Origin of the sequence: Pseudoalteromonas sp. J010 (assembly GCF_003934235.1) — a bacterium.
GTDB classification, from domain to species: Bacteria; Pseudomonadota; Gammaproteobacteria; order Enterobacterales; family Alteromonadaceae; genus Pseudoalteromonas; species Pseudoalteromonas peptidolytica.
Map to the genome: position 1 here is coordinate 57,672 of NZ_RDBW01000029.1, position 57,671 is coordinate 115,342.

Consider the following 57,671-nt stretch of genomic DNA (forward strand, 5'->3'; position numbering starts at 1 on the left):
CCTCCTACACCTGATTTACCCGGCATGCCAACTCGATAGCCAAAGTCACCTGCAGCATCATAAAGGCCGCTTGTGAATAGTAGAGAATTCATTTGCTTAGTTTGTTTTTTTGAAAGTATGTGTTGTCCTGATATGCTGCATTCCCCTTGGTTGGAAAGGTATGAAAATGACCTTGCTAGCTCTGTCGTATTCATTTCAATCGCACAGAAGTTAAAATACGACCACAGCACATCTTCTACTTCATTATTAAAGTTACCAAACGATTTCATTAAATAAGCCATAGCCGCATTGCGATAGCGATGATCGTACTCGGACTGGGCAACAACCTTATTAATGCATAATTTATTGTTACCTGACATTGCTCTATAGCTCTCCAACATCGTGTGGATCGGTGCGGATAACCGAGAGTAGAGTGCGTCACAAGTAACAATAGCACCTGCATTTATAAACGGATTTCTGGGGATCCCATTTTCAAACTCAAGCTGAGTTAAAGAATTAAATGCAGTGCCTGAAGGCTCTTTTCCAACTCGCTGCCAAAGTTCATCACCATAACGTTGTAATGCCAAAGTCAGAGTCATCACTTTAGAAACTGACTGTATTGTAAATCTCGCAGTGACATCACCTGCACTATATGTTTCACCATCAATAGTGTGTAAAGCAACAGAAAACTGCTCAAGCGGCTGCTGAGCCAATGCGGGTATATAGTTTGCTACTTTACCTTGACGTAGTAACGGCTTAACACGCTGGACAGCCTGCTCTAAAATATCTTGATRATTTGACATAGATTCTAAGATTTACACATACGACGATTAGTGGGATTGTATCAAAAAAGGCCCCGAGGGGCCTTGTGGATAATCTGAATTTTACTTAAGTTCCATTTCTTGAATGATCTCATGCGCGATAGGAGGGGTGGTACTCACTGGCTTTTGGTGTTTATTTGCTTTGAGCTGACCCTTACGATGTTTTAAAGCTGAATCCAACTTTTTAGAGGCTTTAGCTATTGCTGGATACATTACTTCATCTTCGCCTTTTACCGATATTCGGCTTCCTGCGTAGTTCGTACTTATCTCCGTATAAAATTGTTTGTGTTCTTTACTGACGATGATGTCAAGGGATAACAACGATGGAAAGTGGTTAGCAATCTTGGCAAACTTTTCATGAACGTGGTTTTTAACAGCATCGGTTACATCTACGTGATGGCCAGACAAATTAATCTTCATATGCAATCCTTCTTTTGCGTTTACCCTTAACAATAGTATTGGCACGATTGTGTTATTTCTCAAGAGCCTTAACAGAAATTTATTACAAAAATTGGAAGGAAACTGATTCTTATCAAAAGAAGTTATAATAAAATATTTTATTAGCCAAGACTCTGGCACGGCTTGCCTAGTGCCCTAATAGGCTTGAGCCGTGACTAAAAAGTAGGATTACTCATTATTCTTCAGCTTGGCTTAATACCAATTATCTTAATTAAACGAACTACTTTAAAGCGAGAAAAGCTTGTCGATAACTCCGCTACCGCGTCCTGCTACCGCTAAGGTACCTACATCCATATAGGCAAGACAAAAATTTTGCTATTTAGTTATTCTAAATAAGAAATTTTTAACGCTGTTAGCGTCAGATTTAGTTCTTCAAATTGAGCAAGTATTAAGACAAATTGGTATTAGGTGAGGTACATAGCGGTGTATGAATTAGTTAGGTATAAAAAAAGCCCAATTAAGGGCTTTTTATCATATGTTTTTTGAATTAAAGGCCCGCACGCTCTTTGATAACTGCAATTAGAGGTGAACCACCATGGTTTGCCTCTGCCCACGCTAGGTCTTTGCCATCTTCTAATGCACTTTTAGGAATACTTTTAACAATGTACTCACCAGCATCACTCGCATTGCTAGCGATAGCATGTCTTAGTAGATTATTACCGTTACACTGAACACCATCATAAATATTACGCATTTTAAGACGAGCAGTTTTTAGCGCCTTACGAATACGGTTTTTGTCATCAGCAGCAATATATTCACATAGAGAGAGCGCCAACTGATCGTTTGCACTTGCTGGTTTGCTAAAAGAAAAAGCTGCAACAGCAATAGATACTGACAGTAGCACGGTAGTTAATTTCATTACACAGACCCTTTAATACTTTGTTCGTAGCATATAACTGACTATATTTTAGCAACCTAAACAATTGTTAGCAAGAAACTCATAGTTTTTTGTGTAGAGTTACGAATTTATAACTATGGTTATTACGCTCGTCAGGTTCGTTACACTCTGTTTCGACCTCGCGCCACTCTCCAAACTTTTTGTAATCAGGAAACTGCGTATCCCCCTCTACATCAAGGTCGATAAAGGTCAAATAGAGACGCTGAGCATACGGTAAAAATATGTCATAAATATGACCACCACCAATTATCATAATTTCTTCATAATTAGAGACTACTTTTAACGCAGCCTCAGGAGTAGAAACTACTTCTATACCTTCATGTGTGTAGTCACTATTTCGTGAAATAACGATATTTCTTCTACCAGGTAAAGGCCTACCAATGGACTCAAATGTTTTTCGTCCCATGATCACCGGTTTCCCTAGAGTGATTTTTTTAAAGTGCTGAAGATCAGCAGGTAGATGCCAAGGCATATCGTTATCTTTTCCGATGACACGATTGTTTGCCATTGCTGCTATCATTGAAATTACCACAATGTACCTTATTAGTATTTTAGTATTAGTTTTTGAAACGCTATTTGGTATTACGAACAGTATAACAATCATGATACAGAAAATGGAAAAAGAAATAGCAAAAAGGCCCTGAATGGGCCTTTCAAACTAATCAATGAGAGTTGGAGCTATATAACTAACGCTCGTAGATGACTTCTACATCATAGTCATCGTCGTCCCAGTCATCCCAATCATCATCGTCATTGTTGTCGTTTTTAGTTGCATGCCTGTGATAGGTATCCCACTTAAACTCAACTTCTTCTTGCTGCTCTTCCTCAAACTTGTCTTTTGGCATGCTTTCAAGCAAATTCATAATATCAAAGCATAAAGGTTGCGTATTAAGCTTATTTGCTGCGGAGATCATGTAAAAGTTTTCTGCGTCTAGCTCGTGTGCAATACGCGAGCAAACTTCTTCTCTTTCTTCCTCAAGCAATAAATCAACTTTATTCAACACTAGCCAGCGTGGCTTTTCTGCCAATTTAGGGCTGTATTGATGTAGTTCGTTAATGATTGCAAAGCCATTTTCAATCGGATCACTACCATCTACTGGCATCACATCAATAATGTGCAATAACACTCGACAGCGCTCTAAATGCTTTAAGAATCGAATACCAAGACCAGCACCATCAGCTGCACCTTCAATCAATCCCGGAATATCTGCAATTACAAACGACTTACTCGCTTCTGGGCGAACAACACCTAAATTAGGCACAAGCGTGGTAAACGGGTAATCTGCTACTTTAGGCTTTGCAGCTGAAACACTACGAATAAATGTCGATTTGCCGGCGTTAGGCAGACCTAATAGGCCAACATCAGCCAAAAGCATAAGCTCTAGACGTAGATTACGAACTTCCCCTGCGGTACCCAATGTCTTCTGTCTTGGTGCACGGTTTGTACTGGACTTAAATCGCGTATTTCCAAGGCCATGAAAACCACCTTTGGCAACAATTAACTTTTGTCCATGCTTAGTTAAATCGCCAAGACATTCTTCGGTATCAACATCAGTAACACGAGTACCGACCGGTACTTTGAGTACCAAGTCTTGACCCTTCTTACCGGTGCAATTTCTGCCTTGACCGTTAGTGCCGCGCTCAGCTCGGTGAAAGCGTTCAAACTGATAGTCGATAAGCGTATTTAAGTTTTCATCAGCCTCAAGGAATACACTCCCGCCATCACCGCCATCACCTCCGTCTGGGCCGCCATCTGGCACAAACTTTTCGCGGCGGAATGAAACGACACCACTGCCCCCATCTCCGGCTTCCGCTCTAATTTCTACTTCATCGACAAACTTCATGGTTTAAACTCTTTAACTCTGTCTGAATTCTCTTCGCTATTATAGCAGTAGCGACAAGTCGCTCCTAATATCAATTGTATTAATACAACTTGATATAGCTAAATTTGGTAATTAATGCACTAAAAACAAAAAACCCCGCCTAAGCGGGGTTTTTAGTATTTAATACCGATTACTCAGCTACGATGCTAACGTATTTACGGTTTAAAGGACCTTTCTGCTCAAAAACAACTTTACCGTCTGCTTTTGCGAAGATTGTGTGGTCTTTACCGATACCTGCGTTAGTACCAGCGTGGAAACGTGTACCACGTTGACGAACGATGATGTTACCCGCTAAAACTGACTCGCCACCAAAACGTTTAACACCTAAGCGTTTACTTTCTGAATCGCGACCGTTACGAGTACTACCAGCTGCCTTCTTATGTGCCATCTATCTGTACCTCTAAAAAATTAAGCGCTAATGCCAGTGATTTTAACTTCAGTGAACCACTGACGGTGGCCCATCTGCTTACGAGAATGCTTACGACGTCTAAACTTAACAATCTTAATCTTCTCGCCACGACCGTGAGAAACAACTTCAGCTGTTACTTTACCACCGTTAACGAACGGCGCACCGATCTCGATCTTTTCACCATCAGCAATTAGAAGTACTGAATCAAATTCAACTGCTGCACCAGTTTCAACGTTTAGCTTTTCTAAACGAATAGTTTGACCTTCAGTCACACGGTGCTGTTTACCACCACTTTGGAAAACCGCGTACATAATTAACTCCGTCTGTGCGCCCTCAAATCGACGCAACTTAATATTCTTCAATAGGGCGCGAAGTTTACGCTAATGCGTATCTTGGCGCAAGTGTAAATTTGAAGAAAGTGAATAAAATTTAGCTCGCATGAGGGCAATCAAATATTTTCCCCTATTCTAGTCAAAAAAATGTCAAAGCCAAGCTATTTTTTATCCGAACTACCTTCCTAACGTATGGTCATTTCAATTACCTAAAACTGATACTCTGGATAAATTCCACACCAAAAGAGGTATCTTCTTTGAGTGATAAAAAGAACAAAAATTAAGCATAAAAACGTTTTTTTATAAGCAACTACGACAATTTATCGAGTCGGTGGTTTTTTTGTAGTACAATCGCTACGTTTATTCATTTTCGGTTAATAGATTGGCTCGGAGCACAATGGATATAAAAACTATCCAAAATTTGGTTGAGCAAGATATGCTTGGCGTCAACCAACTTATACATGAACAAATGCAATCTGATGTTGCGCTTGTAAAGCAGTTAGGTTTATACATTGTGAACAGCGGAGGTAAGCGCATCCGTCCGATGTTAGCCCTTTTGGCCGCCAGAGCATTAGGTTATGAAGGTGATAAACACATCACATTGGCGACAATTGTCGAGTTCATACACACGGCAACCTTACTCCATGATGACGTAGTTGATGAATCGGCGTTGCGCCGTGGAGAGCCTACCGCGAATGCCGAGTTTGGTAATGCTGCCAGTGTCTTAGTCGGTGACTTTATCTACACCCGCTCATTTCAGCTTATGGTTGGCCTTGGCAATATGGAGGTGATGCAGATCCTTGCTGATGCTACTAATATAATCGCCGAAGGGGAAGTGTTACAGCTTATGAACTGTAATGACCCAGATACCAGCGAGCAGAGTTACATGCAGGTTATTTACAGCAAAACCGCAAAACTCTTTGAAGCAGCAACCCTSTTGCCAGCCGTTGTATTAGAACAATCCGATGAGATAAAAACAGCGCTCAAGCTATACGGCATGCACCTAGGCACCGCCTTTCAGCTTGTAGATGACATTCTTGATTACAGTGCTAACGCAGAGCTTTTGGGTAAAAATATCGGTGATGACCTTGCTGAAGGAAAGCCGACGCTGCCGTTAATTTATGCTATGAAGCATGCGAATGAGCAGCAAACTGCGCAAATTCGCACAGCAATCGAAAGCGGTAATGGGCTTGAGCACCTCGAAGAAATATTAGCCACTCTAGCAGAGACAAAAGCGCTCGATTTTACTATGGAAAAAGCACAAGAAGAGGCGCGTAAAGCAATAGAACAACTTGATGTGCTGCCTGATTCAGACCATAAAGAAGCGCTTGTTGCGCTAGCAAAGCTATCAGTAGACAGAGAGTACTAATTCACTGTTAAAGACAAAACCGATTAGTAAAAAGGTCGCATAAGCGACCTTTTTACTTTTTACTTCTCTGGAGGCCTATAGCCTTCAATTTCAACGTCTTTATTTTCAAACAAAAAGCCAACCATCTGCTCTTCAAGTAGCTGTCTGTGCTCAGGATCCATCATATTTAAGTGTTTTTCATTGATAAGCATGGTCTGCTTGTGCTGCCATTGTTGCCATGCTTCTTTGGAGATATTATTAAAAATACGCTCTCCAACCTCACCTGGATAAAGTTGGAAGTCCAATCCTGGCGCCTCTTTTTGTAACTTTTGACAAAATACGGTACGAGCCATAAGTTTCTACCTCTTCAATTTTATTTGTGCACTTTCAATTTGTGACACAGCTGATGTCTTCAGTTTACCCTATTGCAGCTAAGACTTTAACCAACTTTTTAGTCGGTGCCGCTAACCCGACTTCTGGAGGATTATGAAGGTCAAACCACAATAACTGATGATCATGCACACAATCTGTTGGGTGAGTCACTTCGATAACAACTGGCGTGATGGTTAATTCAAAATGCGTAAAAATATGCACAAAGGGCTCTAAGGTATTAATGCTAGCCGCAACTATGTCTTGCTGGGCGATAAAAGTATTAACCTCAGCAGACTCTGAGAATTCAAAGAACCCAAATAAGCCTCCCCAGATCCCAGTTGAAGGGCGTTTTTCCATCAGTACCTTTTCACCGCATTTAATAATGAGGTGATGAGCACGCTTTTTTGGCTTGTCTTTTTTGGGTTTAGGATTTGGAAACTCTTTCACCCGATTATTTTTGAACGCTGAGCACTCTTCAACTAACGGGCAAACATCACAGTTTGGCTTGCTTCTTGTACACACGCCGGATCCTAAATCCATCATAGCCTGATTAAACGCTCTTACATCACCACTTGGTGTGACAGCATCACTCAAAGACCACAATTGGTTTTCGACTTTTTTTACTCCGTACCAACCTTCAACCATATAAAACCTAGCTAGTACTCGCTTTACATTACCATCGAGTATTGGATGGTGCTGACCAAGCGCAAGGGAGAGTATTGCGCCAGCTGTTGTGCGACCTATTCCTGGCAAATCTATAACGGCTTCTAATGTTTCTGGAAATTTGCCATGGTATTTATCTCTGATCACTTTGGCGGCTTTGTGAAGGTTTCTCGCGCGAGCGTAATAACCTAAACCAGTCCAATGGTGTAGCACTTCATCTTCTGGCGCATCAGCCAGTTCAATTACCGTTGGGAAGCGCGCCATAAAGCGCTCAAAATAGGGAATAACCGTAGTTACTTGAGTCTGCTGTAACATCACCTCAGAAATCCATACTTTATACGGTGTTTTTCCGAGTTGCCACGGCAGTGTTTTTCTACCATGAAGGTGATACCAAGACACAACTTGCTCACCAAACCACTTAGCTTGTTGCTGGCTAACGTTCATAAACCTGACTAGTACTTGCTACAAAAGCCGCCAGTGTAATCACAATTGCTTTAATAGTCACCACGTAAAATTTCACTCTATACTTGTTTATTGCCAACTGAATGACGATAATGTGCGACCATTTTCACCAGCATAGAAATGACCATGAACGAATCAAGCAAAAGTGCGCTCGAACAAGCGCAGGAAGAAGGCAAGTACATCAGAAAAGTGCGTAGCTTTGTTAAGCGTGAAGGACGTCTAACTAAAGGCCAGGCAGCTGCATTGGAAAAATGTTGGCCGAGTATGGGGTTAGAGCATACACAAGGCTTGCTTGACTTTACTGAGGTGTTTGGAAATAACAATGAAGTCGTTCTGGAAATTGGCTTTGGTATGGGTAAATCACTAGTCGAAATGGCTAAAAATAACCCTCAGCAAAACTTTATTGGTATTGAAGTCCATCGTCCAGGTGTTGGCGCGTGCTTGATGGATGCAGATGAGCAGGACATCAAAAACTTACGTGTATTTGAACATGATGCTGTCGAAATTCTCGCTGACTGTATTGCCGATGGCAGCCTTGCTAAACTACAGCTATTCTTCCCTGATCCGTGGCATAAAAAACGCCACCACAAACGCCGTATTGTCCAACTTGAGTTTGCTGAGAAAATTCGTCAAAAATTAAAAGTTGGTGGCGTGTTCCATATGGCAACTGACTGGGAAAACTACGCAGAGCACATGCTTGAAGTGATGAGTGCGGCACCCGGTTATAAAAATCAGTCGCAAAGCAATGACTATGTTCCTCGCCCAGACTTTAGACCTCTGACCAAATTCGAGCAACGTGGTCACCGCTTAGGGCATGGTGTTTGGGACTTGATGTTTGAACGTATCGATTAATTATTGTGGAGCGTATTTCCGCTCCTTTCATTTCTCTCAATACAGCACTCACAGCTTTATCTAGGAGTTAGCGTTGCAATTTACCAACCCCAGCTTGTTATTACTTCGAAATGAAGAAGAACTTATTGCCAATAATATTCTGGTAATCAATCATCCTCGAGATGGTTTTTTACGTGAATTGAAAGCGTTAAATCCCAATTCAGCGATCCATGCTTTTAGCTTTGATTTTGCAGATCATACACATGCAAATAATATTGCCGGTGTGAGTAGTCATGTTGGTCATCAGTTACCGGCTTTACAAAACTGTGATCTCGTTATTTATTACTACCCTAAATCAAAGCCTGAAGCGCAGATGGTATTTGATAACATTCGTTATTTAAGCACTGACGAAACACGACTGCTCGTCGTTGGTGACAATAAAGGCGGAGTAAAAAGTGCTGAGAAGCAGCTAAAAGAACACTCAGAGCATTGCTACAAGTTAGAAAGTGCAAAACATTGCATTTTGTACGAATTCAACCAATTAACCAGCAATCCAAACTTTGAGTTAGATCGGTATGTTCAAGAGTTTACTGTACGTATCGCCGACACAGAGTTTACTGCCGCTAGTTTACCTGGAGTATTTAACCACGGGAAGCTTGATGCTGGGACAAAATTGTTGCTGGAGAGTATCACTCTGCCTTATAAAGGGAAGGTACTAGACTTTGGTTGTGGTGCAGGAATTATAACTTGTTACTCGTTGCTAAAAAGCCCAACTCTTAAATTCACCTGTTTAGACGTCAATGCCCTCGCGCTGTACGCGACTCAAAAAACCTTGGCTTTGAACGGACTCAACGCAACCTTACTGTTGAGTGATGGACTGAGTGAATTAAGCGGTAAGTTTAACTTAATCCTCAGTAATCCACCATTTCATACAGGCATCTCTACTGATTATGGAATTGCTGAACAGTTCTTGCAGAACATTAAGCGTTTTATGGAGCCAAAATCAACTATCCAGTTGGTCGCTAATAGCTTCTTAAAGTATCCGCCAATATTAGAAGCACAATTTAGTCAATTTGAAACAGTCAACAAAAATACAAAGTTCGCCGTATATAAAGCACAATAACACTACTAACCTATAAGGTTTACTTGAAAATTAAGTAAACCTTCGCTGAAACCTGCCTTTTATCTTTTCATTTTCAAAGATTTGCTCTACTTTATTATAATGAGCGTTTGGGATCCCAATACTCTGTTAGCCGCAGCTAAGGCTGATCATCCAGCTGGAATAAGAATGAGTAAGCAATTAACCAAAACAAGCATAAGAAAAGTATTGATCAGCGCAGTGATGCTTGTAACCGCATTGTGCTTGTCTTTATCTATATCCATCTCAACGTATTTAGATGTAAAGGAACAAAGACAACTCATTATTAATAAAATTGAGATGATAGCTGATATCATTTCTTTCAACTCTCAAATAACCATTTTATTTGATGACAGGAAAACTGAAGATGCACGCCTAAAATCTTTTCAGCACGTTGATATTATTAAAAATATTCACATATATGCAATTGATGATGTCACCAATAGGCCAGTGTTTTTCACAAGTTATAATGCAAGTAGAACACCTCCAGTTCCTCTCAAAGTAAACCAAATTGATGAACTCTTAACTCCTAGAGTCTCAGAAGATCACATCGAGCTTGTGAGGCCCGTTATTTACGAAGGTAATATTGAAGGCTACGTATATGTTCGAGGTGGCCTTGAACGCTTATCTAATTATATCAATCAGAAAATTTTGGTTGATATTGCCCTCACCTTATTTGTATTGGTTCTCGTTTTATTAGTTTCTAGAGGCATACAAAAACGCATTGCAACACCAATTGAGGGGCTTTCGACCCTACTTCAAGATGTGTCTAAAAACCACAATTACAATGCCAGAGCTCCTGGCAGTCACATCGCAGAGCTAAATGTACTTGCTAACAACCTCAACATAATGCTGGCCAGAACAGAAAACCAACTTGAACGCCACAAAGCTGACAAACAAGAAATAAAACAGCTAAACCAAAGCCTTGAAGAAAAAGTGAACCAACGCACCATCGCACTCAGAGAGGCTAACCAAGAGCTGCTCAACGCTCTTGAACGAATGCATCAATATCAGAATCAAATCATTGAAAACGAAAAAATGGCATCTTTGGGGCAAATGGTGGCTGGAGTAGCTCATGAAGTAAATACACCAATTGGTTTAGGTATAACTGGCTCGACACTGTTACGAGATAAATTGTCAGACATCAATGATGCATTTCAGAGCAAGTCCCTCACCTCTAAGCAACTAGAAAGGTTCATTGGTGACGGTATCGAAAATTTAGATCTCATCTATCGAAACCTAAATCGTGCAGCTGAGCTCGTTTCTAGCTTTAAACGCCTTGCTGTAAGCCAAGACTTAGAAGTAAACTCGAAAATAGAACTTTCTAATCTACTCACAGAAGTCGTCGCCTCTTTGCGAGCTGAAATTGCGACCAAACAACCAGAGATCAGCATTCACTGTGACAAGGGCCTTGAAATTGAAAGCAAAGCTGGACCTTTACAACAAGTATTAGAGCAGTTGATTTCGAACTCATTACTACATGGTTTTAAAGATCAGCAAAACAACATTATAAATATTACTGTTACCTCAAGCTCAGAGCATCTAAAGCTGGAGTACTTTGATAATGGAGGAGGCGTTCCAAAAGCAATTAAAAAGCGAATTTTTGACCCCTTTGTAACGACACGCCGTGGTGAGGGCGGTAGCGGTTTAGGTATGCACCTAGTTTATAACCTAGTTACACAAGCGCTTGGGGGCTCAATTGCTCTAGATGAAGAGTGTAAAAAAGGCGCCAAGTTTATTATTACACTCCCTCTTTCTGGAAACGTACAATGAAGCGCTGCTGTATTATCATAATATGCTTATTTGCATCTATGGTTCTACATGCAAAAACGCCTGATCAAGTACGTTCTGCTTTTTTATATCAAATGGCCAAGTTTATAGAGTTCCCTGACGAGGATACCAAACAAAGCTTAATATTTTGTTTTTATTCTCTTGAAAGTGGCCCTGCATCTAATTTAAAAAATGCAACAAAACTGTCAATTCGTGGCAAACCCATAACTCTTATTGAGGCAAAAAAAACATGGACTTACCGGGAACTTTCCAGCGCCTGCGACGTCACATACATTGATGAAACCAATGAAAATGATATACTATCCGCTTGGACCGATACAATAGAGTCAAACATGTTGACCGTGGGCGAAAGTATTGAGTTTTTAGAAAGAGGCGGGATAGCTGCTTTGGTCCAAGAAGGAAGCAAAATTCGACTGTACATTAATAAGCAAGCCCTGAACAAACAGTACTTCATCGTACGCTCAAGGTTGCTTGCCGTATCCAAGTTTCATCCCAACTGATTTTACTTGTTAACAATTGGATAAGCTCCTATAATCGTAAATATTCGGATTTATTATATAAGTCCGAACTCATTGTAAATTATATATTCCGAAAAGGTTAATTAATAATGCAAACGCCAGTCATTCTAATTGTAGAGGATGAAGACGTAACTCGACTGAACCTCGTTAGTTTATTTGAAGCGGAAGGTTATAAGGTAATTGAAGCCATTGATGGCGACGACATGCACGACAAGCTAACATCACATGATGATGTAAACCTTGTTATCATGGATATCAACCTTCCTGGTAAAAATGGTTTGATTTTGGCTCGTGAGTTACGCCAGAAGAAAAACATCGGCCTTATCTTCCTTACAGGTCGCGACAATGATGTAGACCGTATCCTTGGTCTTGAGATTGGTGCTGATGATTACATCACAAAACCATTTAACCCGCGTGAACTAACTATTCGTGCCCGTAACTTAATATCTCGCACAGGCAGTTCAGCAGAAGAGTCTACGATCGATAGTAACGGCGTTATTACGTTTAATGGTTGGGAATTAGATGAGAACAGTCGCTGTTTAACATCTCCAACAGGTGACTCAAAGCGTCTACCTAAAGGTGAATATAGAGCGCTTCGTCTAATGTTAGATTCGCCTGGTCGTATCTTTAGCCGTGAGCAGCTTATTAAGCACATGACTGGTCGTGAGCTGCGTGCTAATGACCGTACAGTTGACGTCACAATTCGTCGTATTCGTAAACATTTTGAAACCGATAACAACACACCTGAATTAATCAGCACAATTCACGGTGAAGGTTACCGATTCATTGGTAAAATCGACGCTCAATAATCGTTTTTGCTAGTCTTCAGCGAGTTTTGCAATTAATGGATGAAGGGCTTCTTGCCCTTCTTCTATTTTTGCTTCCAATTCAGAAACCCACAGCAATAGCGTATCATCATCTTTTCCATCTGACTCCAGTTCCATTTTCTTTGCTTGCAACTGTGCGAGTTTCAAACCTACAGAACCTGCTGCTCCTTTCACTTTGTGAGCTACAGCTCCGTACTCTTCAATATCATTTTCGACTACTGCATCTCTTAGTTCTTGGCAGTATTTAGGGCTTAATTTTGTAAACAAATCACAGCTTCTTTGGAAAGCTGGGGCTCCCATTGACTCAACAAAGTCACAAATCGTTTCTATATCTAAATCGCTATATTGCGGCTGTAACAAAGCTTCTCGAAGATCTAGGCTTTGCTTGTTCTTTTGTGCTTCTATACCGAATAACTCTGCTAACATTTTATCAAGTTTAGTGGTATTTATCGGTTTAGCTAAAGCACCTTGTACACTGATCCCTTCAAGCTCCTGTTCGGCGCTTCTAACATTTGCTGTTAATGCGACAATGGGTAGGTGATCAAAGTGACTTTCTTGGCGTATTTGGCGCGCAACTTCATCCCCATTGATGTCAGGTAACTGCATATCAAGCAAAATCAAATCTAGATCATCTTCAGTTTCAACAAAAGATAGAGCATCTTCCCCAGTTTCTGCCCAGATAACTTCATGACCACGCTGCTCAAGTAAGTTAGTCGCTATTTCTGCATTTAGAGGGACATCCTCCACAAGTAGAATGTAAAGACTTCTACCTGCGTAGCTTTGTTCTTTTGGTGCACTACATAACTGCAGTGGAACTTCAACATCAAAGCGGCTCCCTGTACCTTCAGAGCTAACAACGGAAATGGAGCCTTTCATTGCATGCACTAATGCTTTTGTCACAGCTAACCCTATACCAGAGCCTATAGCATTACTGCCAGACGCATCGGGCGCTTTATAGTACATTTCAAAAATTCGTTCTAACTGCTCTTCGGGTATTCCCATTCCAGTATCAATGACGCTAATGGACAGCCACGGGCCATCACTACGATTCTCACGTCGACACTCTAACGTGACACTACCTCTGTGCGTGAACTTCACCGCATTATTGATTAGATTCCACAATACTTGGCGAAGTCGAGTTGGATCAAGTAAAGCATATACATCCAAAATACCAGAGCGGTTAATTGTAAACTCAAGCCCTTTCTGCTCGGCTATTAAGCCAGCAAAGTTTACAACATCATTGATAAAGTCTGAGACGTTTATACTATCTGTCGCAATGTCTAGCTGCTCTCGGTCAATTTTGTCTAGGTCTATAATGTCGTTAAATATATTCCCCAGCGTTTCAGCACTTGAGAACACTGTATTACACCAACTCTTCTGCTGCGCGGTCAGCTCTGTATCTAACATCATGCGAGTCAAACCGACGATACCGTTTAGTGGTGTTCTTAGCTCATGACTGAGCGTTGCGATGAACTTACCTTTGTCTTTATATGCAGTTTCAAGTGCCTGCTCCGCTTCTTTTCGGCTAGTAATATCCCGTCCAAATGCTAATAAGCCGATATACTCACCTTTATCATTAATAAACGGTAACTTACGCATTTCAAACCAGCGCTGTTCACCCTTAACTGGGTATTCGACATCGAGAGTTAACGGTTGCTGGGTGTTTGCGACCTGTTCATCCGTTTCTAAAACTTTGGGTAAATACTGAGTGGGATAAATTTGCTCTACAGATTTGCCAATAAGCTCTTCACTGCTCTTCCCCATTACCAATTCAAACATCTTATTGCAGCCGGCAAACACGCCATTTTCATCTCGGTAGTAAAACAAATCAGGAGATGAGTCGACGATGTTTCGCAATAACATTCCTTGCTGAGCTAGCTCTAATTGCGTCTTTTTGCGCTCCGCAATTTCTTTTCTTAATTCATCAATAGCCCTATGCTTTGCGTGCAGGGCAAGTTTCCTTTCATCGATTTCACTATTCAGCCGATTAATATTGTCCTTCAATGTTTGATTCAGCATTTTTTCTTGCTGTGTGGCTGATTCAAGATACGCTTTTGAAGACTGAACTTCTCTCATTGCGGCAACTGACATCATGATCAGAGCGGGTGAAATGACGGCGGTTAGAAAAAGTAACGCTGATATATCAGCTATTTCCACCACTCCAAGTGCAACGTAATAAAACATACAAGATAGGATCACGGCAACAAATAACGTAAATACATAAGCAATTGCAAATGCACGTTTGTTACCATACTTTTCTACCAAATTTGATAAAATTCGAGCCCATGAGCCAAACGAATTTTCTGCCATATTATTACATCACCACTTATTAAATACTGATCAGAACAAGAGTATTTCACTGCTTATAGCCTGACCATCGCACAATTTAGACCGCAAAGTAAATATTATACAAAAGCCCTAGTAATAAGCGAGCACAGATATTGCTGAGCACAGTATTACCTATAATCATTGGATTCTACGAGCACAAATAAAAGCCTGTATCACTAAATGCACAAATTGTTTAATTTAATACAGATAGATTTGCACTCATCATCCCAACTTTATGTGATTTGGTGTAATATGCGCGTTTTTTAAGTCTTAGAAAAGAGAGCCTCTATGCAAAATAACATGCCAGACATTGCACATAGTGCAAGTGCGTTACAAACCGGAACTTTAGACTGGGTAGGCATGGGCAACATAGAGCTACCTTTAGTTATTGAAGTTAAGGGGCTGGGCCAAGTCACCGTAACAGCAAAAGCAGATGCTTTTGTTGATTTGCAAAAAGAGGATGCCAAAGGCATTCACATGTCACGCCTTTTCCTTGCTCTCGACTCACTCTCCTGTGAGAAAGTATTAACACCTAATACCTTAAAGCAGTTATTAGACAACTTTTTAAGTACCCATAATGAACTAAGCACAAGTGCAAAAGTACTTTTTCACTTTGAGCTGCCAATTAGGCGCCCTTCGCTTTTAAGTAAGAAAATGGGCTGGAAATCGTATCCAATAAAGCTAGATGCGACATTACGAAATGGTGTTTACACACTTGAACTCGCTTTAGACATAACCTATTCATCTACCTGTCCTTGCTCTGCGGCATTATCACGCCAGTTAATACAAGATGCCTTTCAACAAGCATTTGACGGTACCGACTTAGATTTTCATAGCGTTCATAAATGGCTTGGTAGCACGGAAGGTATTGTTGCTACTCCTCATTCTCAGCGCTCCATTGCAAATATTAAAATTCGCCTCGGCGAGCATATCGATGAGTTTGAGATCTTAGACTTAATTGAATTAGTCGAGAATGAATTAAAAACACCAGTTCAAGCCGCTGTAAAACGTGAGGATGAACAAGAATTTGCTCGTCTAAATGGACAAAACCTTATGTTTTGTGAGGATGCTGCACGAAAACTTAAAGCACTTTTCAACCAACAACAATTAGCTGACTTTTATATAAAAATTAACCATTATGAGTCACTTCATGCCCACGATGCTGTTGCTTATGCAGTTAAAGGGATAAACGGTGGTTATCAAATTTAATATACTTTTTTTAATTCAATGATCTATATGTGGCGGGAAATCATCTCGATAATCCCGTTACTGCTCAAGTACCTATTTTTATAATAGGTACTTCAAAGAAACAAAGTATCATAAATACTAAAAAGTCATCAAATGAACACTAATTCACCCCAGATACTCTAGGTTTAATCACGGCTGCTGTTTAACTTGCGAATAAACTGATCAACCAAGGCCTCCTGATTATCAAGTGCTTGCTCTGTATTTTTCATTGTTTCATGCGTTTTGCGCGCGCTTTGCATTGATTCATCAGCAAGACCTGAAATCGTCACTGCATTCACATTTAACTCATTTGATACGCTTGACATTTCTTCTGTTGAAGTAGCAATTTGATAGTTAAGGCTCGAAATCTCATTAACGATAGTATTGATCGTCTCCAAGCTCGACTTTGTCCCTTCAGCTTTAGAAACACATTCCGAAGAGCGCGCAACACCACTTTGAATCGCTGCAACGGCCCTTTCCGCACGAAGCCTAAGATCTGCGATAATCCCATTTATCTCTGTTGTAGAATCCTGTGTCCGCTGCGCAAGTGCCCGTACTTCATCAGCAACGACGGCAAACCCTCGCCCCTGCTCTCCTGCTCTAGCTGCCTCAATGGCGGCATTTAAAGCCAATAGGTTGGTCTGCTCTGAAATCCCTCTAATCACATCAACCACGCCTTCTATATTAACGCTCTGAGCATTTAGGTCCTCAATATCTTTTTGCGTCTGTGACAATTCTTCTGATAGCGAATAATTATTCTGCATATTATCGTCAACCGCCTTGTGCCCACTTACTACAGACTCAAGTGCCGCTTCAGACTGTTTTGCAGCATTATTTGTATTTGATGCAATATCACTGATAGAGACCGACATCTGATTTATAGCTGTGGCAAGAGATCCTGTCTGCGCTTGTTGCTGATTTAAAATATCTGCACTGCTTTTACACTCTTGCATGGTTTTCGTAGCATACTCTGACACCGTTGAACTCGCATCTTTGACACGCCCAAGAACAGCTCTAAGCTCAGATTCTCGAGCAATTAATGCCAGTTCAATAGCAGCAACATCGTTAACTTTATTTAGATATACCTTTTGCATTAGCGGGTTGTCATACACCTTTTTGGCTTTTTTACTTAATTCGCGTACAGGAGCAAGGCGTGAATACGTAATAAATAAAACAATACAGGTCAGAATCGTTTCAGCAATGTAATTCCACGGAGTAGCAAAGCTTGAGATAACCATAGTTAGGACATAAAAAATGATGATAATTGCCATCATTTGTGCAGATAGCGACCAAGATGCACGAGTGAACTTACTTAATGGAGCACCACCGTGCAAATCTGAGTATATTCGCTCTGCTCGGTTAACTACCTCTTTATTAGGCTTAGTCCGCACTGACTGGTACTCTACAGTATTACCTGACTTGTCTTTTATAGGCGTAACAAAAGCATTAACCCAATAATGATCACCATTTTTGCAGCGATTTTTTACCATCCCCATCCATGGTTTACCTGCTTCAATATAATCCCACAAGTTTTTAAACGCCACTTTTGGCATAGTTGGGTGTCTTACGAGGTTATGTGGCTTACCTTTTAATTCATCTAGAGAAAACCCTGCAACTTCGCAAAATTGCGCATTTGCATACTTAATTTGTCCTTTGACATTTGTTGTCGAAAGTAAGTTATAAGAACTTGGATAATCTCTTTCTTTACCAGTGTAATCAGCTCTACCTTTGCTCATTGTGCACTCTCTATAAAAAGGCAATAATAAATTATTACTTTCTAAGACGTCGTGAAGAACAGCATCAGAAACTGATCAAGATCATGGATATCACTATGTTGGCTATTAAACACACAGCAGAAAGTTAATATAGAAATTAGCAGATTAATCTTGTTAGGCAATATAACGATTGATATTGAGAATTATTAATGAGATATGATGTATGGAGAAAATAAGAAGTGGCGTCCCCTAGGGGATTCGAACCCCTGTTACCGCCGTGAAAGGGCGGTGTCCTAGGCCTCTAGACGAAGGGGACACAGATGTGTCACTAGGACTTTATTTAGCTGTTTATTCTCTTGCTAACCGAGTTACCTACCRAAGTARGTGGCGTCCCCTAGGGGATTCGAACCCCTGTTACCGCCGTGAAAGGGCGGTGTCCTAGGCCTCTAGACGAAGGGGACACRGATGTGTCACTAGGACTTTTTTAGCGGTTTATTCTCTTGCTAACCGAGTTACCTACCGAAGTAAGTGGCGTCCCCTAGGGGATTCGAACCCCTGTTACCGCCGTGAAAGGGCGGTGTCCTAGGCCTCTAGACGAAGGGGACACAAATACAAAAAGCTTGGCACTCGAGGCGTTACCTTTTGAATTATGTACTAGGACATATGCACTAACGATTTTTTGGTGGAGCTAGACGGGATCGAACCGTCGACCTCTTGCATGCCATGCAAGCGCTCTCCCAGCTGAGCTATAGCCCCATTTAGTCAGACTTAAACTGCTAGCCTGTATCGCTGAGTGCGGGGCGCATTCTATGCAGGAGCAAAAATAAAGTCAATAACTTTTATGAAAGTTTTTTCTAACTGATTCATTTTAAACCAAGAAGCGTAGAATATAACCAAACCACTCCCCTTTGCAAGCCTAACACCTTGAATTGGGTTGTTTATTACACAATTTAAAACACATAATTACCGGACCTCTACGTTTTTACTTTAAATCCAATTAGGCCAGAGTGATTCACGGCTCTTTTCTTTTCAGCATGGTACCTAATCCAGCTTGATCCCGCGCTATAACATGTAAAGCTCAGCAGCTTACTTTCCCCAAGTTAAGATGATTCTAGTACCAAAAACATAAGCACCCTCACCTCTCCTATAATGAAGAGCTTAAAACGTTGAGCATAAAAACATCACACAGCATAGTTTTTTAAAGTTAAGTGTTGACTCTTTTCAAACTAAACCTATAATACCGCCCCACAACGGCAGACGTTGTAATACAATTTGGGTTGTTAGCTCAGTTGGGAGAGCATCGCCCTTACAAGGCGAGGGTCACTGGTTCAAGTCCAGTACAACCCACCATAAACTCTATTCAAGAGTATAAATTGAAACACAATTYGGGTTGTTAGCTCAGTTGGGAGAGCATCGCCCTTACAAGGCGAGGGTCACTGGTTCAAGTCCAGTACAACCCACCATAAACTCTATTCAAGAGTATAAATTGAAACACAATTTGGGTTGTTAGCTCAGTTGGGAGAGCATCGCCCTTACAAGGCGAGGGTCACTGGTTCAAGTCCAGTACAACCCACCATATATTGCTTTACTTGAAGTAACCGATGCAAAGCATCGCGCCAAATTTAAGCAAGGCAAGGGTTATTGGTTCAAGCCCAGTACAACCCACCACAAACTCTATTCAAGAGTATAAATTGAAATACAATATGGGTTGTTAGCTCAGTTGGGAGAGCATCGCCCTTACAAGGCGAGGGTCACTGGTTCAAGTCCAGTACAACCCACCATATACCGCTTTACTTGAACTAACCGATGCAAAGCATCGCGCCAAATTTAAGCAAGGCAATGGTCACCGGTTCAAGTCCAGTACAACCCACTATATCTTAAGGCTAATATATAAAGTCTTCTCATCATACTTAATCTACGCAAAATTTTGACTCATTATCGAAAAGATTTTCTCGCCTCAAAATAGATCACTTAATTAAGATAATTGGTATAACCTCAAATCTTATCTAAAGCCTTAAATTCAAACTTGATTTTTTAACTATTTCGTCACCAACCATAATGAATAATTGGTATAAGTTGAATAGACTAACTCATTAGAAATTAGCTAATTTTTGTTTTCAAAGCTATCCTTAAGTACTAGACTAAAAGCAAATCCGATGCCTAATAAACGCCTCTATGCCAGCACCAACTATTCAAAACGCCAAAATGCTTATCGTTGAAGATCAACCATTAGCATTGAGCTATATGAAACAATCTTTGGAGCAGCTAGATTTTAGAAACTTAAAGTTTGCAGAAAGTGCAGATGCAGCTAAAGAGCTCTGTACCATTAATAAATTTGATCTTATCGTCTGCTCTTTTGGTTTAACAAAGAAACAAAATGGCTATCAGTTTTATGAAGAGCTTCGTGCTAAACAGTTAATTCGCTCAAGCACCGCTTTTATTTTTATTTCTTCAGAAACCAGCCCTGAGCTAGTTCATAGCATTATTGAGCTACAGCCAGATGACTTCTTGGTAAAACCTTTTTCAATAAAAGAATTACAATACCGTATTGAACGAGTACTCAAGCGTAAACAAGCACTCAAACAAATAAATACACTCATAGACGATAAAAACTACTCTAAAGCACTGAAAGTGCTCGATCTTGAGCTTGATAAAAAAGAACATAACTACACTTCCCTATTGCTCAAATTGAAAGGAGAATTACTCTTAAAACTTAATCATTTAGAAGAGGCAAAATCTTTCTATAAATCAGTATTAGCCTTACAAAAGTTTACTTGGGCGAAGCTTGGGCTAGTAGAGGCACTTATTAGCAATAACGAGGACGTTATTGCCCAAAAAATGCTGAAAACTTTGATTGAACGTTCAGAGACACGATTAGCAGCGCTAGATTTGCTTAGTAAACTCGAAATAAAGCTCAATCAATATGAGAACGCTCAACAACTCTTGCAGCAGGCTATTGAAATGGCGCCGAGAAATATAAACCGGCAGCAGTCCTTAGGCCGTGTAGCTCAAATTAATCATGATTATGAAGCCAGTTATAAAGCGCATAAAGATATAGCAGCGTTTGCTAGGTACTCTATTCACGACGGCCCCGAAGTATACCTAAATGCCGCAAGAGCCGGTATCGACTTTGCTCTCAGTACAGACCAATCCGATCAAGTAACTCGCCTCACCCGCCAAACTCAAAAGTATCTCAATGACTTAAAGAGTCAATTTCCGAGTGCTCAAAATCAAGCTCAAATTGATGTGCTTAATGCACGAGTCCACTACCTGAAAGACGAACATCACAAAGCAAAGCAATTGTTAGAACAATTAGAAGATGAGACTGTAATTCGTTCCGTAGACTCAACATTAGACAAAGCTAAAGCACTTCATGAGGTAGGACTAAACCATAAAGCGCAGGAGTTATTTAACCAAGTTATCGCACACTGTGAGCGCCACCGTTCAGCAGCAGATCCAATCACCATGCGTTATCTCTACCAGCAACAGCAAGAGAAAAAAGAAATTACGATGGGGCCTAGAGAGCTTAATAACCATGCGGTAACACAATTTAATAAAGGTCAGTATGAGACTGCCTTAGAGGCCTTTACACAGGCATTTCGAGTGATGCCAAAAAATGCAGGCATCGCACTGAATCTACTGCAATGTATGAGCGATCACTGCGCTAAAACAAGTGCCACATTCAACTCAAATTTAGCCAAACGCTGCACCACCTTGCTAAATCAAGCTGAATTAGACAGCGAACAGCAAATCCGCTTTGGAAAATTAAAAGCTAAATTAAGTGAAATGAAGCTCGACTTTGAGTAGCCAACCAATAAATATTCTGGCCTTATTGCTTTTTCATTGAAAGTGCATTAACACAATAACGCAACCCACTTGGCGCAGGGCCATCTGGGAAAACATGACCTAGATGACTATCGCAAATATTACAAGTGATTTCGATGCGCGTCATTCCATGGCTCTTATCGCCATGATACGCCACCGCTTCCACTGCTGCAGGCTGTGTAAACGAAGGCCAACCAGAGCCACTATCAAACTTTTCTTCGGCATCGAATAACAACTCGTCACAGCATACACAGTAGTATTTACCAGGTTCAAAAAGCTGACAACTTTGTGAGCTAAACGGGCGCTCAGTCCCCTTTTTCCTGGTGATAATGTAAGTTTCTGGAGCAAGTTCTGATTGCCATTGCTGATCCGATTTTTCAACTCTGCGAGGAGCTACAGGATTACCATTTCTGGCAAAGTTTAATATATCTAACCACTTTAACATCTTAATTCTCTCTCTTGTTTACTTCTGTCTTGTGTTCTTCAACAGGAAGTGGCCAATCGCCAAAAAAGTAACTTAGATAGCGGCTTTTAATCAAATATAAAAGTACCCAACTCACCAACACAATTTGTACGGCAATATAAGGAGAAAAACTATAATGGGTTTTCCCAGCTTGCAAAATTAACCATGCTAAATCAAACACCGCTGTTAATATTAGAGGCAAACGCATATAACGCCAGACGGCAGCGAGCTTTGGAGAACTTGTTGGCCGCCTAAGAGAAAAGACAACAGTTGGTATAAGCGCGATACAAGCGATCGCTATCGCAACAAAAAAATGTTGTTTAGATTCAAAAAATAGCGACATTAAATCTAAGTCTGGGCGCCTTGTAAGCGCAGAGAAAGCCCAAATAAGCAATGGGCGAAGTAACACGACCAGCGCTAAATTAAAAGCGATTGGCGTACGGTAAACGCCATATTTATCCCAATATTCAGGGCCGTATCGTGTTACTGACTTCATTTGACTACTCGTATTTATTTAATAGTGCGATCAGCGCCTCTTCATCGAACACGTCAATACCTAGCTCTTGTGCCTTGGCGAGCTTAGAGCCTGCTTTTTCTCCGGCATAAACTGCATCCGTATTTTTCGACACACTACCCGCGACCTTAGCGCCAAGTGCTTGCAATCTCGCTTTAGCATCGTTGCGGTTCAATTGACTTAATGTTCCTGTTAACACTAACGTCTGCCCTGTGAGCGGCTGAGCATCTTTAGGCACAGCTGCAACCTCTTGCCACATAATACCTACTTCAATCAATGCAGTTACCACTTCTTGATTATGCTGCTCAGCGAAGAAACTGTGAATGTGCTGTGCCACAACAACACCAACATCACTGACTTGTTGTAAAGTATCAATGGAGGCGGCCATCACTTTTTCAAGCGTCAGGAAGTGATTTGCCAAGTTTTGTGCTGTCGCTTCACCAACTTCTCTGATCCCAAGCGAGTACAAAAATTTGGCCAACGTTGTTTGCTTTGCTGTTTCCAGCGCCGTAACCAAGTTTTTAGCTGATTTAGGTCCCATGCGTTCAAGAGACTCAAAATGCCCTTGCTTCAAAACGAATAGGTCGGCAGGCGTTTTGATAAGCTCACGTTCTACTAGCTGTTCAACTATCTTGTCACCAAGACCATCAATATCTAGCGCTTTTCTTGAAGCAAAATGTTTTATTGCTTCTTTACGTTGTGCACGGCACACTAAACCACCGGTACAACGCGCAACCGCTTCGCCCTCAACACGTTCAACATGCGAATCACAAACTGGGCAAGTGTCAGGAAACTCAATCTCTTTAACATCGTCAGGACGTCTATCTAGAACTACTTGCGTCACTTGAGGGATAACATCACCAGCCCGACGCACAATAACCGTATCGCCAATTTTAACACCCAAACGTGCTATTTCATCACCATTATGAAGCGTTGCGTTTGATACGGTAACGCCACCGACAAATACCGGCTCTAAGCGTGCAACAGGCGTGATTGCGCCAGTACGACCAACCTGAAACTCAACATCAAGTAATTGTGTAATCTCTTCTTGCGCCGGAAACTTAAACGCAATCGCCCAGCGCGGCGCGCGAGCGACAAAGCCTAGTTGCTCTTGCTGCGCTTTGTCATTTACTTTAATTACAACACCATCAATTTCATAGGGAAGCTCTGCGCGACGAGTCATAATATCTTGATAGTAGTTCAGCGCTTGTTGCGCATTTTCTACAAGCTTAGTTTCAGGGCTCATCGGCAGCCCCCAGCTTTGCAATTGCTGTAATTGCGCATAATGTTCACCAGCTAATGCTCCGCCTTCAACTAATCCCATTGAATAAGCATAAAACATCAATGGCCGCTTAGCTGTGATCTTAGAGTCTAATTGACGCAAACTGCCTGCGGCCGCATTTCTAGGGTTTGCAAAGGTCTTTTCGCCTTTTGCTTGCGCGGTCTCATTTAACTTATTGAAACCAGCTGTATCCATAAAAACTTCACCACGTACTTCGACTTCACGAGGGATATTTTCACCACGAAGTTTCAGCGGTATATTGCGAATAGTTTTGACATTCTCAGTGATATTCTCGCCAACTTGACCATCTCCCCTTGTTGCTGCTTGAACCAGCACTCCATCGCGATACAAAATAGATACGGCCAAGCCATCTAACTTTGGTTCACAACAAAAAGAAACATCTTTACTCGCTAACAAGCGCTCTTTTATACGCCGGTTGAATGCCGTAAATTCACTCTCGTCAAAAGCGTTATCCAGCGACAACATGGGGACCTGATGTGTTACCTGCTCAAACTTGCTAAGCGCTTCTCCTCCAACCTTCTGTGATGGAGAATCAGGGCTTTGTAACTCGGGGTGCTGCTGTTCAAGTGCCATCAATTGGCGCATTAAACGATCATATTCAGCATCAGGAATGCTAGGATTATCTAAAACATAATATTGATAATTGTATTCTTCGAGTTGCAGCCTAAGTTCAGCAACTTGAGTTTCGATGTTCTTTGACATTTAGACCTCTAAACGTAAAAAGCCACCAGCAAATGCCAGTGGCTTAGTATTTTTCTAGGAGAAGTTAAGCTGCGAATTCACGCACTTTTTCAACATAACCGCGCACAGCTTCAACAGTTAAAGGCTGACGGTCTTTATCTAGCACAGTTGCACCAAACTCTTCAGCAAGCTTTTTCGATGCGCTATGCAGCATATTAAATGCAGCCAAATTATCACCTTCACAAGGTAAAGTCATAAATAGGCTGATCCCACCGGTGTTAAATTGTTCCATGTTATCGATATCAAATGTGCCGGGGTTAAACATATTCACCAAGCGAAATAACACAGGACCATTACCAGATGGCTCTAGGTGACGGTTAAAAAAGCCTTCATCTGAGTATTTAAAACCAAGACTTAAGACAGTTGGTAATAATTTTGATCCAGCCATACTTAATCCCTCAGGCATTTCTACATGCAAAATGATGAAATCCTGCGGCTCTAGCACTGTATCGCTTGCTTCATTGTCTTGCAGATCGCGCTCGTCGGCGTCAGCCTCAGCTGAATTACCTTCGCTTCCTGACTCTAAGACGCCATCAGCAACAGGCTCTTCATCCACCGCACTGAAAGTCATTTCACCAATTTCAGGCTCGTTTGGCTCTTTGTCGGAGTTTTGCGTTTTGGGTTCTTGAGATACCTCCGATGACTGCTTTTCACTGCCCTTCTTTCGAACAGACCAAAGCCCATGAATGAGTAACCCGCCTATGACCAATGCACTGATCACGATTAATGCCCATCTTAACTCTGTGGCCATTGCTCACCTTTTTGTTGTTATGCCTGTGCCATTTGCACTGCTTGTTCTATATCTACGGCAACCATACGCGATACCCCAGGTTCAGCCATGGTCACCCCCGTCAGTCTACCCGCCATTTCCATGGCGACTTTGTTATGACTGATATAAATAAATTGTACCGTTTGCGACATTTCTTCAACCAAACGACAAAATCGTCCTACGTTTGCATCGTCAAGCGGCGCATCTACCTCATCCAGCATACAAAAAGGGGCTGGATTCAGCCTAAATATTGAAAATACCAATGATAATGCGGTCAGCGCTTTTTCTCCACCACTTAACAGATGAATTGTCGAGTTTTTCTTACCTGGCGGCCTTGCCATTATAGAAACACCACTTTCAAGCAGATCATCACTAGTGAGTTCAAGGTATGCACTGCCTCCCCCAAATACCTTAGGAAACAACTCAGCTAAGTCTTCATTTACCTGGTTGAAGGTCGCACTAAAGCGAGTTTTGGTCTCTTTATCTATTTTCCTAATTACCGATTCTAACGTGGCGAGGGCATTGCTCAAATCATCTAGTTGCGTATCAAGATACAATTTACGTGCACTCGCCTCTTCAAACTCTTCGATTGCCGCTAAATTTACCGCACCTAATTTACTCAGTTTATTACTCACTTGACTCAAATTAGCTTGGTAATGCCCAAGGTTAGCATCTTGTGGTAGCTGCTCTAACTCTGTTTTTAAAGTGCGACCCAGCGCTTCCAAAGGCTCAAGTGCAGCTTGTGCTTTTAGCATAAGGCTTTGTTCATCTAGCTTTAGCTGCTGCAAGGTTCCATTAAGTTTATTAACTTCCCCTCCTGCGTCTTTTAATACCGCTTTCTTTTGACTTAAATTTTCTTTTGCTTGCTTAAGCGCATCAAGCATCGTTTGTTTTTGTGCTTTCGCTTCTAGGTGTTTTGCCAATAAGGACTCAATTTCCTCACTGACCTCAGCAAGCGGCTCATCACAAAGTAAAATATCTTCTTGCGCCTGCTCGAGACGCAAGGTTATTTCATCATGACGATGCGCTAAATGCTCTAGCTTAGATTTACTAAGCTGTAATTCACTGTCAACTTGCTGTGATGCAAGCGTAGTGGTATGAACTAATTGCTGCGCTTCTTGTAATGCGGCGCGTCGAGATTGACTATGTTGTTTAAACTCAGTCAACTTGGCCTCGGCTAGTTGTTGTATTTCTTGTGCTTGCGCTAGCAACTCATCACGTTGTAATTGCTGTTCCGCATCAAGTTCAAGTTGTGCGATGGCCTCGGCTCGCTCTTGAGCAGTAACATCAAGTTGCTCTTGAATTTTTTGTCCTTGTTCACGCCAAACGCTCAGACTCTCATCCAGCATTTCAATTTTGGTTTTATGGCTGGCGATTGCTTGTGCTTTTTCATGAACGCATTGCTGTATTTCTAATAAGTCAGCTTGTGTGTCTTCAAGAGCAATACGTTTTTGTGCTACAACCTGCTCGGCCTCGTCGGCGAGTTGTTGCAAATGAGGAAGTTGAGTATGGCATGACTGCAATTGAGCATAGCGTTTTAATGCGCCACTCTCTTCATTGCTTTTCGCCTTGGCCTTAAAGTTATCACCTACAATAATGCCACTGACCGTCACGCCGAGAAGGAATTGTTCACACGATTTAAAGTCTGTAGATTCAGCACATAATTTTATTTTCGTTAAAAAGCTGGGGAACAGCCCTGAGCTTATTTTTGTCGCGACGGAATCAATGGGAACTTCGAGTTCGATGGGCCATAGTGTATTCATTTCGTTTTGCTCAACGACTAAATGCGTCAACCCAAGCAGTGCCGCTTCAACGCATTCTTCATACCCTGACTCAACAACAAGCTGTGATAACATAGTCGCAGCAGAAGCCTCCGACGTTTCCTCTGCCCAGCGTGATAACGCTTTTATTTCAGATTGCACTTCTTGTAACGCCTGAAGCGCTTTTTGGGCATGAGTCTGTGCCTGTAAGATTTCTTCTTTATTGGTTTGTTCTTGACCTTGCAACATACCAGCTTGGCTTTGTAATTTAGCCATCGCTTGAACCAGCTGATGATGTGCATCCTGAGCGTCAGCCAAGTCATTTTCCAACATAGAGGTGTGATGCGCTTCGGCCTGTTCCAGCAGTTCAGCCTGACGCTTGTCTATATGCAGTTTAGCTTGCTGTTGTTGCGTTAATTGACTTGCTCCTTGCTGTACCTGAGCATGTATTTGTTGATACTGTTTCTGTGCGTCACTATACTGCTTATCTAATTGAGTTTGCTCGGCGTCACTTTGCTCGTTTGTGAGCTGGAGTTCTTCCAATTGCAATAGTGCAATCTCAAGTCGTTCAGAAACTGCATCGACTTTTTCAGCGCGGCTCGCCACATACTCGGCTTGCTCGTCCTGCGCCTCAATTACTTCTTGCTGTTGTGATTTCAGTATTTGAGACTGCTCAATTAGCAGACGCTTTTTATCTGTTAGATTGACTTTCTGTTGCTCAAGCGTTGCTAACTGAGTTTCAATACGGTGAACACTATGTTGCGCTTGCTCATAGCCATCATTCAGGTGGGTAATTTCATGTTCCAGTGTTGCTAGCACAGAGTCATGACCACTGTGAGCCTCATTTAAAAATGCTAACTTTTCATTTAATTTAGCTATTTCGTTCGCTTTTTCCGCTTGCTTCTGCTCCAACGACTGCCACTTTAACACCGCTATCCACGATTTAAGATCACGCTCTTGAGATTTAAATGATTTGTATTCACTGGCCTGTTGAGCTTGAAGTGAGAGCTTATCTAACTGGCCTTGTAGCTCCTTCCTAACATCGAGTAAACGTTCCATATTTTCACGAGTACTTTTAATTCGAGTTTGTGTTTCTCGGCGGCGCTCTTTGTATTTTGAAATACCCGCAGCCTCTTCTAAAAAGACTCTAAGTTCCTGAGGTTTGCTCTCGATAAGCCGCGAGATCATACCCTGTTCAATAATAGCGTAGCTTCTTGGGCCAAGCCCTGTACCAAGAAAAATATCGGTAATATCACGCTTGCGACACTTACTACCATTTAAAAAGTAAAGGGATTGACCGTCTCGGGTAACTAAACGCTTGATAGCAATTTGATTGCGATCTGCGAAAGTACCAGGTAACCGGCCTTGAGTATTATCAAAGATGAGTTCAACTGAAGCTTGTGRAATCGGCTTACGTTTAGTGGAACCGTTAAAAATAACGTCTGTCATGGCATCGCCACGAAGGTTTTTGGCTGAGCTTTCACCAAGCACCCAGCGTACAGCGTCAATTACATTAGATTTGCCACAACCATTGGGCCCAACGACACATGTCATCTGATCAGGAAATGGGATCTTGGTTGGCTCAACAAAGGATTTAAAGCCTGCCAGTTTGATGCTGCTCAGTCGCATAGCTTATTCGTATTAATGTTTGTTATTTTTAATAAAAGCACAATTCGTTGCTAACGGCTGTAGCTTAAGCATGGCAGCGTTTAATATTATCAAGAATAATACCGGTAGCCATTGCCACATTTAATGACTCAGCACCGCCAAACGCAGGGATCGTCACTTTTTTATTGATGCAAGCCGCAATAGGGTCGCTGATACCATGAGATTCGCTGCCCATCACTAATACTGCATTGGGACTAAATTGACACTGATGCACACTTTCGCCACCAAGAAACGCACCATAGCATTCACCTTGATAGTGTTTTAAAAACGCCTCGAGATCGGTTCTCACCACATTAACCCGCACAAATGACCCCATCGTAGCACTGATAACTTTGGGGTTAAATTGATCAGCACAATTTTCACTCACGACAAGCTGCGTCAATCCATACCAATCAGCAAGGCGAATAATGGTTCCGAGATTACCGGGATCTGATACTCCATCTAATGCCAGCACCAGCCCATCAGTATTAATCTCCTGTACCGATGGCATAGGCACAACCGCAATCGCTGCATTATTTGACACTAAAGTGCTTACTTTTGTCAGCACTTCCTCTTCAGCCTCCACGCAGGTAGTAGTGGCGAGCTTGGCTTCATACTTTGTCAAAAATTCACTGGTGGCAAACAACTGCTCGATGGCCAATCCTGCATCAACTAACTCAATCACATTTTTTTCGCCTTGTACTAGATACAGGCCATGTTGTTTGCGATATTTTTTTTGCCCTAAAGCACGTAGTTGTTTTTGTTGATTCTTGGAGATCATGTGCACCTCAAAAGTTGGATTGTCCATTATACCTGTTCAGTATCCGATAATACCAATTTTACTTGACCTAAACTTGGGATAGAAAGTGAGTGAGTCAATTAAAATATCCATACTCAAAAGCGTTATATCTCGCTAGCTAAGTGTTATGTGAAGTTCAGGTTATACCAACTCCATTTGAAGGAGCAAATCATCTGCTAGCGCATTAAATCAGGAAAGTATGTTATCTTGTGCCAAATAATACAGGGTACAGAGGTTAATATGTCACCTGAGCTAACGCTTATTCTGCTTAATTTTATCCTTCTTTTTATTGCTTACGCTTTCGTCTATCCAAAATTACAAGATAAGTCCTTTGCCAATATCGGCAAACAAGACCTATTGGTGACGGCGGCTTCCTTAATCGTTTCTGGAAGTCTATTTTATGGAAAAGACATTGAATTTTCTTTGGTGTTTTTTGACAGCAACTGGGTAGTATTTACTGTTGTGGTGTTTAGCGTGATGGAGATCCCATTTGGGCTGTGGTTTAAGCGTCGCTTTAACATTAAATTTGGAGAGTGAAGCTCATACTCTCCAAATAGACTTAACCTCGGGTTAACTAACCTGAGGTTTAAATAAAGGATGCTCTAATCCATTATTTTTAAAACATTGAACTGTGGTTGTTGCCTATTCACAGTTTAATTTTGCTTGCGCTTCACAACGCATTTGCGCATCTGCCAAATCCGCTCCGCCCATGCAAAAGTCAATTCTCATCAACTTTTCTTCCCGCCCGCGGCGCTGCGCATCAATAGCAGACCATCGCCAAGTTTTTATGAGTCGTTTAGCGTGCTTAGCCAATTTTTTAGATGGGGCGCTAGTAACGTGCTCAATCTCATCAGTGTTGCCATTAGCATCAATCACAACCTTAAATACGCTACACCCTGCGAGCTTACGCTTTGCTAATGCAGCTGGATATATAGGTGTACTATCAGCTTCTTTTTGCCAGATAGCAGTCTCTGTAGATGGGTTTAGCTCTGTTGACTTTACGTCGGCGTATATTGTCTTTGCCGTTGCAGTCCAGCTTGCGGCTACGATTAACATACCTATCAATAATTGAATTTTCATAAATCTTCCTTTTTATAGTATTCAAATAGAGATCCAATCTACTACTTATCGATTAAAAAGCCAAAGTCTAATTGACTTTGGCTTTCACAGGCAGCTTAGCTCACTCAGCTCGTTTTTCGCGACCAAGTAGCGCCATTGCGGCCTCTTTCACATCCTTTTGCTCATATAAGACTTGATAAATTTGCTCAGTAATAGGCATTTCGATACCGGTGCGCTTAGCTAGGAGGTAAACTTCTTTGGTATTGCGGTAGCCTTCAACTACTTGGCCTATACTTGACATAGCTTCATCTACCGATTTCCCAGTACCAAGCGCAAGGCCAAAGCGGCGATTACGTGACTGATTATCAGTACAAGTAAGAATAAGATCACCAAGCCCCGCCATACCCATAAAGGTTTCAGAACGCGCCCCTAACGCACACCCTAAACGGCAAAGTTCAGCAAGCCCTCGAGTRATCAGCGCCGTTCTGGCATTCGCACCAAAACCAAAGCCATCTGACATACCCGCGCCAATCGCGATAACGTTTTTGACCGCTCCGCCAAGCTGGATACCGATAAAGTCTTCGTTGCTATACACTCTAAACGAGCGGCCGCAATGCAGTAACTCCGCAAGCTCTTCACGGAACTTTGCGCAAATAGAAGATACGGAAATCGCAGTGGGTAATCCCGCAGCCATTTCTTTTGCAAAGGTAGGCCCACTTAGCACCGCCAGCGGCACATCGTCACCCAACACATCCAGTGCAACCTCTTGCAACAGTCGCCCGGTATTTGGTTCGAGCCCTTTGGTTGCCCACGCGACTTTTGCATTTTCAAGTAGCATAGGTTTAATCTTCTTTAGCGTGTCTGCAAACGCATGACTTGGCACAACCACCAAAATACGCTCGCTAGACTTAACAGCCGTTTCTAAATCAGCCTCAAGGTCAAGCGTGTTTGGAAACTGGATGTCTGGAAGATAACGTTGGTTTTTACGCTCAGCTGCTAGCGCCTCAACGTGTTCGCTATTGCGTCCCCATAATGTCACTTGATGACCATTTCGGGCAAAACAAATAGCAAGGGCGGTGCCATAAGACCCCGCCCCTAATACTGTTACAGCTGATTTTGCTGTACTCATCAATTATGCGTCAGCAGTTTGCTCAGGCTGTGCTTGTGCTGCACGTTGCTGCATATATTGAGCAAATAATGCGTCAAAGTTAACTGGCGCAAGGTTTAACTGTGGGAAAGTACCACGGTTAACTAGGCTTGCTACCGCTTCACGCGCATAAGGGAATAGGATATTAGGGCAGAAAGCACCTAGCATGTGYGCCATTTGCATCTCTTCAAGGTCAGCAATTGCGAAAATACCAGCTTGTTGAATTTCACATAAGAATGCTGTTTCTTCACCAATTGTTGCTGTTACTGTCAATGCTAGTACAACTTCGAATACGTTATCATCAAGCTTGGCAGAACGAGTGTCCATGTCTAGCTTAACTTCTGGCGTCCACTCTTTTTGGAAGATAGCTGGCGAGTTTGGTGTTTCAAAAGACACATCTTTAGTGTAGATGCGTTGAATATTAAACTGTGCACCTTCTTGTTGTTCTGCTGCTTGGTTTTGTTCTGCCATGATTATTTCCTAAATTCTGTTGTGTTTCTGCTAATTCATTAACAGTCATTATTTAAATTACGTTACGCAACTTATCGCTTTTCAATCAATTATGCTTGCAATAAATTGTCGAGCTCGCCTCGCGCTTCAAGCGCCATCATATCGTCACATCCGCCGATATGGCGTTCAGCGATAAATATTTGTGGCACGGTGTGTCCACCATTCGCTTTTGCTATCATCTCATCACGAAGTTCAGGCTGTGCGCCAATATCATACTCCGTGTATATAACGCCTTTAGCGTCCAATAGCGCTTTTGCACGGTGGCAAAATGGGCAATAGTCTTTGGTGTAGATCACGACTTGGCTCATCATATACCTCGATTATTTTCCGTTAGAGATTGGTAAACCCGCATTTTGCCATGCGCCAATACCGCCGGATAATACAAATACTTGCTCGAATCCAGCTTTGTGCATGTTATCAGCCACAGCGGATGCTGTCATACCCGTATTACAGACTAATATAATGGGCTTCGATTTATGTTTTTCAAGACCAGCAAAATCTTTTTGCTTAAGCTTTTCAGCATTCACTTGTTCAGCTCCCGCAATATGGCCTTGGTTAAATTCTTTTACCGCTCGCATGTCAAGCACTTGACCTTCTTGACGATTTACTAACAAAGTAAGCTGCTGAGGGTTAATCTGTCTGATTTTAGAGAATTTGCTCTTAAACCAGCTGTTCAGTAGCATCGCGGCTAACACAATCCAAATAATGCTAAGTACCGGATGGTTACCTAAAAACGCAACGTATTGTTCCATTAATTTTTTCAACCAAAAGTTTTCAAATCATTAAGTGGCAGCAAGTATACCCTCTTTATTCTCGACAAAACAGACTTGTTCACATCCGCAAATATCAATTTGTATGCTGATAATTCATCACTGTGGGGCTGAATATTCATACAAAAACAGGTATTCTACTGTCAACAACCAGAGCAGCTTATATCAAGTACCGCAGTATAATTTTTCAATACTATTGCTGGTTTCTAGTTATGAGCCATCAACATCGTGCCTAATTCAGGATTTCAGGAGCGCAAATGACAGCTAAGAAAAAGCCATTGGTATTAATGATTTTAGACGGTTGGGGCTATCGCGAAGAAAGCGAAAGTAACGCTATTTTGGCAGCCAATACCCCAGTATTAGACGAACTCTGGCGCTCAGCTCCTCATACCCTAATCTCTGGGTCGGGACTTCTAAGTCCAGGTGGTGTTCACAGTCACGAAGACCATATTGTTGCAGCGATAAAATTAGCCGCTGAGCGCGGAGCCACTGTATATCTACATGCCTTTCTAGATGGCCGTGATACGCCGCCACGCAGCGCACAAGCGTCAATCGAAAAGATAGAAGCCCTGATGCAGTCTTTAAACTGTGGTCGACTCGCTTCTATTGTTGGTCGCTACTACGCAATGGATCGCGACAACCGCTGGGATCGCGTTGAATTAGCCTACAATCTAATGGTCAGTGGTGAAGCTGAATTTACCTACCAAAACGGTGTTGAAGCATTACAAGCTGCCTACGCACGCGATGAAAATGATGAATTTGTAAAAGCATCTATTATCGCTGCTGAAGGTGAGTCTGCCGCGACTATCAATGATGGTGACACAGTTATTTTTATGAACTTCCGAGCTGACCGAGCGCGTCAGATGACCCGTGCTTTTGTTGATGCTGACTTTAATGGCTTTGAAAAACACAAAGCGCCAAACCTAAGTGCTTTTGTGATGATGACGGAGTACGCTGCCGACATTAAAGCACCTATCGCTTTCGCGCCCGAAGCTTTGGTCAATGTCCTAGGTGAATGGCTAGCTAAACACAACAAAACTCAGCTACGTATCTCAGAAACAGAAAAATATGCTCACGTTACCTTCTTCTTTAGCGGTGGTCGTGAGGACTTATTTGAAGGGGAAAAACGTGAACTTATTCCTTCACCACAAGTGGCCACATACGACTTACAGCCTGAGATGAATTCAGAAATGCTAACTGATAAATTAGTGGCAGCTATTCATAGCGGTGAATTCGACGTGATTATTTGTAACTATCCAAATGGTGATATGGTTGGGCACTCTGGTGTATTCGAAGCTGCTGTAAAAGCATGCGAAGCCGTAGATAAATGTATTGGCCGTGTGGTTGCTGCGCTAAAAGAAAGTGGTGGTGAAGCTTTAATAACAGCAGATCACGGCAATGCAGAGCAAATGCTTAACCCGAAGACAGGTCAAGCTCATACCGCTCACACCAGCGAGCCTGTACCATTTATTTATGTTGGTCGTGATGCAGAGCCACAAGCAGGAAAAGCACTAAGCGATGTTGCGCCGACAATGCTACATTTACTTGGCATGGAGCAGCCTAGCGAGATGACGGGCACTCCAATAATGCGTTTAAAATAGCGGCTCACTTTTATGCCGTTAAAAACGACGCTCTCTTATGCTGCACTACTCAGTGCAGCATTGTTAATGTTAATAGCTCCTGTTAGTGCCAATGAGTCACGCACTAAGCAAGATTTAAGCGAAGTACAGCAGCAGCTTAAAGCCAGCCAACAAGCGCTCGAAAAACAGCGCAGTACAATTAAGTCACAAGAAGCTAAGCTCAAAGCGTTTGAACTTGATATAGCAAAAAGTGCCAAAGCAGTCTCACTCACCGAAGCCGGTATTAACGAAAATAAAACAGAGCAAGCGACATTAGAACGACAAAAAGACGCTCTTTTAAGTGATAAAAGCAAGTTTGAAAAGCAGCTCGCAGCTCAGTTAAAAAGCGCTTACATGACTGGCTCTCATGATTACTCAAGAATGTTACTCAATCAAGAGCATGCAACCAAGCTAGAACGCACGATTGCTTATTACGATTATTTAAACAAAGCCAGAATTGAGCAGTTAGAGCAGCTTAAAGTCGTTCGCCAAGCCTTAGCCAATACCCAAGCCGAACTCACACGCAGCCAGTCCCAGCTTGAGGCGCTGAGACGTCATCAAAAAGAACGCCTTGAAGCACTGAGAAAAGCCAAACAAGCACGGCAGAGTCAACTTGCGGACTTACACAATCAACTCAAAGAAACGCGTTCAGCAATAGCCTACCTCAAAGAAAATGAGCAAACTTTGATCCAAACGTTAGCAGAGCTTGCTAAAGCTCAGCAAGCTGCCGAAATACGACTAGATGGCTTAGCGCAATTAAAAGGCAAACTACAGCTACCGGCGAAAGGGCGTATTCAACATCGATTTGGCCAACGTAAGCATGCTGGAATGAATTGGAAAGGCGTACTAATAGGAGCAAAAGAAGGGGCTGACATAACCAGTGTCGCTCCAGGGCAAGTCGTATTCGCCGATTGGTTAAATGGCTTTGGCTGGGTCATGGTACTGGATCATGGTCATGGCTTTATGAGTCTGTACGGTCATGCCCAAACACTGTTGTTTGATGTTGGCGATCAAGTTCGCAGTGGCGAAGTTATCGCTTTAGTTGGACAAAGCGGCGGACAAAGAGATCCTGGTCTATACTTCGAGATACGGCATAAAGGAAGCGCTGTCGATCCGATAAAATGGTGCAGATCCAGTTAACTGATTAACCCGTGCTGCACCTTGATGAGGAGCAGCACATGAATAGACAAACTCGTTTCTATGCGCTTGCGGCACGCTATGTCGCACTGTTAGGTATTTTACTGTTACTAAGCTTTAGCGCGCTAAGTCAAACACCTGCAAAAAAGTTTTCCGCTCAAGAAATGGATGAGATCCTATATCATATCCATACCTATTACGTTGAGGATTTACCACTTAGCCGTTACAACCAAAGTAACCTTTCCAGTTTGTTTGACAACCTAGATCCTTACTCTAAATATTTAGATTCAGAAGAATTAGAAGCCATATTCAGCGCTGCAAACGGTCGCTATACAGGGCTTGGTATTGAAGTAGAAGAACAAGGGAATTATGTAACCATTGTAGATACGCTCCCAAATTCTCCGGCAGAGATAGCTGGTATTGAGCGCGGCGATAAGCTCTCATTGATTAATAACATTGACGTCACCGGAAAGACAATAGCCGAAGTTTCCGCGCTACTCAAAGCCGCTAACAAAAACCAGCTGCAGTTGGTGGTACTAAGAGGCTCAAGCGCAGTCAATATCGCATTAAAACGACAAGAGATCGTGCTCGAAAGTGTTGCCAGTAAACTACTCAAAGATGGCACCGGTTTTTTGAGTGTAAATAGCTTTAATCACCATACGTACCACGATGTTGCAAGACAAATAAACTACTTACAGTTGCAATACGGTGACGCCTTGAAAAAACTCGTCATTGACTTAAGAGATAACCCAGGCGGTACTTTAAACAGCGCGGTTGCAATATCTGATTTATTTCTGGACAGTGGCACAATAGTCACAACTAAAGGGCGCTTCTTCGATGCTAATCAAGCCTACTTCGCAAGACAAGGAGACATTCTCAATGGTGCCCCTATTGTGGTGTTGATAAACAACAACTCAGCCTCTGCTGCTGAAATACTGGCAGCTGCGCTAAAAGATAATAAACGAGCACTGGTTGTAGGGTTGCGCTCATATGGTAAGGGCTCAGTGCAGTCTCTTATCCCTATCGGAAATGGCACCACCGCACTAAAATTAACCACAGCCAGATATTACACACCCACAGGGACATCAATAGAGGGCACGGGTGTAGAGCCTGATGTATATTTCACCAAACAAGCGCTTTCCCTGCTCGATAAAAGCGCTATAATCACTGGTGAAGAATCCATCAAAACAAATGGCATTGAACAACTTGCATCACATTGGCCAAAGGCGTTTGCATTAGTTCAATCACAATAATGAAAAGCCGCTAAGTAAGGCGGTAAACTATAACAATAAGATCGTGTGCTAATAAAAATTATCGGGTTAATGCTGGCCTGTATAACATTCGCAGTGCCAGCAAAACAATTTGCTATTGTGATTGATGATATTGGAAATCATCAACGTGATTTAGAATTACTCTCTCTACCAGGTGGGATCACTTTTTCGATTCTGCCTCACACGCCTTATTCTCAGCAATTTGCATTTGCCGCCAGCCGTCAACAACGAGAGCTAATGCTGCATGTTCCTATGCAGGCAAAAGACCCTAACAAGGCATTAGGGCCCGGCGCTTTAACGGTAGGTATGGAAAAGTGGCAGCTACAAATGACACTTGGTAACGCATTATCTACCTTGCCCCAAGTAAAGGGTGTGAATAATCACATGGGGTCAGCATTAACAGAACAAATTGATCCCATGAAATGGACGATGGAAATACTAAAAAAACGTAGCCTATACTTTTTAGATAGCCGTACCACCAGCCACAGTCAGGCGCAGTATGCAGCCAACCTATATGGAGTAAAAAACATCGCTCGACAAGTCTTTTTGGACAATGATGTATCCGATGTTGCACTTAATACCCAGTGGCAAAAGATGCTTAAATTACTTGAAAGCCACCAACAAGTTATTATTATTGCACACCCATACAAGGAAACAGCTGCATTTCTTGCAACCAAATTAGCTGAGCTTGAAAGTACTGACATCGAATTAGTTCCTGTGTCTCAACTGGTTGAACAAAAATACGTAAGACTGGCGGAAACTGCTGAGCAACATGCTATTTCCGGACAATTACGACTTCAGGAATAAAGACTAACAATGATTACCATCAGACAGTTTCAATGCGGCGAAGAAGCCGTATTACGTAAGCTTATGTTTGACACGATACGCTCTGTCACTATCAAGCATTACTCTGATAACCAAGTCAAAGCATGGGCACATACCGACATAGCTGATGAGAGCTGGCAAGACCGATTAAGGAGTAATCAGCCCCTTGTGGCCGTGCTGAACGGTAAAATTGTTGGTTTTGCTGATATCCAAGCTAACGGACTGATTGATCATTTTTTTTGTCATGCAGAACATCAAGGCCAAGGCATAGGGAAAGCACTTATGCTGGCACTTTTAGAACACAGCAGAACAACCAACATAACGCGCTTATTTTCCCATGTTAAAAACGGCTAAACCTTTCTTTGAGCGTTTTGGTTTTGATGTGATAAAAGAACAGCAGGTGAATGTTCGTGGCGAAGTGCTAACTAATTACCTAATGGAAAGAGTTATGCCTACCCGCTAGCAGGCATAGAAGCCCTCTTCTTTAGTCAATGGGCGCAAACTGTTTTGGTAAAACACTAAATTGCAAGGATGGGTTTTGCTGCATCCATTTTTTCTTGTTAGGAATTTGGATCTTAAACTCATCATCCGTCATAAACTGTTGAGTTTTACCTTTTGCATCCACAAACTGAATTGATGCAGGTTCAGAAAATGTAAATTCCAGTTCATCAAAATTAGGAGCAAGCCAAGACAAACTTCCTGCCATCAACTCAACAAAAGCGTCCATATCCTCCAAAAGGATAAACAAATCGCGATATTTAACCTGCTGTCTAGTCAGCGGCGCTATATCGGTATTAACCATAATCGCAACAGCGTCTTTTTCTTGGTTGATCACTAAGTTGACTTCATCTGCGCGGGGCTGCGGTAGAATAGGCAAATCGATATTGCCATCTTTATCTATGATGCCATTGGCAATGACTTTACCATCGTGCTCGAGCCAAAGTTTAACCTCTTCTAGTTTGAGCTCTGGCTGCTTCACTTCCACGGTAAATTTAGACAAGATATATTGCGACTGCGCTTTGTTGGCAATTAAATCTAGAATTTTATTAATTTCGCCATATTCCACACTTCGCTCGGCTGCAAAAACTGAGTTGCAAAGCAAACTCGCAGCAGTACCTAACATCAGTAACTTTTTCATCGGGTTATCCTTTTTATTGTTATTTTAATAAGAGCTAAGGCACGACAAATAGTTCAAAACTTGATCTCAATGCCGTACATTAAAGTCGAATCAAGCTACACTCAATGGTAAGACTGTGTAGTGAAAAGGAGTAACCAATGACTCAAACCGTAGCTGATTTAATGACACCAGATCCATTCGCCGTTAGTGCTGAGAATACCTTGCAAGATGCGCATAACTTAATGAAAGAGAAAAATGTTCGTCATATTCCAGTGATTGACCAAAGCGGTACTTTGGTGGGCATGCTGACTCAAAAGATCATGATTGCCAAAGTCATGGGAATTATGGCCACCTATGGCGCAAATGCACTAGCTCGTAAAGAAAAGCAAACTAAAGTTTTGGATATTATGGCAACAGATTTTGCAAGTGTGCAACCGGATCAATCCCTACAAGATGTGGTACGTTTTTTTGTTGATAATCGACATGGCTGTATGCCGGTGGTAGATAAGCAAAACAAGCTGGTTGGCATACTCACATCTTCAGATTTTGTTCGTCTGGCTGCGGCACTGCTGTCTTGAAAATAATGAGGCTACTCCATGAACGGAGCAGCCTCAGTTGGTAAGCCGTTATGCTTTTTCTTGCAATGTTCTTGCAACCGTTCTCATACCAAGCGTTGTGGCACCAGCAGACCATTGGCCTCCAGCACTATTCTGGAATGAAGCAGCAAGATCAATATGCACCCAGCCTTGACCTTCGTTTGGAACAAAACGAGATAAGAAGCCTGCAGCATTAGATGCGCCTCCAAAGCCGCCACCTTTTTGTGCACGACTGTTTGCTGTATCAGCGTATGGTGATGGGCAATTATTTTGGTGCCATTTTTCAAGCGGCAGTGGCCATGCAGCCTCAAATTCCTCGCTAGCGTATTGCTGTACATCATTGACTAATGCTTTATCAAGTCCAAATAGCGCGTTGTATTCTTGGCCTACGGCGACTAACGCAGCCCCTGTCAGCGTAGCTGCATCAATGATAAGTTCAGCGCCGGTTTCACCAGCAGCCATCAAGCCATCAGCAAGTACCAAACGACCCTCGGCATCAGTATTCACGATTTCAACTGTGGTACCATTTTTATATGTAAGAATATCACCTAATTTATAAGCGTGACCTGAGATAAGGTTCTCAGCGCAGCATAAGAATAACTTAACTCGACGGTCAAAACCTCGCTGGATAGCTAAAGCTAACCCAGCTGTTACGGTCGCCGCACCGCCCATATCGCACTTCATTGTAAGCATGCCTTCGCTTGGCTTAATTGAGTAGCCGCCTGAATCAAACGTGATCCCTTTACCAACCAACGCAGCACTCACTGGTGCTTCGTCATTCCCTGTTGGATTATAGTCCAGTTCAAGCAATACAGGAGGGCGCTCACTACCGCGTCCAACTTCATGAATACCAATCCACTGCTGCTCTAATAGCGCATCACCTTTTATGATCTGGTAGCTCACATGCTCAGGAGCAAGAGACTGAATAAACTCAGCCGCTTTACCCGCCAGGCTCTCAGGGTAAATATCTTCCGCAGTGCCATTGATCATTTGGCGCATCCAAGTGGCTGATGACTGCAATGCAGCAAGTTCTTTTAAATCTGACTGATCATTATCGGCAAAAACCACACCATCTAGTGCTTTGGGTGAGACAAACCCCTGATAAAATGCCCATTGTGATTCAGTGCACCACAACTCACCCTCAAGGTGTACTTGTTTAATTCCTTGCTGAGCGATACTACGTGCCGCTTTTTGGATATTTTTTAGCGTTTCATCTTGTTGCAAATGAATTGAAGCACCGTCCTTTTCAAACGACAGGGCTGCACCCGCTGATAAATATGCGGGTTTTGCTGCTTCGCTCAGTCGTACAATAAATTTCTCTGACATTCTATTTTTCACTCTTGTGCTTATACGTGTGCTTAAGTGTACACTAGCCCTTAAATTCACCCAACTGAAAGCGACCAATGAACTTTTCTAGCCAATTACAGCAAGCCACCTTATTAAAACGCTACAAGCGCTTTCTCGTTGATCTACGTACCGCTGATGGCGAGGAATTTACCGTGCACTGTGCCAACACGGGGAGAATGACGAATTGTGCTGACCCTGGGTTTACTGCCTATTACTCAACCAGTGACAACCCCAAGCGAAAATATATGCACTCCTTAGAGCTTACCCAAGATCACGTGGGTCACTTTATTTGCGTCAACACAGCCGTGGCAAACAAAGTTGCCGTTGAAGCAATAGAGCGCGGGATAATCACGCAGTTAAACGGCTATGATACGCTGCAAACAGAAATAAAGTACGGTGCTGAAAATAGTCGCATTGATATTTTATTAAGTAGCAATGAAAATGGACAACCTCCACACTTATGCTACGTTGAAGTAAAGTCTGTAACTCTACTCGAGCAGCAGCAAGGTTTTTTTCCCGATGCTGAAACGGCAAGAGGCCAAAAGCATTTAAGAGAATTAATCCAAATAAAACAACAAGGCCACCGTGCTGTGCTACTGTTTGCGGCTCTACATACCGGAATTAAGAATGTGAGACCCGCAGCTCATATTGACCAAAAGTACGCAGCATTAATAAAAGAAGCAATCTCTCATGGGGTTGAAATTATCGCCTACCGAGCACACGTTGATGATCGCCAAGTACAATTAATTGAAGAAATTCCTTTTGACTGCGCTTGACTTTTTTCATGCCGCCCACATATAGCCGTGATAGTTTTCTCCCCCAAAAGGCTAAACTTTGAAAAAAGAGGCTGACATTCGCACTAAAAAAGTGTTTGCTAAGGGGTAAAGATTTTGCTATTTATACCCGCCGGCGAAAGCTGGGGTTATGTATTAAGGATTTAGGAGAATGGTATGCCAGACCAGAAAAAACTAGGGTTATTGGCTCAAGCCGGTGTAGAACCTTATCAAGAAAAGCCAGGCGAAGAATACATGAATGAAGCACAACGTGCTCATTTCAAAGCAATATTAGAAGCATGGCGTGCCGATCTACGTAACGAAGTAGATCGTACTAAAACACACATGCAAGATGAAGCGGCAAACTTTCCTGATCCTGTGGACCGTGCAGCGCAAGAAGAGGAGTTTTCTCTTGAACTGCGTACTCGCGACCGCGAGCGTAAGCTAATCAAGAAAATTGAGAAAACACTTCAGCTAATTGAAGATGACGACTTTGGTTTTTGCGAGTCATGCGGTATTGAAATTGGTATTCGTCGCCTTGAAGCGCGACCAACTGCCGATTTATGCGTAGATTGTAAATCTCTCGCAGAAATTAAAGAAAAACAACAAGGCAGAGGATAACCTCAGCTCTGTGTCCCCAAGCTTAAAGCAATCTGGGAGCTATCGCGGTCGATTTGCTCCCTCGCCTTCTGGGCCGCTTCATTTCGGATCTTTAGTCGCAGCGTTAGGCAGTTACTTAGATGCAAAAGCCAATCGTGGTCAGTGGCTCGTTCGTATTGAAGATATAGACACGCCAAGAGTGGTATCCGGTGCTGCCGAAAATATATTGGCAACTCTTGAAGCATACGGCCTTTATTGGGATGAAGTGGTTGTCTATCAATCTCAGCGCCACACTTTATATCAGTCTTACCTTGATGAATTAACATCCAACGAGCTTGTTTATGCGTGCCAATGCACCAGAAAACAGATTAAAGCCATGGGTGGATTTTATAATAATCATTGCCGTGATCTGAACTTAAGTCTGCAAGGTAATGCACTGCGCTTACAGCAGCGCTCTCCTGTTACCGAGTTTAATGACAAGATACAAGGTGCTGTCGTTATTCCCAATGCGATTGCCCATGAAGATTATATTACTAAACGTCGAGATGGTTTATTTGCTTATCAGCTAGTGGTTGTTGTGGACGATATTGAACAACAGATCAGTCATGTCGTACGAGGAGCCGACCTTTTAGCACCTACCGCTAGACAAATTAGTTTGTTCCAACAGCTAAACCAGTCTGTACCTGAGTATGCACATCTTCCACTTGCTGTAGCAGCTCCAGGCTTCAAATTATCAAAACAAAATCATGCACCTGCAATTGATACTCATCACCCACTCCCGACACTCCATGCCGCGCTACGGTATTTGAATGTACCTGTAGGCTCAATGGCTGACTATCAAAATATCGACGCGTTGCTAGAACATGCTGTCGATGTTTTTAACCTTTATTCCATCCCTAAAGTACAAGAAATTCAACTAAACTCATTAGAAAATGGTGAATTTGCTTTTCGCCCGCTGTTTTCAAGTACTTCAATTTAGTCTCATTTGAGTATATGATAGCGAGCCTTAAATGTGACCTGTTTTAACACCAAAGCAGGGCTTTATAACCACTAAAATCGAAAACTTGATTGCTCAGGAGACGAGTTATTATTTCCAAGCTTGTAAACTTTTGCCGCCAGTTCGTAACTGGAAAAGGCGATGAGACGGTGAAAAAGGCCAGCCCGACACCTGTGATTATTCCTCGCAGCGAGCATGGTATATCTCGTAAACAATTTAGCCCTAATGCTATCAAGGTACTGTACCGATTAAAAGATGGTGGTTACGACGCCTATTTGGTTGGTGGCTGTATCCGAGACATTATGCTCGGAATAGAACCTAAAGACTTTGATGTAGTAACGAACGCGACACCAGAGCAAATTAAAAAATTATTTCGTAACTGTCGCTTAATTGGCCGCCGCTTCCGCCTTGCACATATTGTGTTTGGCCGTGAAATTATCGAAGTGGCAACGATGCGTGGTCACCACCAAAGCGACGATTCTTGTGCAACTACCAGCCAAGCAAGCGAACATGGACAGCTCTTACGTGACAATGTTTACGGCAGCATAGAAGAAGATGCAGAGCGTCGCGACTTCACCATTAACGCGCTTTATTATTCTATTAATGATTTTACATTAAGAGACTTTGCCGGTGGTGTTAGCGACATTAAGGCACGCAAAATTGAGCTAATTGGCGATCCTGAAACGCGCTACCGTGAAGATCCCGTACGTATGCTCCGAGCTATTCGATTTGCTACAAAGCTAGGAATGGAAATAGCAACACCAACGCGCACACCGATCAAAGACTTGGCACCATTGCTGGGTCATATTCCCGCGGCACGATTATTTGAAGAAACACTCAAGCTATTTCTCAATGGCAAGGCAGAAGAGAACTTTCTGCAAATGCGTGAATACGGCTTATTTTCTCAGTTGTTTCCTGCACTCGACAAAATTTTAGCAAGGCCTGAAAGTGAATTTGAACGTCGCTTTATTCAACAAATGTTTGCCAATACGGACAGCCGTATTAACGCCAATAAAAAAGTGACCCCTGCTTTTATTTATGCAGCACTTTTATGGTTTCCAATTTTAGAGAAAAGCCATGCTTTAGCCGCAGATGGAATGAATGAATACGACGCGTTTATGCAAGCTATCAATCACATACTTGCTGATAACGCAAAGCATGTTGCGGTTCCCAAGCGATTTACTTTGGGTGCTCGCGACATTTGGCATATTCAGCAACGCTTGGATAAACGTGCGGGTCAACGTGCCTATCGCTTAAGTTTACAGCCTAGATTCAAGGCCGCTTATGACTTCTTGTTACTGCGTGTAGAAAGTGGCGAACAAGATCAATCCGACCTTGCAACATGGTGGACTGAATATCTTAAAAGCGATGTCAATGGCCAAAAAGAGATGGTGCGCAATTTAGGTAGTCAGAACAAACCAAAACGTCGCCCACGACGAAAACCAAAAAGAAAACCAAAAGAAGATTAAATGAATACTGCGTACATTGGATTGGGCGCAAACCTATCCGAACCGATGGCACAACTACAGCGAGCGCTAACTGTGCTCGCCTCTCACCCTGCTTTATCTGTTATTCATCACTCTAGTTTATATGGCTCCAAGCCTATGGGGCCTCAAGATCAGCCTGACTATGTTAATGCAGTAGCTAAGTTGGAAACATCTTTAGCTGCCGAAGCATTATTAGATGTTCTGCAACAGATAGAACTTGAACACGGGAGAGTACGAAAGTCAGAACGCTGGGGACCACGCACTCTTGATTTGGACATTCTGCTTTTCAATGAGGAAATCATTGCGAGTGAGAGGCTGGTTGTGCCACATTATGGCCTAACGAAGCGAGAGTTCGTCGTTTATCCATTATTAGAAATTGCGCCAACACTCAAACTACCAGATGGTACTACCCTTGAGTCTTTGGCAGAACAGTTACCACTTAACGGACTAACCATCCTTAATTAATTCAACCCAAGGGGTTCAATATGGCAAAAATTTCTGTATCAACACTTGCCAAAATGAAGCGTGAAGGAACAAAAATAACAGCCCTCACTGCATATGATGCAAGTTTTGCAAAGCTATTTCACGACAACGGTGTCGATGTCATCCTAGTGGGTGATTCTTTAGGTATGGTTTTACAAGGCGGTGAAGATACACTAGCAGTAACCACTGAAGATATCGCCTACCACACCCGCTGTGTAAGAGCAGGGAGTAAAGCGCTATTTGTGATAGCTGATATGCCCTTTATGAGCTATTCAGATCCACAGTCCACTTGTGAAAATGCAGCGAAGTTAATGCGTGCAGGTGCAAATATGGTAAAGCTTGAGGGTGGAGAGTGGCTATATGAAAGCATTGAAAAGCTCACACAGCAAGGTATTCCTGTATGTGGTCATTTAGGCCTAACCCCCCAGTCTGTTCATGTTTTTGGTGGTTTCAAAATCCAAGGCCGTGAAGCAGAACAAGCACAAAAGATGGTCGATGATGCAAAAGCACTAGAACGTGCAGGTGCTCAAATGATCGTGATTGAATGTGTACCTTCAGCACTAGCAAAGCGTATCACTGATGCAGTCTCGATCCCGGTCATCGGTATTGGTGCAGGAAAAGAAACTGATGGCCAAATCCTAGTGATGCATGACTTGGTTGGTATTTCTGCTGGATATATTCCTAAATTTTCAAAAAACTTTTTACTAGAGACAGGTAACATGCCAGATGCCGTTAAGAAGTTTTGTACCGATGTACAATCGGGTGAATTTCCGGCAGCTGAGCACGAGTTTAATTAATATCAACCAGCTTAATTAAACGATCTATTTTGAGGCGAGGAGATCTTGTCGATAACATGGCTAGCGCGCCTACTATCGCCAGGGCTCCTATATCTATACATGCAGGCAAAAATTTTGCTACTTAATTGTTCTAAATAAAAAACTGTTAATGTAGTAGGTACCTAATTTTTTTCCTCAAACTGAGCGGATATTAAGATAAAATGATATAACTTGCGGTGTGCACTATTCACCGCTCACCCCCAATTCCAGCCCAATATTGAATTGGTACATTTATTTTTAAGTTAGAGTACAACATGCAATCAGTTACTGAAATAAAGTCTCTTCGAAGCCAAGTTAAAGCGTGGCGCCAACAAGGGTTAAGTATCGCTTTCGTACCTACAATGGGTAACCTTCATCGAGGTCACTTCTTTTTGGTAGAAAAAGCAAAAACACTCGCAGATAAAGTTGTCGTTAGCATCTTTGTTAATCCAATGCAATTTGGTGCGAATGAAGATCTTGATAGCTACCCTCGTACGTTAGAACAAGATAAACAGGGACTTGCAGAACTAGAAACCGATATTTTGTTTACCCCAAGCGTTGATACTATTTATCCCAGCGGACTGGAAGCACAAAGCTTTGTTGACGTCCCCGGTGTGTCTGAAGGTCATTGCGGTGGTGCGCGCCCTGGCCATTTTCGTGGCGTTGCGACAGTTGTCACTAAGCTATTTAATTTAGTCCAGCCAGATTTCGCCTGTTTTGGTGAGAAAGACTTTCAGCAATTACAAGTCATCAAAACAATGGTCAAAGATCTCTCTATTCCAGTTGAAGTCATCGGAGTGCCAACTCAAAGAGAGGTATCAGGACTTGCCATGAGCTCAAGGAATGGCTATCTCTCTGAGTCAGAAAAAGAAACGGCAAAAGTACTTTTTCAAGCACTGAAAAAGGCAGCTTCAGCACTAGAGCAAGGCGAAAAAGACTTTGATCTGATCATAAAAAATGCCACAGATATGCTACATAATGAAGGCTTAAAGTTGGACTATTTCAACATTTGTCAAAAAGATACCCTAAGACCTGCTACACTCGAAGATGATAGGCTGGTAATTCTTGCCGCTGCATTTCTTGGGAAAGTCAGGTTGATTGACAATATACAAGTTTCCCTTTAAGGACTTATGATGAAAACTGTGTTCATATTATTAGTATTAGCAACCACAATACTTGGTTGTACGAGTACACTATCACCTGAATTAAACCAATGTGCTCAACAGCACTATCAATGTGAACGCAGCTGTGAAATGCAAAATACACCAGAAACAATGTCATTACAGTTGTGTACAGATAAGTGCATTGAGCAGCATAATGCCTGTAAAATACAAGCCGAACAAATCACAAAGAGCAAGCGCTAGCTTACTCTTTGTGCTTCCTAGTTATTATTTCCCCAAGCTTTATCACCATTTCTGCTATTTTTTATTCGTAACCTTGGAATAATTTACGATACAATTTGAGTGGTCAGATGAGGTGAGTGTATCTTATACCGATTATCTTAATTAAGTGGTCTATTTTGAGGCCAGAAAATCTTGTCGATAACCAGGCAAAAATTTTGCTATTTAGTTGTTCTAAATAAGAAATTTTTAACGCTGTTAGCGTCAGATTTACGCCTTCAAATTGAGCAAGTATTAAGGCAAATTAGTATTACCCTAGTAATTGAAATTATGCGCTTGATTATCGCAGTTATGTATTGTTAGTAACTTGTTATTTCAAGTTTTTACACTAACCTCTAAGACAAAGTAATGTGAACTAAATCGGCGAATCACCCTTTATAGGTACGCATTCTTAATATGACTCTTTGCAMAGAAAATGGGAATCAATATGAAAAAATCAGCAATTGCTTTAGCGATAGCACTAGGCACAATAAGTTTCAATAGCGCTGCTGAAATCAGAATTAATGGTTTTGCCTCTATAATTGGCGGCCAAACGCTGGATAGTGATGATACACTTTTTGGTTACGATAACGATTTTGATATGGAAAATCGTAGCTTATTTGCGTTACAGCTAGCGGCTGATTTGCAAGATAACCTTAGTGCTACGGCACAAATCGTCGGCCGAGGAGCAAATGATTTTGATGCAGAGTTCGAATGGGCATATTTAACTTATACTATTTCGGATTCCGCACAGATCAGCGCTGGTAAAATGCGAATTCCGTTTTATCGATATTCTGATTTTCTGGATGTAGGTTATGCTTACCGCTGGATAAAGCCACCTCAGTCTGTCTACAACCTCAGCTTTAGTACATATAACGGGCTTAGTTACATTCATAATGCCACGTTAGGCCAGTGGGATAGCACAGTACAATTTGCATTGGGTAGCGTCGATGATGATATTATCGCAATTACTTATTCTGACGAAGCTGAGTTGAACAACACTGTAGGTGCCAACTGGACGCTTAGTCGTGATTGGTTCAGTATGCGCATGGCATATTTTGCTACAGAAGCGAGTATCAGTGCAGCAAACAGTCCAGAGCTTTCAGGGTTATTGGCGGGACTAGCTGGCTATGGTCTCACGCAGCAAGCTGAAGATTTAGCCGTCGAGAAAGACGATGCCTATTTTGCCGCATTTGGTATTTCTATTGATTACAATGATGTGTTATTTGATGCTGAATTCACACAATTCGAAGTAGACGATAGCATACTAGCAAAACAGCAACAGTATTACGCTTCTGTCGGTTATCGAATGGATGAATGGACTGTACATTTGACTTACGAACACAACAAAGATAAGAATGCAAACGACGAGTTTAATTCTGTTCCACTTACGATCACAGCACCTAATGGTGTCACAATTCCTGTTACTACAGATCCAACTAATCCAAATGCACCTTACTTACAAACGCTTGTAAATGGCGCGCTTTCGGATGCCCGAGCTGAGTCTGAAACCTGGAGTGTTGGAGCGCGATACGACTTTCATCCATCAGCGGCATTCAAAGTTGAATTAAATCAATTTGACAACCAGCTAACGGATCAAAAAGTTGAATTGTTAAGCTTCGGTATCGATTTAGTATTCTAATAGAGGTCGCACATGATTAAGAAAATTGTAGCTTTAGGTTTGCTGCTGAGCAGTCAAATAGCACTTGCTGATATCGCCGTTATTGTTAATACAGCCAACAATACAAATGTAGACGACGCTGTGATAAAAAAGCTGTATCTTGGCAAAAGCAAGTCATTTGCTGATGGCAGTAGTGCAAACCCAGTCAATCAAGATGGCAATGCGACATTTGATGAGTTCAACGACAAAGTGATCGGTAAATCAAGTTCTCAGCTAAATGCGCATTGGTCTAAGCTCGTATTTACCGGTAAAGGGACACCACCAAAAAAACTAGCTAACGACCAAGCAATCATTGAATTTGTCTCAAAAAATGCTGATGCGATAGGCTATATTGACGCAAGTAAAGTGACAGACGCGGTCAAAGTAGTTGGAAAGTACTAATGTGGGTTAAGCGATTTAACCTGAGATTTGGATAAGACATGTTCCAACTCATTGTTGCTAAATCACAGCTTAGTTTTTTACTTATCTAGCCAAAGAGTTTTAGGGAAACACCGCGTCCGCGTCCTGCTCTCGCTAAGGTATCTACATCCTGCAGACAAGGCAATTGGTATTACTCACCAATAGCGGGCTATTGGAAGTGAATTTAACGCTGTTAGCGCTAAAACTGGCCAGAATGATATTATGCCTATGAGCTTGGGTATTTTAGTTGATTAACTAACTTCTTACCCTGAGTTCAGGTTAAATAAAAAAACAGCCACTTAAGTGGCTGTTTTTTATTTTGCGGTAGTTACATTGCCTCTATACTCTAAATTTAGAGGTTGCATCTTTTAAGTTATCCGACAACACATGGAGGTTCTCAGCAACATCCTGCACTTCATTTAGCGCTTGCATAGTGTCTTGGAACGATTGGTGCATAGAAGTTACATTATTCACAACCATCGCAGCAACCGAAGTTTGTTCCTCTGTTGCTGCTGCAATCTGACCATTCATACTATTAATAGATAAAATTTGTTCGGCAATTTGCTCAATTGACTGTCCCGTTTGCGCAGCTGCTTCTGCATTATTAATGGCCATACTACTGGCACTTGTCATCGCCTTAACCGCTTGATTGGCAGCTTCTGTTAAGACATTGAGTAGTTCCCTGATCTCATTCGTTGACTTAGCAGTTCGAGAAGCCAGCTCTCTTACTTCGTCAGCAACAACCGCAAAGCCTCTCCCCTGCTCACCGGCGCGTGCCGCCTCAATTGCAGCATTGAGAGCAAGCAAGTTAGTCTGCTCAGCAATTGACGTAATAACATTAAGTATTTGTGTCACATTCTGAGTATCGTCAGCAAGCTTATTAATTGTTTCTGCCGCATGATTGATTTCTTCACTCAAAGCTTGAGATTCATTTACTGATACTTGTATTTGACGCTTACTCTGCTCAACTTCCTGCTCAGCAAGCTGAGCAGCATCAGATGCCTGTGATGCCGAGTTGGAAATATCACCAACACTTAAGCGCATCTCTTCCATTGATTGACGCACTACTTCAGCATCATGCGTTTGTTGATTAGTAGCACTTTCCGCTTTTTCCATGCCTTTAACCAAGCGACTTGAGTCCTGCATTAACGGCTCAACCACACTCATCACTTCAACAACAGCCCCTTTAAGTAGGCCTACAAACTCATTAAAGTTTATTGATACTTGGCCAATCTCATCGTGAGATCGAACATTCAAAGTAGTAGATAATGAACCCTGACCTTGAGCGAGCAACTTAAGATTTTGGGCTGCATCTTTAGCTGAGTTACCTATGCCCCGCGCGATAATAACTGCGAGTAAAATCAGCACGATTAACGAGATAACAGCCACAATTAGCATGATAGTTAGGGCGTTTGAGGAGCGAGCTTCTGTATTTTGTAACAATTCAACAAAACGGTCATTCGCATTTTCTTTGGCGGTCGTAAAATCTTTTACCAGTGCTTCATAAATTGCAGTTTTGTTTTTAGCGTCTTCTTGAATGCGACTAAAATCAGCAGTTCCATCAATCATGCCTGATGCAATTCGCTGCGCAATTTTTGCATACTGAGTAAGTTCATCTCTATTATCTGATGGTATAAACCCACTTTGGATTTCATTGATTTTCTGCAAATTATCTTGGATCTGTTGCCGGTACTCTTTTGCTTTGTCTAATAACTCAGCATCACCAAAAGTGACCGCCTGCGTGAACAGCTCATCTAAATTTTGTAATTTATTGGCATTCTCCGTTGTTAGGTTCAGGATTTTATATGTCTGCTGTTCCAGCTCATTAAGTGCCCTCTGATTAGAACTTATGGCGTTATAGTTAACAAACACGATAACCACAAAAGCGATAACCGCAACGAGCGTTATTGCATGGATCTTTTTGGTGATACTTAGATCAGCAAAAGCAGTACCTAGACTCATATATACACCTTTTGAAGTAAGACGAGTTCATTATCGACTGATTTATTATAAATTTTAACTAAATATAGAATATTTCCAGCTTTTTTGCTGCGTTAAGATGAATATTTAGACAAATTATTTAATAAGGGGACATTGAGTTGTAGCAACAWAAAATGCCGCATGAAAGCGGCATTAATAACAACAAGTACTTGGCTATTTGGTTGGGATTATAATAGTCCTAGCTTTTTCAGCTCACGCGTAGCCATTTCACTAGACATTGGCACATAGCCGTCTTTCTCTACGATTTTTTGGCCTTCTTTCGAAAGTACCATTTTTAAGAATTCGGCCTCAATCGGTGATAATTCTTTGTTTGGATGCTTGTTAACATATAGATATAAGAAACGCGACAGTGGATATTTTCCTTGAGCTACATTTTCAAGTGTAGCGTCAACATAATTCGTACCCTTTTTAGACAAAGGTACAGTACGTACACCCGAAGTTTTATAACCAATACCAGAGTAACCAATCGCGTTCACTGAAGAAGAGATAGACTGCACCACAGAAGCAGAGCCTGGTTGCTCATTTACATTATTGCGAAAATCGCCCTTACATAATGCTTTTTTCTTGAAGTACCCATATGTTCCAGACACTGAGTTACGACCATATAGCTGGATGTCTTTGGCAGCCCAATCTCCAGTCAAGCCGATATCACTCCAACGATTTGCTTGCGCTTGAGCACCACACTTACGTGTTGATGAGAAAATCGAATCTACTTGCTCAATCGTTAGACCTTCGATTGGGTTATCTTTATGTACAAATACGGCAAGTGCATCAATTGCCACACGAACTTCTGTCGGTTTATAACCATAGCGCTTTTCAAAAGCCTCAATCTCTTTTGACTTCATCTTACGACTCATTGGACCGAAGTTTGCCGTTGCTTCTGTCAATGCTGGAGGCGCAGTAGATGATCCTGCCGCTTGAATTTGGATGTTAACGTTAGGGTATATTCTTTTATACTCTTCTGCCCAAAACGTCATCATATTTGCAAGCGTATCAGAACCAACTGATGAGAAGTTTCCTGAGATACCGCTGGTTTTATTATACTCAGGTAACTTTTCATCTAATGCAGATACTTGAGTAGAAACTAATGTAGTAACGGCCACACCCATTGCGGCAACTAAGCTTTTAAATTTCATTGGGGTCACTCCAATTGTTGGTCCCAGTTATTTTACGCTGCTCATTGTGCAGCGATAAAATGACAATAAAATTACCCTTAAATTACACTTTTATGACTTTCATCATTTGTCATAAAAATGCGTTTTTGCTTTGAAAAAGAAAACCAAAATCGAGAACCTTCACCGACTTTACTCTCGATGCGAAGCGCTGAATCATGTCGAGAAAGCACATGCTTGGTAATAGCCAAACCGAGTCCTGAGCCACCAGTTTTTCTACTGCGTGCCTTATCGACACGATAAAAGCGCTCAGTGAGGCGATTGATATGTTCCGGTGCAATACCGTCACCATTGTCTATTACACAAAATGTTGGTTTTTCATCTTCAAGGTACCACCGTACATGGATCCGACCATTAGGCTTGGTATAGTGGATAGCATTAAACACTAAATTTGAGAATGCGCTACGCAATTCATCCGCCGCCCCTTTGATATCTAATGTCTGATCAATATCAAACGTTAGTGTATGTCCTTTGTCTTGGTTGAGAGACTTAGCCTCGGTGTGGATCAACTCTAACATAGCTGGAATATTGACAGCTTTATCATTATCTTGCTTCCTAGCTCCCTCGATGCGAGATAGAGAAAGTAGCTGATTGACGAGACTATCCATTCGTTTACATTGGTCTATCATGGTGCCATGAGCTTTAGCCCACATTGCTGGCGGAGGCATATTATCGCTGTCCATCATTTCTAAATAGCCAGCCATCACAGTTAAAGGCGTTCGTAGTTCATGAGAAACGTTAGCGACGAAGTCTTTGCGCATCTGCTCAAGCTGCTTTAGCCGACTCACATCCCGTGCCACCAGCATCAGCTGTTCAGCATAAGGCATAACTCGGATCTCCAATACTTGCTCATGTGCAAGTCCAGTGTCGAGCTCTAACGCTTCATCAAAACGATGCTCATTCATATACTTTACAAACTTGGGATCTCGGATAAGGTTATCTAGCCTCTGACCATGATCTGTCGGCCATTGTAATCCGAGCACTTTCAACGCGAGTTGATTACACCACACGATGCTCAAATCTTGTTGTAATACGACAACCGCATCAGGGATAGCTTCAGCGCCTTCTCGAAAGCGACGGATCAGCTCAGCTAATTCATTGCGTTTTTTACGATTTCGCTGTTGTAGCTGGTATATCCCTTCAAAAACTTGCTCCCACGCACCTTTGCCCTCAGGCGGATTGAAGCTGCGCTGGTTGATCAGCCAATCACTTAAACGATAAAGCTGCTTGTAATGCCAAACCAATAAAACAAAGGCACCAATGAAAAGAAATAGAAAAGGCGCACTGAGTAAATAACCAATAAGCGCTAAAGGTAAGAAATACAAAAACAGGCGTCTAGTTAACGCCTGCTTATCAATTACTCGATACATAAAGAAATCCATTTAGAAGCCATACAATATAGCTTCTTTTGGAGTACCAATTACAGTTTACTCGAAAAACGGTAACCTGCACCACGTACGGTTTGCACCAAACGATCATGGCCTAGAGGTGCAATCGCTTTTCGCAGCCGTCGAATATGTACATCAACAGTGCGATCTTCAACATAGACATTCGTTCCCCATACATGATCAAGCAGTTGCTCTCGGCTATAAACACGCTCGGGGTGTGTCATGAAAAAGTGTAATAATCGAAACTCTGTCGGTCCCATATCAAGCTCAGTACCAGCAGAAGTAACACGGTGGGATATCGGATCAAGGCGCAAGCCATGAACTTCTATTGCTTCTTCAAGAGAAGTGGGAGACACCCGTCGCATCACCGCTTTGATTCGAGCCATAAGCTCTTTTGGAGAGAAAGGTTTTGTCACGTAATCGTCCGCACCAACTTCCAATCCTTTCACTTTGTCTTCTTCCTCACCTCGCGCTGTAAGCATGATGATTGGGATCTGACGAGTGTACTCACTTTGCTTGAATTTTTTAGCGATTTGAATACCACTGCCCCCAGGAAGCATCCAGTCAAGCAGTACCATATCGGGGTATGGCTCTACCATGGCAGCCACCGCTGAATCATAGTCTTCAGCTTCAATTGCTTGAAAACCATTTTGTTCTAATACAAACACCAACATCTCTCTGATCGGTGCTTCATCATCAACTACAAGTACTTTACGTGACATTCCCAATGTTCTCTCGTTACCGACGTTGTTGATGTCATTATTATGACTAACTATGACAGTTTTATGAAAGTGTAACGTGTAAACTGAAAACAAGCCAAAAAAATATCTTTTTTCAGCGCAAAAAAGAATATTTTCAAAGTCATAAGTACATGTTATTAAATAAGATAATAAATTTACTTTTGAAGAATAATTATGTTTTTAAAATATGTACATTCATTTTGTTTTCGCTAATCATATGCCATTTAAAATAGAATAAACGTCAACCAAATACACATAAAAAGTACTGTCGATACAATATCTCGCTAAGTATTAAAAGTCATAACGTAATGTTACTGCCATTGCGTCGTGATCTTCATTATTATCAAGCGAAAACTTAGAGTACCAAAGATACATACGTGCTTGTTTACTCAAGCTTCTTTCGACTCCAAAAGACGTCGCATTTCCTGAATCCTTGAGCTTACCATTAGCACCGTCAGAGTCTTGATACTGAGCTAGTATAGTGTAAGCACTCACTTTATACGAGGCACTTATCATGTAGCTATCAACTTCATCATTACTGTCTATCGCTTCACTTTGTTGGTATATTCCCCCTACTTTAAAGCTCCCCAGCTTCCCCTGTACCGTAACGCGATTTAAGTCTTGTCCAGCGACCTGATTGTCATGAGCAACGGCAATATATACGCTTGTTTTCTTGAGCTTACTATCACCATAACTTGCAGCTAAAGACAGTCCATCCTCATCTTTTTGCTTGCTGTTCTCTTCAGCAATGTAACTCACAGTAAACTTCAAATGATTTATTGCTGGTGTTGAATACTGCACGGTGTCGCCCAGTCGGTTTTCTCCAACAAAAAAAGAATTAATATCACCAGAAAAGTCATTCATTAAATCAACTTTGCCTTGGGATTTCTTCATTGCCGTGTCATCGCGGCCGATTAACAACTGGCCATATTTACCTCGGATCCCCAAATACTGAGATCTTGCCGTCAGGTTATCTCCAGACTTACCATCTTTATCTTGATCTGCGATCTCAACTTGAAATTCGTATTTATAAAAAACATCAATACCTTCGTTGATCTGTGTCGATCCTTTGAGCCCCATTCTTGAGTTATAACTTTCAATCGATGTGTCACTATCTCCATCTTTGTCAGTATTTTGTATGCCAACATGTGCTCGGCCATATACAGACACGGCGTCATTAGCATAGCCATACATACTGACGAAGCTGCCACAAAGCAAGATTGCACAGAGATATTTCGTTTTCATAATTGATCACCTTGGGGATTAGTTGGGCGCAGTACAACAAGGTTTAGAAAGCAAGCGGCGAGAGTCAACTCATCACGTCCTGATCTCATATTTTTAAAGTTAGACTCTTTTAGCCACAGATCAAGAAAGCAAAAATGTAGGATCGTTATTTTATTAACTGCTTCGAATTTTACGCTCAAGATCATTTTTTTACTAAGTGATCACTGCCGGGATCGCGCTCATACTAACTAAAACTGACTTTTACGCACATTCACTTAGTATAAAAATGATCCAGGATCTCATCGTTGATTGATCTCAGCACGTTAGACGACTTACTTGGTATAAAAATGATCCCGGCTGAAGTGAACACTAAGCGCGAAGTAAATTGGTTTTAAAGTTGCGGGAGAAAAAGTAAGATATTGTTTTTATTGCTAATATAAGTTTAATATCGCGACCATACGCTACCTTTTAAAGATAGCTTTCCCCCAACACTGATCATGAAGAACTGTACATAAGGCGAATTGACACCGCAATTCTGGTACTACTAGCTACATCTACACTACCACAAGTGTCGATCATATCGGCTAAAACACCCAGTGTGTTATGCTAGAGACTGGTTAGTTAGTAAAGATCTGATCCCAACTTAACCCGATCGATCTACAGAAAATTTCCTCACTTAATATCACAAAAAGTAAACAGACTGAATTAAGTTACCTATTATAAAAAGTGTACAAGATCGATTTTTTGATCCAAAAAAGCCCCTAACTCTAGGGGCTTTTAGATTACTTTGACAGCGAAGCTCTAGTCTAAACTGAGCTATGCTCGTACTGTGATCACTTTACTTTTGGATCTAATTCACCTGTTAAGTATTTCAGGTGCATATCATCAAGTGAAATTGGCTTAATCTTCGCTGCTTGACCTGCCGTACCGAACGCTTCATAACGAGCAACACAGATCTCAGTCATCGCTTTGGTCGCCTCGGCTAAGAATTTGCGTGGATCAAAATTGCTAGGGTTTTGTGCTAAATGGCGACGGATTGCACCGGTTGATGCAAGACGCAGATCTGTGTCTATGTTGACCTTGCGAACACCATACTTAATCCCTTCTACAATCTGCTCTACCGGCACACCGTAAGTCTCAGGAATTTCACCGCCAAACTCATTAATAACAGCCAACCAGTCTTGTGGCACAGATGAAGAGCCGTGCATTACTAGGTGTGTATCAGGAATACGTGCGTGAATTTCTTTGATGCGGTTAATCGCTAAAATATCACCCGTTGGTGGACGAGTAAATTTATAAGCACCATGTGATG

At 41.9% G+C, this 57,671-nt stretch carries 55 protein-coding genes and 8 tRNA genes (2 of these 63 cut by a window edge); 29 read left to right on the forward strand and 34 right to left on the reverse strand.

Annotated elements, in window-relative coordinates; genetic code table 11:
• The 7 genes from glsB to rplU form a co-directional block, all read right to left on the reverse strand.
• Positions 1 to 782, reverse strand: the 5' portion of a protein-coding gene (glsB, locus tag EAG18_RS15490; RefSeq protein WP_125253284.1) for a glutaminase B. 136 nt of this gene lie to the left of the window's left edge; the window shows 782 of its 918 coding nt (coding positions 1-782); the start codon lies at positions 780 to 782; the stop codon falls past the left edge of the window.
• 81 nt (positions 783 to 863) lie between these two features.
• Complete coding sequence (gene raiA, locus EAG18_RS15495) at positions 864 to 1,220, reverse strand: ribosome-associated translation inhibitor RaiA (RefSeq protein ID WP_125253285.1); 357 nt, start codon at positions 1,218 to 1,220, stop codon at positions 864 to 866.
• Positions 1,221 to 1,746: 526 nt separating this feature from the next.
• Positions 1,747 to 2,118: a DUF3718 domain-containing protein gene (locus tag EAG18_RS15500; protein WP_125253286.1), complete on the reverse strand. Its 372-nt coding sequence runs from the start codon at positions 2,116 to 2,118 to the stop codon at positions 1,747 to 1,749.
• A gap of 79 nt (positions 2,119 to 2,197) precedes the next feature.
• Positions 2,198 to 2,689 carry a type 3 dihydrofolate reductase gene (gene folA, locus EAG18_RS15505; protein WP_343327581.1) on the reverse strand — a complete coding sequence of 164 codons (492 nt, stop codon included), beginning with the start codon at positions 2,687 to 2,689 and terminating at the stop codon, positions 2,198 to 2,200.
• Between the two features lie 154 nt (positions 2,690 to 2,843).
• Positions 2,844 to 4,001 (reverse strand): Obg family GTPase CgtA, encoded by a 1,158-nt coding sequence (cgtA, locus tag EAG18_RS15510; RefSeq protein ID WP_125253288.1) that lies wholly within the window; start codon positions 3,999 to 4,001, stop codon positions 2,844 to 2,846.
• A 169-nt stretch (positions 4,002 to 4,170) separates the two neighbouring features.
• Positions 4,171 to 4,428 carry a 50S ribosomal protein L27 gene (gene rpmA, locus EAG18_RS15515; RefSeq protein ID WP_125253289.1) on the reverse strand — a complete coding sequence of 86 codons (258 nt, stop codon included), beginning with the start codon at positions 4,426 to 4,428 and terminating at the stop codon, positions 4,171 to 4,173.
• Between the two features lie 20 nt (positions 4,429 to 4,448).
• On the reverse strand, positions 4,449 to 4,760 hold the full coding sequence (gene rplU / locus EAG18_RS15520) for a 50S ribosomal protein L21 (protein ID WP_125253290.1): 312 nt from the start codon (positions 4,758 to 4,760) through the stop codon (positions 4,449 to 4,451).
• A 418-nt stretch (positions 4,761 to 5,178) separates the two neighbouring features.
• Here rplU and ispB point away from each other — a divergent pair, with 418 nt between their 5' ends.
• The gene (gene ispB, locus EAG18_RS15525) at positions 5,179 to 6,150 is read left to right on the forward strand and encodes an octaprenyl diphosphate synthase (RefSeq protein WP_125253291.1); all 972 of its coding nucleotides are present in this window, start codon (positions 5,179 to 5,181) and stop codon (positions 6,148 to 6,150) included.
• A 59-nt stretch (positions 6,151 to 6,209) separates the two neighbouring features.
• Here ispB and EAG18_RS15530 read toward each other — a convergent pair whose 3' ends face one another.
• Entirely contained in the window at positions 6,210 to 6,482 is a 273-nt protein-coding gene (locus EAG18_RS15530; RefSeq protein WP_125253292.1) for an oxidative damage protection protein, read from the reverse strand.
• 64 nt (positions 6,483 to 6,546) lie between these two features.
• Entirely contained in the window at positions 6,547 to 7,608 is a 1,062-nt protein-coding gene (gene mutY, locus EAG18_RS15535; RefSeq protein ID WP_125253293.1) for an A/G-specific adenine glycosylase, read from the reverse strand.
• Positions 7,609 to 7,752: 144 nt separating this feature from the next.
• On the opposite strand from mutY, the gene trmB reads away from it, so the two are divergent.
• From trmB to arcA, 5 genes are all read left to right on the forward strand, one after another.
• Positions 7,753 to 8,478, forward strand: coding sequence for a tRNA (guanosine(46)-N7)-methyltransferase TrmB (gene trmB / locus EAG18_RS15540; RefSeq protein WP_125253294.1), 726 nt, complete (start codon positions 7,753 to 7,755; stop codon positions 8,476 to 8,478).
• 73 nt (positions 8,479 to 8,551) lie between these two features.
• A complete protein-coding gene (locus EAG18_RS15545) occupies positions 8,552 to 9,580 on the forward strand; it encodes a methyltransferase (protein ID WP_125253295.1) in 1,029 nt (342 codons plus the stop codon).
• Positions 9,581 to 9,745: 165 nt separating this feature from the next.
• Positions 9,746 to 11,368, forward strand: coding sequence for a HAMP domain-containing sensor histidine kinase (locus EAG18_RS15550; protein ID WP_125253296.1), 1,623 nt, complete (start codon positions 9,746 to 9,748; stop codon positions 11,366 to 11,368).
• Positions 11,365 to 11,886 (forward strand): YfiR family protein, encoded by a 522-nt coding sequence (locus EAG18_RS15555; protein WP_125253297.1) that lies wholly within the window; start codon positions 11,365 to 11,367, stop codon positions 11,884 to 11,886. Before EAG18_RS15550 ends, EAG18_RS15555 begins: the two co-directional genes overlap by 4 nt.
• Before the next feature lie 107 nt (positions 11,887 to 11,993).
• Positions 11,994 to 12,713: a two-component system response regulator ArcA gene (gene arcA / locus EAG18_RS15560; protein WP_125253298.1), complete on the forward strand. Its 720-nt coding sequence runs from the start codon at positions 11,994 to 11,996 to the stop codon at positions 12,711 to 12,713.
• 9 nt (positions 12,714 to 12,722) lie between these two features.
• Here arcA and arcB read toward each other — a convergent pair whose 3' ends face one another.
• A complete protein-coding gene (gene arcB / locus EAG18_RS15565; RefSeq protein ID WP_125253299.1) occupies positions 12,723 to 15,041 on the reverse strand; it encodes an aerobic respiration two-component sensor histidine kinase ArcB in 2,319 nt (772 codons plus the stop codon).
• 306 nt (positions 15,042 to 15,347) lie between these two features.
• Between arcB and folE2 the strand changes: the two genes are divergently transcribed.
• Positions 15,348 to 16,268: a GTP cyclohydrolase FolE2 gene (gene folE2 / locus EAG18_RS15570; RefSeq protein WP_125253300.1), complete on the forward strand. Its 921-nt coding sequence runs from the start codon at positions 15,348 to 15,350 to the stop codon at positions 16,266 to 16,268.
• A gap of 164 nt (positions 16,269 to 16,432) precedes the next feature.
• Here the strand turns inward: folE2 and EAG18_RS15575 are convergent, their stop codons facing one another.
• From EAG18_RS15575 to EAG18_RS15595, 5 genes are all read right to left on the reverse strand, one after another.
• Positions 16,433 to 18,022, reverse strand: coding sequence for a PAS domain-containing methyl-accepting chemotaxis protein (locus tag EAG18_RS15575; protein WP_125253301.1), 1,590 nt, complete (start codon positions 18,020 to 18,022; stop codon positions 16,433 to 16,435).
• Positions 18,023 to 18,241: 219 nt separating this feature from the next.
• Positions 18,242 to 18,317 (reverse strand) — tRNA-Glu (locus tag EAG18_RS15580).
• Between the two features lie 69 nt (positions 18,318 to 18,386).
• Positions 18,387 to 18,462: transfer RNA gene (locus EAG18_RS15585), tRNA-Glu, on the reverse strand.
• Between the two features lie 68 nt (positions 18,463 to 18,530).
• Positions 18,531 to 18,606: transfer RNA gene (locus tag EAG18_RS15590), tRNA-Glu, on the reverse strand.
• Positions 18,607 to 18,681: 75 nt separating this feature from the next.
• Positions 18,682 to 18,757, reverse strand: a tRNA-Ala gene (locus tag EAG18_RS15595).
• Positions 18,758 to 19,275: 518 nt separating this feature from the next.
• On the opposite strand from EAG18_RS15595, the gene EAG18_RS15600 reads away from it, so the two are divergent.
• The 5 genes from EAG18_RS15600 to EAG18_RS15620 all read left to right on the forward strand — a co-directional run bounded on the left by EAG18_RS15600 (position 19,276) and on the right by EAG18_RS15620 (position 21,808).
• A tRNA-Val gene (locus EAG18_RS15600) sits at positions 19,276 to 19,351 on the forward strand.
• A 37-nt stretch (positions 19,352 to 19,388) separates the two neighbouring features.
• Positions 19,389 to 19,464, forward strand: a tRNA-Val gene (locus EAG18_RS15605).
• A gap of 37 nt (positions 19,465 to 19,501) precedes the next feature.
• Positions 19,502 to 19,577: transfer RNA gene (locus EAG18_RS15610), tRNA-Val, on the forward strand.
• A 129-nt stretch (positions 19,578 to 19,706) separates the two neighbouring features.
• Positions 19,707 to 19,782, forward strand: a tRNA-Val gene (locus EAG18_RS15615).
• Between the two features lie 394 nt (positions 19,783 to 20,176).
• Complete coding sequence (locus EAG18_RS15620) at positions 20,177 to 21,808, forward strand: response regulator (RefSeq protein ID WP_125253302.1); 1,632 nt, start codon at positions 20,177 to 20,179, stop codon at positions 21,806 to 21,808.
• A 22-nt stretch (positions 21,809 to 21,830) separates the two neighbouring features.
• Here the strand turns inward: EAG18_RS15620 and msrB are convergent, their stop codons facing one another.
• The 6 genes from msrB to EAG18_RS15650 form a co-directional block, all read right to left on the reverse strand.
• Complete coding sequence (gene msrB / locus EAG18_RS15625) at positions 21,831 to 22,271, reverse strand: peptide-methionine (R)-S-oxide reductase MsrB (RefSeq protein ID WP_125253303.1); 441 nt, start codon at positions 22,269 to 22,271, stop codon at positions 21,831 to 21,833.
• 1 nt (position 22,272) lies between these two features.
• Entirely contained in the window at positions 22,273 to 22,785 is a 513-nt protein-coding gene (locus EAG18_RS15630; protein ID WP_125253304.1) for a DUF2919 domain-containing protein, read from the reverse strand.
• 4 nt (positions 22,786 to 22,789) lie between these two features.
• Positions 22,790 to 24,808 carry an NAD-dependent DNA ligase LigA gene (gene ligA / locus EAG18_RS15635; RefSeq protein ID WP_125253305.1) on the reverse strand — a complete coding sequence of 673 codons (2,019 nt, stop codon included), beginning with the start codon at positions 24,806 to 24,808 and terminating at the stop codon, positions 22,790 to 22,792.
• Between the two features lie 64 nt (positions 24,809 to 24,872).
• Positions 24,873 to 25,598 carry a cell division protein ZipA gene (zipA, locus tag EAG18_RS15640; RefSeq protein WP_125253306.1) on the reverse strand — a complete coding sequence of 242 codons (726 nt, stop codon included), beginning with the start codon at positions 25,596 to 25,598 and terminating at the stop codon, positions 24,873 to 24,875.
• A gap of 17 nt (positions 25,599 to 25,615) precedes the next feature.
• Positions 25,616 to 29,005, reverse strand: coding sequence for an AAA family ATPase (locus EAG18_RS15645; protein ID WP_125253307.1), 3,390 nt, complete (start codon positions 29,003 to 29,005; stop codon positions 25,616 to 25,618).
• 64 nt (positions 29,006 to 29,069) lie between these two features.
• On the reverse strand, positions 29,070 to 29,804 hold the full coding sequence (locus EAG18_RS15650) for an RNA methyltransferase (protein WP_185745607.1): 735 nt from the start codon (positions 29,802 to 29,804) through the stop codon (positions 29,070 to 29,072).
• Between the two features lie 258 nt (positions 29,805 to 30,062).
• On the opposite strand from EAG18_RS15650, the gene EAG18_RS15655 reads away from it, so the two are divergent.
• Positions 30,063 to 30,359: a hypothetical protein gene (locus EAG18_RS15655; RefSeq protein ID WP_125253309.1), complete on the forward strand. Its 297-nt coding sequence runs from the start codon at positions 30,063 to 30,065 to the stop codon at positions 30,357 to 30,359.
• Between the two features lie 105 nt (positions 30,360 to 30,464).
• On the opposite strand, the gene EAG18_RS15660 is transcribed toward EAG18_RS15655, so the two are convergent.
• The 5 genes from EAG18_RS15660 to EAG18_RS15680 all read right to left on the reverse strand — a co-directional run bounded on the left by EAG18_RS15660 (position 30,465) and on the right by EAG18_RS15680 (position 33,290).
• On the reverse strand, positions 30,465 to 30,902 hold the full coding sequence (locus EAG18_RS15660; RefSeq protein WP_125253310.1) for an energy transducer TonB: 438 nt from the start codon (positions 30,900 to 30,902) through the stop codon (positions 30,465 to 30,467).
• A gap of 100 nt (positions 30,903 to 31,002) precedes the next feature.
• The gene (gpsA, locus tag EAG18_RS15665; RefSeq protein WP_125253311.1) at positions 31,003 to 32,010 is read right to left on the reverse strand and encodes an NAD(P)H-dependent glycerol-3-phosphate dehydrogenase; all 1,008 of its coding nucleotides are present in this window, start codon (positions 32,008 to 32,010) and stop codon (positions 31,003 to 31,005) included.
• A 3-nt stretch (positions 32,011 to 32,013) separates the two neighbouring features.
• Complete coding sequence (secB, locus tag EAG18_RS15670) at positions 32,014 to 32,499, reverse strand: protein-export chaperone SecB (protein ID WP_125253312.1); 486 nt, start codon at positions 32,497 to 32,499, stop codon at positions 32,014 to 32,016.
• Positions 32,500 to 32,588: 89 nt separating this feature from the next.
• Positions 32,589 to 32,846 carry a glutaredoxin 3 gene (grxC, locus tag EAG18_RS15675; RefSeq protein WP_167508272.1) on the reverse strand — a complete coding sequence of 86 codons (258 nt, stop codon included), beginning with the start codon at positions 32,844 to 32,846 and terminating at the stop codon, positions 32,589 to 32,591.
• A 12-nt stretch (positions 32,847 to 32,858) separates the two neighbouring features.
• Entirely contained in the window at positions 32,859 to 33,290 is a 432-nt protein-coding gene (locus tag EAG18_RS15680) for a rhodanese-like domain-containing protein (protein ID WP_125253314.1), read from the reverse strand.
• Positions 33,291 to 33,565: 275 nt separating this feature from the next.
• Between EAG18_RS15680 and gpmI the strand changes: the two genes are divergently transcribed.
• From gpmI to EAG18_RS15705, 5 genes are all read left to right on the forward strand, one after another.
• Entirely contained in the window at positions 33,566 to 34,909 is a 1,344-nt protein-coding gene (gene gpmI, locus EAG18_RS15685) for a 2,3-bisphosphoglycerate-independent phosphoglycerate mutase (protein ID WP_125253315.1), read from the forward strand.
• A 12-nt stretch (positions 34,910 to 34,921) separates the two neighbouring features.
• Complete coding sequence (locus tag EAG18_RS15690) at positions 34,922 to 36,067, forward strand: peptidoglycan DD-metalloendopeptidase family protein (RefSeq protein WP_125253316.1); 1,146 nt, start codon at positions 34,922 to 34,924, stop codon at positions 36,065 to 36,067.
• Positions 36,068 to 36,105: 38 nt separating this feature from the next.
• A complete protein-coding gene (locus tag EAG18_RS15695; protein WP_125253317.1) occupies positions 36,106 to 37,317 on the forward strand; it encodes a S41 family peptidase in 1,212 nt (403 codons plus the stop codon).
• 81 nt (positions 37,318 to 37,398) lie between these two features.
• Entirely contained in the window at positions 37,399 to 38,142 is a 744-nt protein-coding gene (locus EAG18_RS15700) for a divergent polysaccharide deacetylase family protein (RefSeq protein WP_125253344.1), read from the forward strand.
• 9 nt (positions 38,143 to 38,151) lie between these two features.
• The gene (locus EAG18_RS15705) at positions 38,152 to 38,514 is read left to right on the forward strand and encodes a GNAT family N-acetyltransferase (protein ID WP_275557315.1); all 363 of its coding nucleotides are present in this window, start codon (positions 38,152 to 38,154) and stop codon (positions 38,512 to 38,514) included.
• A gap of 130 nt (positions 38,515 to 38,644) precedes the next feature.
• On the opposite strand, the gene EAG18_RS15710 is transcribed toward EAG18_RS15705, so the two are convergent.
• A complete protein-coding gene (locus tag EAG18_RS15710) occupies positions 38,645 to 39,298 on the reverse strand; it encodes a DUF2987 domain-containing protein (RefSeq protein ID WP_125253318.1) in 654 nt (217 codons plus the stop codon).
• 137 nt (positions 39,299 to 39,435) lie between these two features.
• On the opposite strand from EAG18_RS15710, the gene EAG18_RS15715 reads away from it, so the two are divergent.
• Complete coding sequence (locus EAG18_RS15715; protein WP_125253319.1) at positions 39,436 to 39,855, forward strand: CBS domain-containing protein; 420 nt, start codon at positions 39,436 to 39,438, stop codon at positions 39,853 to 39,855.
• A gap of 48 nt (positions 39,856 to 39,903) precedes the next feature.
• Here the strand turns inward: EAG18_RS15715 and pepB are convergent, their stop codons facing one another.
• The gene (gene pepB / locus EAG18_RS15720) at positions 39,904 to 41,199 is read right to left on the reverse strand and encodes an aminopeptidase PepB (protein ID WP_125253320.1); all 1,296 of its coding nucleotides are present in this window, start codon (positions 41,197 to 41,199) and stop codon (positions 39,904 to 39,906) included.
• Positions 41,200 to 41,276: 77 nt separating this feature from the next.
• Between pepB and sfsA the strand changes: the two genes are divergently transcribed.
• The 10 genes from sfsA to EAG18_RS15770 all read left to right on the forward strand — a co-directional run bounded on the left by sfsA (position 41,277) and on the right by EAG18_RS15770 (position 49,816).
• On the forward strand, positions 41,277 to 41,996 hold the full coding sequence (sfsA, locus tag EAG18_RS15725; protein ID WP_125253321.1) for a DNA/RNA nuclease SfsA: 720 nt from the start codon (positions 41,277 to 41,279) through the stop codon (positions 41,994 to 41,996).
• 174 nt (positions 41,997 to 42,170) lie between these two features.
• Positions 42,171 to 42,614: an RNA polymerase-binding protein DksA gene (gene dksA / locus EAG18_RS15730; protein ID WP_017216564.1), complete on the forward strand. Its 444-nt coding sequence runs from the start codon at positions 42,171 to 42,173 to the stop codon at positions 42,612 to 42,614.
• A 10-nt stretch (positions 42,615 to 42,624) separates the two neighbouring features.
• On the forward strand, positions 42,625 to 43,572 hold the full coding sequence (gene gluQRS / locus EAG18_RS15735) for a tRNA glutamyl-Q(34) synthetase GluQRS (RefSeq protein WP_125253322.1): 948 nt from the start codon (positions 42,625 to 42,627) through the stop codon (positions 43,570 to 43,572).
• A 167-nt stretch (positions 43,573 to 43,739) separates the two neighbouring features.
• Positions 43,740 to 45,059, forward strand: a complete 1,320-nt coding sequence (gene pcnB / locus EAG18_RS15740; RefSeq protein ID WP_185745606.1) for a polynucleotide adenylyltransferase PcnB — start codon at positions 43,740 to 43,742, stop codon at positions 45,057 to 45,059.
• Complete coding sequence (gene folK / locus EAG18_RS15745) at positions 45,060 to 45,542, forward strand: 2-amino-4-hydroxy-6-hydroxymethyldihydropteridine diphosphokinase (RefSeq protein ID WP_125253323.1); 483 nt, start codon at positions 45,060 to 45,062, stop codon at positions 45,540 to 45,542.
• A 20-nt stretch (positions 45,543 to 45,562) separates the two neighbouring features.
• Positions 45,563 to 46,357 carry a 3-methyl-2-oxobutanoate hydroxymethyltransferase gene (gene panB, locus EAG18_RS15750; RefSeq protein WP_125253324.1) on the forward strand — a complete coding sequence of 265 codons (795 nt, stop codon included), beginning with the start codon at positions 45,563 to 45,565 and terminating at the stop codon, positions 46,355 to 46,357.
• Positions 46,358 to 46,650: 293 nt separating this feature from the next.
• The gene (gene panC, locus EAG18_RS15755; protein ID WP_125253325.1) at positions 46,651 to 47,499 is read left to right on the forward strand and encodes a pantoate--beta-alanine ligase; all 849 of its coding nucleotides are present in this window, start codon (positions 46,651 to 46,653) and stop codon (positions 47,497 to 47,499) included.
• Between the two features lie 9 nt (positions 47,500 to 47,508).
• The gene (locus EAG18_RS15760; protein WP_125253326.1) at positions 47,509 to 47,739 is read left to right on the forward strand and encodes a hypothetical protein; all 231 of its coding nucleotides are present in this window, start codon (positions 47,509 to 47,511) and stop codon (positions 47,737 to 47,739) included.
• Positions 47,740 to 48,202: 463 nt separating this feature from the next.
• Positions 48,203 to 49,396 carry a porin gene (locus EAG18_RS15765; RefSeq protein WP_125253327.1) on the forward strand — a complete coding sequence of 398 codons (1,194 nt, stop codon included), beginning with the start codon at positions 48,203 to 48,205 and terminating at the stop codon, positions 49,394 to 49,396.
• 12 nt (positions 49,397 to 49,408) lie between these two features.
• Entirely contained in the window at positions 49,409 to 49,816 is a 408-nt protein-coding gene (locus tag EAG18_RS15770) for a phosphate ABC transporter substrate-binding protein (protein WP_125253328.1), read from the forward strand.
• Between the two features lie 357 nt (positions 49,817 to 50,173).
• On the opposite strand, the gene EAG18_RS15775 is transcribed toward EAG18_RS15770, so the two are convergent.
• From EAG18_RS15775 to fba, 6 genes are all read right to left on the reverse strand, one after another.
• On the reverse strand, positions 50,174 to 51,796 hold the full coding sequence (locus EAG18_RS15775) for a HAMP domain-containing methyl-accepting chemotaxis protein (RefSeq protein WP_125253329.1): 1,623 nt from the start codon (positions 51,794 to 51,796) through the stop codon (positions 50,174 to 50,176).
• A 206-nt stretch (positions 51,797 to 52,002) separates the two neighbouring features.
• Complete coding sequence (locus EAG18_RS15780) at positions 52,003 to 52,971, reverse strand: phosphate ABC transporter substrate-binding protein (RefSeq protein ID WP_125253330.1); 969 nt, start codon at positions 52,969 to 52,971, stop codon at positions 52,003 to 52,005.
• Positions 52,972 to 53,048: 77 nt separating this feature from the next.
• Complete coding sequence (gene phoR, locus EAG18_RS15785; RefSeq protein WP_125253331.1) at positions 53,049 to 54,377, reverse strand: phosphate regulon sensor histidine kinase PhoR; 1,329 nt, start codon at positions 54,375 to 54,377, stop codon at positions 53,049 to 53,051.
• A 50-nt stretch (positions 54,378 to 54,427) separates the two neighbouring features.
• Positions 54,428 to 55,117 (reverse strand): phosphate regulon transcriptional regulator PhoB, encoded by a 690-nt coding sequence (gene phoB, locus EAG18_RS15790; protein ID WP_010378755.1) that lies wholly within the window; start codon positions 55,115 to 55,117, stop codon positions 54,428 to 54,430.
• 309 nt (positions 55,118 to 55,426) lie between these two features.
• Complete coding sequence (locus EAG18_RS15795) at positions 55,427 to 56,380, reverse strand: porin (protein WP_125253332.1); 954 nt, start codon at positions 56,378 to 56,380, stop codon at positions 55,427 to 55,429.
• Between the two features lie 812 nt (positions 56,381 to 57,192).
• Positions 57,193 to 57,671, reverse strand: the 3' end of a protein-coding gene (gene fba / locus EAG18_RS15800; protein ID WP_125253333.1) for a class II fructose-bisphosphate aldolase. The gene runs 586 nt beyond the window's last position; 479 of the gene's 1,065 nt are visible here — the last part of the coding sequence; its start codon lies off the right edge, out of view; the stop codon is at positions 57,193 to 57,195.

Bases quoted from the DNA above. Each gene is read 5' to 3' on its own strand.
- raiA (WP_125253285.1), bottom strand. From the start codon at position 1,220: ATGAAGATTAATTTGTCTGGCCATCACGTAGATGTAACCGATGCTGTT.
- EAG18_RS15680 (WP_125253314.1), bottom strand. From the start codon at position 33,290: ATGGAACAATACGTTGCGTTTTTAGGTAACCATCCGGTACTTAGCATT.
- panC (WP_125253325.1), top strand. From the start codon at position 46,651: ATGCAATCAGTTACTGAAATAAAGTCTCTTCGAAGCCAAGTTAAAGCG.
- rpmA (WP_125253289.1), bottom strand. From the start codon at position 4,428: ATGGCACATAAGAAGGCAGCTGGTAGTACTCGTAACGGTCGCGATTCA.
- arcA (WP_125253298.1), top strand. From the start codon at position 11,994: ATGCAAACGCCAGTCATTCTAATTGTAGAGGATGAAGACGTAACTCGA.
- EAG18_RS15765 (WP_125253327.1), top strand. From the start codon at position 48,203: ATGAAAAAATCAGCAATTGCTTTAGCGATAGCACTAGGCACAATAAGT.
- folE2 (WP_125253300.1), top strand. From the start codon at position 15,348: ATGCAAAATAACATGCCAGACATTGCACATAGTGCAAGTGCGTTACAA.
- EAG18_RS15500 (WP_125253286.1), bottom strand. From the start codon at position 2,118: ATGAAATTAACTACCGTGCTACTGTCAGTATCTATTGCTGTTGCAGCT.
- pepB (WP_125253320.1), bottom strand. From the start codon at position 41,199: ATGTCAGAGAAATTTATTGTACGACTGAGCGAAGCAGCAAAACCCGCA.
- arcB (WP_125253299.1), bottom strand. From the start codon at position 15,041: ATGGCAGAAAATTCGTTTGGCTCATGGGCTCGAATTTTATCAAATTTG.
- dksA (WP_017216564.1), top strand. From the start codon at position 42,171: ATGCCAGACCAGAAAAAACTAGGGTTATTGGCTCAAGCCGGTGTAGAA.
- EAG18_RS15650 (WP_185745607.1), bottom strand. From the start codon at position 29,804: ATGATCTCCAAGAATCAACAAAAACAACTACGTGCTTTAGGGCAAAAA.
- EAG18_RS15695 (WP_125253317.1), top strand. From the start codon at position 36,106: ATGAATAGACAAACTCGTTTCTATGCGCTTGCGGCACGCTATGTCGCA.
- EAG18_RS15760 (WP_125253326.1), top strand. From the start codon at position 47,509: ATGAAAACTGTGTTCATATTATTAGTATTAGCAACCACAATACTTGGT.
- EAG18_RS15630 (WP_125253304.1), bottom strand. From the start codon at position 22,785: ATGAAGTCAGTAACACGATACGGCCCTGAATATTGGGATAAATATGGC.
- phoR (WP_125253331.1), bottom strand. From the start codon at position 54,377: ATGTATCGAGTAATTGATAAGCAGGCGTTAACTAGACGCCTGTTTTTG.
- EAG18_RS15715 (WP_125253319.1), top strand. From the start codon at position 39,436: ATGACTCAAACCGTAGCTGATTTAATGACACCAGATCCATTCGCCGTT.
- phoB (WP_010378755.1), bottom strand. From the start codon at position 55,117: ATGTCACGTAAAGTACTTGTAGTTGATGATGAAGCACCGATCAGAGAG.
- ligA (WP_125253305.1), bottom strand. From the start codon at position 24,808: ATGTCAAAGAACATCGAAACTCAAGTTGCTGAACTTAGGCTGCAACTC.
- EAG18_RS15705 (WP_275557315.1), top strand. From the start codon at position 38,152: ATGATTACCATCAGACAGTTTCAATGCGGCGAAGAAGCCGTATTACGT.
- gpmI (WP_125253315.1), top strand. From the start codon at position 33,566: ATGACAGCTAAGAAAAAGCCATTGGTATTAATGATTTTAGACGGTTGG.
- EAG18_RS15555 (WP_125253297.1), top strand. From the start codon at position 11,365: ATGAAGCGCTGCTGTATTATCATAATATGCTTATTTGCATCTATGGTT.
- folK (WP_125253323.1), top strand. From the start codon at position 45,060: ATGAATACTGCGTACATTGGATTGGGCGCAAACCTATCCGAACCGATG.
- EAG18_RS15710 (WP_125253318.1), bottom strand. From the start codon at position 39,298: ATGAAAAAGTTACTGATGTTAGGTACTGCTGCGAGTTTGCTTTGCAAC.
- EAG18_RS15620 (WP_125253302.1), top strand. From the start codon at position 20,177: ATGCCAGCACCAACTATTCAAAACGCCAAAATGCTTATCGTTGAAGAT.
- EAG18_RS15550 (WP_125253296.1), top strand. From the start codon at position 9,746: ATGAGTAAGCAATTAACCAAAACAAGCATAAGAAAAGTATTGATCAGC.
- msrB (WP_125253303.1), bottom strand. From the start codon at position 22,271: ATGTTAAAGTGGTTAGATATATTAAACTTTGCCAGAAATGGTAATCCT.
- trmB (WP_125253294.1), top strand. From the start codon at position 7,753: ATGAACGAATCAAGCAAAAGTGCGCTCGAACAAGCGCAGGAAGAAGGC.
- EAG18_RS15795 (WP_125253332.1), bottom strand. From the start codon at position 56,380: ATGAAAACGAAATATCTCTGTGCAATCTTGCTTTGTGGCAGCTTCGTC.
- panB (WP_125253324.1), top strand. From the start codon at position 45,563: ATGGCAAAAATTTCTGTATCAACACTTGCCAAAATGAAGCGTGAAGGA.
- EAG18_RS15575 (WP_125253301.1), bottom strand. From the start codon at position 18,022: ATGAGCAAAGGTAGAGCTGATTACACTGGTAAAGAAAGAGATTATCCA.
- EAG18_RS15775 (WP_125253329.1), bottom strand. From the start codon at position 51,796: ATGAGTCTAGGTACTGCTTTTGCTGATCTAAGTATCACCAAAAAGATC.
- sfsA (WP_125253321.1), top strand. From the start codon at position 41,277: ATGAACTTTTCTAGCCAATTACAGCAAGCCACCTTATTAAAACGCTAC.
- EAG18_RS15690 (WP_125253316.1), top strand. From the start codon at position 34,922: ATGCCGTTAAAAACGACGCTCTCTTATGCTGCACTACTCAGTGCAGCA.
- EAG18_RS15655 (WP_125253309.1), top strand. From the start codon at position 30,063: ATGTCACCTGAGCTAACGCTTATTCTGCTTAATTTTATCCTTCTTTTT.
- rplU (WP_125253290.1), bottom strand. From the start codon at position 4,760: ATGTACGCGGTTTTCCAAAGTGGTGGTAAACAGCACCGTGTGACTGAA.
- EAG18_RS15770 (WP_125253328.1), top strand. From the start codon at position 49,409: ATGATTAAGAAAATTGTAGCTTTAGGTTTGCTGCTGAGCAGTCAAATA.
- EAG18_RS15530 (WP_125253292.1), bottom strand. From the start codon at position 6,482: ATGGCTCGTACCGTATTTTGTCAAAAGTTACAAAAAGAGGCGCCAGGA.
- mutY (WP_125253293.1), bottom strand. From the start codon at position 7,608: ATGAACGTTAGCCAGCAACAAGCTAAGTGGTTTGGTGAGCAAGTTGTG.
- EAG18_RS15780 (WP_125253330.1), bottom strand. From the start codon at position 52,971: ATGAAATTTAAAAGCTTAGTTGCCGCAATGGGTGTGGCCGTTACTACA.
- zipA (WP_125253306.1), bottom strand. From the start codon at position 25,598: ATGGCCACAGAGTTAAGATGGGCATTAATCGTGATCAGTGCATTGGTC.
- grxC (WP_167508272.1), bottom strand. From the start codon at position 32,846: ATGAGCCAAGTCGTGATCTACACCAAAGACTATTGCCCATTTTGCCAC.
- EAG18_RS15660 (WP_125253310.1), bottom strand. From the start codon at position 30,902: ATGAAAATTCAATTATTGATAGGTATGTTAATCGTAGCCGCAAGCTGG.
- cgtA (WP_125253288.1), bottom strand. From the start codon at position 4,001: ATGAAGTTTGTCGATGAAGTAGAAATTAGAGCGGAAGCCGGAGATGGG.